The 44,568-nt window shown below is 69.2% G+C and carries 33 protein-coding genes and 4 pseudogenes; 12 read left to right on the plus strand and 25 right to left on the minus strand.

The annotated features are described in order from the left end of the window. Both ACXJLU_RS20645 and ACXJLU_RS20650 read left to right on the plus strand, forming a co-directional pair. Positions 1-2,958 (plus strand): PAS domain-containing sensor histidine kinase (locus tag ACXJLU_RS20645; protein WP_457334180.1); only part of this gene is annotated, 2,958 nt, incomplete at its 5' end. Continuing rightward, the gene (locus ACXJLU_RS20650; RefSeq protein ID WP_457334182.1) at positions 2,955-3,542 is read left to right on the plus strand and encodes an ANTAR domain-containing response regulator; all 588 of its coding nucleotides are present in this window, start codon (positions 2,955-2,957) and stop codon (positions 3,540-3,542) included. The genes ACXJLU_RS20645 and ACXJLU_RS20650, both read left to right, overlap by 4 nt. Before the next feature lie 53 nt (positions 3,543-3,595). On the opposite strand, the gene ACXJLU_RS20655 is transcribed toward ACXJLU_RS20650, so the two are convergent. Further along, the gene (locus ACXJLU_RS20655; RefSeq protein WP_457334184.1) at positions 3,596-5,095 is read right to left on the minus strand and encodes a sensor histidine kinase; all 1,500 of its coding nucleotides are present in this window, start codon (positions 5,093-5,095) and stop codon (positions 3,596-3,598) included. Positions 5,096-5,278: 183 nt separating this feature from the next. Between ACXJLU_RS20655 and ACXJLU_RS20660 the strand changes: the two genes are divergently transcribed. From ACXJLU_RS20660 to ACXJLU_RS20685, 6 genes and pseudogenes are all read left to right on the plus strand, one after another. Continuing rightward, on the plus strand, positions 5,279-8,713 hold the full coding sequence (locus ACXJLU_RS20660) for a PAS domain-containing hybrid sensor histidine kinase/response regulator (protein WP_457334186.1): 3,435 nt from the start codon (positions 5,279-5,281) through the stop codon (positions 8,711-8,713). 4 nt (positions 8,714-8,717) lie between these two features. After that, positions 8,718-10,976 (plus strand): putative bifunctional diguanylate cyclase/phosphodiesterase, encoded by a 2,259-nt coding sequence (locus tag ACXJLU_RS20665; RefSeq protein WP_073468406.1) that lies wholly within the window; start codon positions 8,718-8,720, stop codon positions 10,974-10,976. Positions 10,977-11,026: 50 nt separating this feature from the next. Continuing rightward, positions 11,027-12,739 (plus strand): sensor domain-containing diguanylate cyclase, encoded by a 1,713-nt coding sequence (locus tag ACXJLU_RS20670; RefSeq protein ID WP_457334188.1) that lies wholly within the window; start codon positions 11,027-11,029, stop codon positions 12,737-12,739. 180 nt (positions 12,740-12,919) lie between these two features. Then, positions 12,920-14,314 carry an undecaprenyl-phosphate glucose phosphotransferase gene (locus ACXJLU_RS20675; protein ID WP_457334190.1) on the plus strand — a complete coding sequence of 465 codons (1,395 nt, stop codon included), beginning with the start codon at positions 12,920-12,922 and terminating at the stop codon, positions 14,312-14,314. 9 nt (positions 14,315-14,323) lie between these two features. Continuing rightward, a complete protein-coding gene (locus ACXJLU_RS20680) occupies positions 14,324-15,553 on the plus strand; it encodes a porin family protein (RefSeq protein WP_457334192.1) in 1,230 nt (409 codons plus the stop codon). Positions 15,554-16,310: 757 nt separating this feature from the next. Next, positions 16,311-16,424, plus strand: a pseudogene (locus tag ACXJLU_RS20685) (PEP-CTERM sorting domain-containing protein); the annotation flags it as partial. 716 nt (positions 16,425-17,140) lie between these two features. On the opposite strand, the gene ACXJLU_RS20690 reads toward ACXJLU_RS20685, so the two are convergent. From ACXJLU_RS20690 to ACXJLU_RS20790, 21 genes are all read right to left on the minus strand, one after another. Then, the gene (locus ACXJLU_RS20690; protein WP_457334240.1) at positions 17,141-18,232 is read right to left on the minus strand and encodes a nucleotidyltransferase family protein; all 1,092 of its coding nucleotides are present in this window, start codon (positions 18,230-18,232) and stop codon (positions 17,141-17,143) included. 8 nt (positions 18,233-18,240) lie between these two features. After that, positions 18,241-18,789 carry a dTDP-4-dehydrorhamnose 3,5-epimerase gene (rfbC, locus tag ACXJLU_RS20695; RefSeq protein ID WP_457334194.1) on the minus strand — a complete coding sequence of 183 codons (549 nt, stop codon included), beginning with the start codon at positions 18,787-18,789 and terminating at the stop codon, positions 18,241-18,243. Further along, entirely contained in the window at positions 18,789-19,670 is an 882-nt protein-coding gene (gene rfbA / locus ACXJLU_RS20700) for a glucose-1-phosphate thymidylyltransferase RfbA (protein WP_457334196.1), read from the minus strand. The genes rfbC and rfbA overlap by 1 nt, the downstream gene beginning before the upstream one ends. 25 nt (positions 19,671-19,695) lie before the next feature. Continuing rightward, positions 19,696-20,592, minus strand: coding sequence for a dTDP-4-dehydrorhamnose reductase (rfbD, locus tag ACXJLU_RS20705; protein ID WP_073468413.1), 897 nt, complete (start codon positions 20,590-20,592; stop codon positions 19,696-19,698). Beyond that, entirely contained in the window at positions 20,589-21,659 is a 1,071-nt protein-coding gene (rfbB, locus tag ACXJLU_RS20710; RefSeq protein ID WP_457334198.1) for a dTDP-glucose 4,6-dehydratase, read from the minus strand. The genes rfbD and rfbB overlap by 4 nt, the downstream gene beginning before the upstream one ends. Before the next feature lie 16 nt (positions 21,660-21,675). Next, positions 21,676-23,130: a mannose-1-phosphate guanylyltransferase/mannose-6-phosphate isomerase gene (locus ACXJLU_RS20715; RefSeq protein ID WP_457334200.1), complete on the minus strand. Its 1,455-nt coding sequence runs from the start codon at positions 23,128-23,130 to the stop codon at positions 21,676-21,678. 45 nt (positions 23,131-23,175) lie between these two features. Then, a complete protein-coding gene (locus tag ACXJLU_RS20720; RefSeq protein ID WP_457334202.1) occupies positions 23,176-24,054 on the minus strand; it encodes a 2OG-Fe(II) oxygenase in 879 nt (292 codons plus the stop codon). A gap of 346 nt (positions 24,055-24,400) precedes the next feature. Further along, a complete protein-coding gene (locus ACXJLU_RS20725; RefSeq protein ID WP_457334204.1) occupies positions 24,401-25,543 on the minus strand; it encodes a DUF1972 domain-containing protein in 1,143 nt (380 codons plus the stop codon). 2 nt (positions 25,544-25,545) lie between these two features. Further along, positions 25,546-26,706 carry a glycosyltransferase family 4 protein gene (locus tag ACXJLU_RS20730; protein WP_457334206.1) on the minus strand — a complete coding sequence of 387 codons (1,161 nt, stop codon included), beginning with the start codon at positions 26,704-26,706 and terminating at the stop codon, positions 25,546-25,548. Beyond that, positions 26,706-27,866, minus strand: coding sequence for a glycosyltransferase (locus ACXJLU_RS20735; RefSeq protein WP_457334208.1), 1,161 nt, complete (start codon positions 27,864-27,866; stop codon positions 26,706-26,708). The genes ACXJLU_RS20730 and ACXJLU_RS20735 overlap by 1 nt, the downstream gene beginning before the upstream one ends. Then, positions 27,850-28,938: a glycoside hydrolase family 99-like domain-containing protein gene (locus ACXJLU_RS20740; protein WP_457334210.1), complete on the minus strand. Its 1,089-nt coding sequence runs from the start codon at positions 28,936-28,938 to the stop codon at positions 27,850-27,852. The genes ACXJLU_RS20735 and ACXJLU_RS20740 overlap by 17 nt, the downstream gene beginning before the upstream one ends. Before the next feature lie 3 nt (positions 28,939-28,941). Further along, positions 28,942-31,674, minus strand: a complete 2,733-nt coding sequence (locus ACXJLU_RS20745) for an oligosaccharide flippase family protein (RefSeq protein ID WP_457334212.1) — start codon at positions 31,672-31,674, stop codon at positions 28,942-28,944. Continuing rightward, positions 31,671-32,936 carry a glycosyltransferase family 4 protein gene (locus ACXJLU_RS20750; RefSeq protein WP_457334214.1) on the minus strand — a complete coding sequence of 422 codons (1,266 nt, stop codon included), beginning with the start codon at positions 32,934-32,936 and terminating at the stop codon, positions 31,671-31,673. Before ACXJLU_RS20750 ends, ACXJLU_RS20745 begins: the two co-directional genes overlap by 4 nt. Further along, on the minus strand, positions 32,923-34,257 hold the full coding sequence (locus ACXJLU_RS20755; protein WP_457334216.1) for a hypothetical protein: 1,335 nt from the start codon (positions 34,255-34,257) through the stop codon (positions 32,923-32,925). Before ACXJLU_RS20755 ends, ACXJLU_RS20750 begins: the two co-directional genes overlap by 14 nt. Before the next feature lie 4 nt (positions 34,258-34,261). Then, on the minus strand, positions 34,262-35,227 hold the full coding sequence (locus ACXJLU_RS20760) for a glycosyltransferase family 2 protein (RefSeq protein ID WP_457334218.1): 966 nt from the start codon (positions 35,225-35,227) through the stop codon (positions 34,262-34,264). 10 nt (positions 35,228-35,237) lie between these two features. Continuing rightward, positions 35,238-35,978, minus strand: coding sequence for an exosortase-associated protein EpsI, B-type (epsI, locus tag ACXJLU_RS20765; protein WP_457334220.1), 741 nt, complete (start codon positions 35,976-35,978; stop codon positions 35,238-35,240). Then, positions 35,975-36,853 (minus strand): exosortase B, encoded by an 879-nt coding sequence (xrtB, locus tag ACXJLU_RS20770; protein ID WP_457334222.1) that lies wholly within the window; start codon positions 36,851-36,853, stop codon positions 35,975-35,977. The genes epsI and xrtB overlap by 4 nt, the downstream gene beginning before the upstream one ends. Before the next feature lies 1 nt (position 36,854). Next, on the minus strand, positions 36,855-37,820 hold the full coding sequence (locus ACXJLU_RS20775) for a polysaccharide biosynthesis tyrosine autokinase (RefSeq protein WP_457334224.1): 966 nt from the start codon (positions 37,818-37,820) through the stop codon (positions 36,855-36,857). Between the two features lie 12 nt (positions 37,821-37,832). Continuing rightward, positions 37,833-39,290, minus strand: a complete 1,458-nt coding sequence (gene epsF, locus ACXJLU_RS20780) for a chain length determinant protein EpsF (protein ID WP_457334226.1) — start codon at positions 39,288-39,290, stop codon at positions 37,833-37,835. 55 nt (positions 39,291-39,345) lie between these two features. Next, positions 39,346-40,263 (minus strand): polysaccharide export protein EpsE, encoded by a 918-nt coding sequence (gene epsE, locus ACXJLU_RS20785; RefSeq protein ID WP_457334228.1) that lies wholly within the window; start codon positions 40,261-40,263, stop codon positions 39,346-39,348. Positions 40,264-40,289: 26 nt separating this feature from the next. After that, the gene (locus ACXJLU_RS20790; protein WP_457334230.1) at positions 40,290-41,279 is read right to left on the minus strand and encodes an EpsD family peptidyl-prolyl cis-trans isomerase; all 990 of its coding nucleotides are present in this window, start codon (positions 41,277-41,279) and stop codon (positions 40,290-40,292) included. A 261-nt stretch (positions 41,280-41,540) separates the two neighbouring features. Here ACXJLU_RS20790 and ACXJLU_RS20795 point away from each other — a divergent pair, with 261 nt between their 5' ends. From ACXJLU_RS20795 to ACXJLU_RS20810, 4 genes are all read left to right on the plus strand, one after another. Then, the gene (locus ACXJLU_RS20795; protein WP_457334232.1) at positions 41,541-41,987 is read left to right on the plus strand and encodes a DUF2726 domain-containing protein; all 447 of its coding nucleotides are present in this window, start codon (positions 41,541-41,543) and stop codon (positions 41,985-41,987) included. 111 nt (positions 41,988-42,098) lie between these two features. Next, positions 42,099-42,371, plus strand: a complete 273-nt coding sequence (locus ACXJLU_RS20800; protein WP_457334234.1) for a hypothetical protein — start codon at positions 42,099-42,101, stop codon at positions 42,369-42,371. After that, positions 42,368-42,937: a chlorite dismutase family protein gene (locus ACXJLU_RS20805; RefSeq protein WP_457334236.1), complete on the plus strand. Its 570-nt coding sequence runs from the start codon at positions 42,368-42,370 to the stop codon at positions 42,935-42,937. The genes ACXJLU_RS20800 and ACXJLU_RS20805 overlap by 4 nt, the downstream gene beginning before the upstream one ends. A 42-nt stretch (positions 42,938-42,979) precedes the next feature. Then, positions 42,980-43,570: an outer membrane beta-barrel protein gene (locus tag ACXJLU_RS20810; RefSeq protein WP_457334238.1), complete on the plus strand. Its 591-nt coding sequence runs from the start codon at positions 42,980-42,982 to the stop codon at positions 43,568-43,570. 115 nt (positions 43,571-43,685) lie between these two features. Here ACXJLU_RS20810 and ACXJLU_RS20815 read toward each other — a convergent pair. The 3 pseudogenes from ACXJLU_RS20815 to ACXJLU_RS20825 all read right to left on the minus strand — a co-directional run. Continuing rightward, positions 43,686-44,144, minus strand: a pseudogene (locus ACXJLU_RS20815) (transposase); the annotation flags it as partial. A gap of 4 nt (positions 44,145-44,148) precedes the next feature. Beyond that, positions 44,149-44,256 (minus strand): annotated as a pseudogene (locus ACXJLU_RS20820) (IS5/IS1182 family transposase); the annotation flags it as partial. Between the two features lie 72 nt (positions 44,257-44,328). Continuing rightward, positions 44,329-44,568: pseudogene (locus ACXJLU_RS20825) on the minus strand (IS701 family transposase); the annotation flags it as partial.

Raw genomic sequence — 44,568 nt, forward strand, 5'->3', positions numbered from 1 at the left:
ACGCCGGCCCCACCGCCCACGCCCGAACCCACCCCGGCGCCCGCAATGCCCGACATGGGCACGATGTTCTGGGACGCCCCGTTCCCCGTCACGCTGCAGGACGAGCACTTCAAGCTGATCGACGCCAACGACGCGTTCCTCGAGTTCACCGGCTTCACGCGCGAGCAGCTGGTCGGCACCGACCCGCTCGACCTGCAGCCGCCCGAAGACCGCGCACTCAACCGCGCCTACCGCCAGCAGATGAGCGCCGTCGGCACGACCCGGCTGGTGCAGCGCCGGATGATCCATGCCGACGGCCGCGAACGCTGGTTCCGCGCCGCGTGGCGCGTCGGCAGCGATGCGCAGGGCCGCGCCCGCACCGTCAGCATCCTGCAGGACAGCACTGCCGAGCACATCGCGCGCGAACGCGCCGACCGCTCGGTGCGCGAGCTCGACGACTGGTTCGAGCTCAGCCCGGTCGGCATGGTGCTGTTCGACGAGCAGGGCCTGCTGGTGCGCAGCAACCCGGCCTTCGAGGCGCTCGCCGGCGACGTGCCGGTGCTGATGTCCGAGGCCTCGCCCGGCATCCAGCAGCTGATGGCCTGGCAGGACGGCAAGCCGCTGCCGCTGCTGCGCCCCGGCTCCAGCCCGGTCGAGACGCAGGCCTGGGTGCACCACGCCGGACGCCACGGTGCGCCCGACGGCACGCCGCGCCGCCTGCGCTCGATCGTGCGCTGCTACCAGAGCGGCAGCGGCCAGCGCCGCTACATGGCGATCGTCGAGGACCGCAGCGTCGAGGAGGAGCGCGACCTCGCGCAGATGCAGATCGGCGCGCTGATGGACACCGCCGGCGTCGGCCTCGCGACCTTCCAGGAATCGTCCGGCTGGGTGCAGCACGGCGCGGTGTTCGGCAGCGCGGCCGAATCGGTCGGCGGCGCGCCCGCGCTGCAGTCGATCCGCCGCGACGTGGTGCTGCCCGAATCGCTGCCCGAGTACGACAAGCTGCAGCAGGCGCTGCGGCTGGCCCAGCGCGCCGAGGTGCGCTATGCGATCCGCCACCCGGAGCACGGCCTGCGCTGGTTGCTGACGCGGGTCGAGCCGGCGACGCTCGCGTCGGGCAAGCGCACCACCTCGGTCGTCACGCTCGACATCACCGACCAGCACCAGACCCAGCAGCGCAGCGAGATGCTGCTGCGCGAGCTGACCACCATCCTCGAGAGCACCACCGTCGGCATCGCCTACCTGCGCGGCAACCTGCTGGTGCGCTGCAACCGGCGCTTCGAGGTGCTGCTCGGCTTTCGCGCCGGCGACGTGGCCGGCTGCAGCCTGCACGAGCTGCTGGCCGCGCAGCCGCAGGTGGGCCGGCTGGTCGCGCAGATCGACGAATCGCTGGCCGCCGGCCGGGTGCACGAGACCGAGATCGCGGTCGACACGCGCGGGCGCCCGCGCCACTGGTGTTCGCTGTCGGTGCGGCGTGCCGGCGAAGGCGAGGACGGCCAGGAGCTGATCGCGGTGCTGACCGACATCACGCGGCTGAAGGCGCAGCAGGCCGAGCTCGAGGCGCTGGCCACCGAGGTCGCGCTGCAGGCCGAGCGCACGCGGGCCATCCTCGATTCGGTGCTGGTGGGCATCGTCACCGTCGGCACCGACGGCATCGAATGGATGAACCGCTCGGCGCGCCGCATGTTCGGCGGCGACCTGGAGGATTTCATCGGCCGGCCGATGGCCACCGTCGCGACGCCGGAACCGGACCACCCGTTCCTGCGCACCGAGTACCTCGACGACCTGGTCGAGGGGCAGGCCGAGACCTTCGAATGCCGCGTGAAGGCGCGCGACGGCCGCGAGTACTGGGTGGTCGGCAACGCGGTCGTCACCGGGCGGCAGCTGACCTATGCGCTGCTCGACATCGAGCGCCGCCGCCAGGCCGAGGCGCGCATCGCCGAGGCGCAGTCGTCGCTGCAGCGCATCATCGAGGCGGCGCCGCTGGCGATCACGCTGCGCGATGCGCACACGCTGCGCATCCTGCAGGTCAACGAGGTGGCGGCGCGCAATGCGTCGACCCCGGCGGCGCAGCTGATCGGCCGCACGCCGGAGCAGATCTTCACGCCCGAGGTCGCCGCCGAGCGCCGGCGCGACATGGAAGACGCGCTGGTCGCCGGCCGCGTGACGCAGCGCGAGTACCGCACCGAGCTCGACGGCCAGTTCCAGGTGTGGGATGCGCGCTACCTGCCGCTCTCGGCCGACGGCCAGCCGGCCGACCAACTGCTGATGGTGGCCACCGAGGTCACCGAGCAGCGCGCCGCGCAGGAGGCCCGCTTCGAGGCCGCCATCGCGCAGCGCGAGATGCTGGTGAAGGAAGTGCACCATCGCATCAAGAACAACCTGCAGGGGGTGGCCGGGCTGCTGCAGCAGATCGCGACGCGCAAGCCCGAGGTGGCCGGCGTGATGGCCGAGGTGGTCGGCCAGGTGCAGGCGATCGCGCAGGTCTACGGGCTGCAGGTCGGCATGAACGGGCCGCTGCGGGTGCGCAGCGTGCTGGAGGCGATCACCGGCTCGGTGCAGCGCACCTTCGGGCGCACGATCGTGTTCGACGTGCAGGGCCCCGAGCCGCAGGCCTGGGCGCTGCCGGAGGCCGAGTCGATCCCGATCGCGCTGACCGTCAACGAGTTGCTGACGAACGCGATCAAGCACAGCGCCGGCGACGCGCCGGTGAGCTGCACGCTGGTGTGCGGCGACGACGGCGTGCAGATCGTGATCGGCAACGAGGGCCGGCTAAGCGAGGGCTTCAGCCTGGCGCAGTTCCCCGGCGGCGTGTCGGGGCTCGGGCTGGTGCGGGCGCTGCTGCCGCGGCGCAGCGCGAAGCTGTCGATCGAGGCGCAGGGCACGCGGGTGGTGGCGGTGGTGGATCTGAAACCGCCGGGGGTGGCGCTTTCAGCCACAATCGCGCCTTCACCGTCCCGCCAGCAGCATCCACCGTGACGAACAAAGGCAAGATCCTCGTTGTCGATGACGACCGCCTCGTGCTCGCGACGCTCTCGCACGGGCTTGCGCAGGCCGGCTACGACATCATCGATGCCGACAACGGCGACGATGCGATCCTGCTGGCGCGCGAGCACCGCCCCGATCTCGCGCTGCTCGACATCCGCATGGAAGGCAAGAGCGGCTTCGACGTCGCCGCCTACCTGCGCGACTACTGCCAGATGCCGTTCATGTTCCTGTCGGCCTTCGCCGACGACGACACCGTCGCGCAGGTGAACGCGCTGGGCGCGGTGGCCTACCTGGTCAAGCCGCTCGACATCCGCCAGATCGTGCCGGCCGTGGAAGCGGCATTCGCGCAGATCGAGCGCCGCGGCGGCGAGGCCGCGCCGCTGCCCGGCACGCTCGCGCACGAGGCACTGGCCCAGCCGGTCGCGATGGCCGTCGGCGTGCTGATGCACCGCTATTCGCTGCCGCGCGCGCAGGCGCTGGAGCGCTTGCAGCGGCTGGCGGCGAGCGAGGGCCACCCGCTCGTGGCGCAGGCCGAGCGCTTGCTTCAGGCGGTGGAGTTGCTTTCGGCTGGTTGAGCGACTGTCCGTCGCACCAAGACGGTCGAGATGCTCCCGCCCCGGATCGTCCCTCAGTGCCCGAGCCAGAACTGGAACCGCGCCCCGCGATCCACCTCGCCTTCGGCCCAGATGTCGCCGCCATGCCGGCGGATGATCCTGCGCACCGACGCCAGCCCGACGCCGGTGCCCTGGAAATCGTTCGCGCTGTGCAGCCGCTGGAAAACGCCGAACAGCCGGTCGGCGAAGCGCATGTCGAAGCCCGCGCCGTTGTCGCGCACCGTGAAGGCCGGCCGGCCCTCGTGCACGCCGGCCTCGAACCAGATGTGCGCGTCGCGGCACTTCGAGGTGTACTTCCACGCGTTGCCGAGCAGGTTCTCGAGCGCCACGCGCAGCAGCGTCGCGTCGCCCTGCGCATGCAGCCCGGGCTCGATGTCGACCTGCACCTCGCGCTGCGGCGATTCGCGCCGCAGGTCGTCGACGATGTAGCCCACCAGCTGCGACAGGTTGATCGGCTGGCGCGCCAGCGGCCGCGCCGACAGCTGCGACAGCGCCAGCAGCGAGTCGATCATGCTGCTCATGCGCGCGGCGGCGCCGAGCACGCGGTCGAGGTGGTCGTTGCCGATGCGGTCGAGCAGGCGGCCGTAGTCTTCCTTGACGATCTTCGTGAAGCCCTCGACCACGCGGATCGGCGCGCGCAGGTCGTGCGACACGGTGTAGCTGAACGATTCGTGCTCGTCGGACGGCGTCGTCGCTGCCGCCGAGCCGCCGGCCTGGCGGTGGAAGATCAGCAGCAGCTCGACCCCGGCGCGCGGCAGCGTCGGCGCCAGCCGGTGCACCTGCAGCTCCCAGCCCTCGGCGCTGCCGCTGGCGGTGTCGGCATGCAGCGTCGGCGAGATCGCCTGCTCGGCGAGTGGCCGCAGCCCGGCCGGCAGGCGCTGCAGCAGCTCGGGCCACAGCGGCAGCGAAGCGGGGTCGGCGATGTGCAGCCAGCGCTCGGCGGCCGCGTTGGTTTCGTACAGCACGCCGAGCTGGCCCGGCGGCGGCAGCGCGATGCGCAGCACCGGGTCGGCCAGCGCCTGCAACAGCTCGCTGATGCGCTGGTCGCCGGTGTCGGTCAGCTCGCGCGCGGTACCGACATAGCCGGCGAAGCGGCCCTGCGCATCGAGCACCGGCTCGCCCCGCACCGACCACAGCTGCCGCACGCCGGCCGATCCGGCCCGCCACAGCGAGGTGGCGCTGAGCGGCGCATGCTGCTCCATCGCGGTGCGCAGCGAGCGCGTCAGCGTGTCGTTGGCCTGGAAGTGCTGCCACAGCGGCGGGGCGTCGTCGGCGCCGGCAAAGTCGGCGAGTGCCGCGCCACGCGGCGGGCGCCATTGCACGACCCGGTGCTGCGGGTCGCTGCGCCACTGCCAGCAGTCGAGCGATTGCGCGACGGCCTGGCGCTCCGCCCGCTCGTGTTGCAGTGCCTGCTCGGCGCGGCGCAGCAACCGGCTCGACCTGGCGGCCCAGGCGCCGGTCGCGAGGGCCGCCAGCAGCAGCAGTCCGGCTGGCAGCACGGTCTCGAGATTCATCCGATCGATTGTAAGGAGTGGTTGCGCCGTGACATTGTGGGGGCCGACCCGGTTTCCAATGTGTCGGATGCCTCAAGTCGGTCGCAGCAGCACCGAAAGTGCTGCGAAGACCCCGCTCCCTGGGCGGGGTCCCCATTGGTGGGGTCCCCAAGGCTGTGCACGTTTTTCAGAAGTAGTTGACCCATGCCCGCTCCGCTGTCTCGTCTTGCTCAATGGTTCGGTGCCCGCCAGGCGCGCAAGGCGGTGAAGCCTGCGCCTGCCGTGCCCGCGGTGTCGGCGTCTTCGCCGGCAGCGGCCGCATCGGAAGAGCCGGCAGGCTTCGACTGGCTGGGCCTGCTGCAGCAGGCCGCGATCCAGGTCGATGAGGCCGAATCGCTGGCCGATGCGATGCACGCCGCTGCCGAACTGCTGGCGCAAGGCCTGGAGGCCGAGGGCCATGCGGTGTTGCGCGTGCTGTCGGTCGCCGGCGGTGCCGCCCAGTTGCAGGCCTGGGACCAGCCCGAGGACCCGCATTCCGCCCGCTTCACCGTGCACCCGCGGCTCAGCGCGACCGGCCGCGCGGTCGCCGAGGGGCGCATCTGCTTTGCGCCGATGCACGGCGGCAGCGCCAGCGTGATGGCGCTGCCGGTGCGCGGCCGCGACGGCACGGCCGCCGTGCTCGAGCTGCAGGGTGTGCCGGCCCAGCGCGACCTGACGGCACTGCGCCGGGTGCTGGAGACGGTGCAGCGCCTGCTCGACCTGCGCGCCGCGCGCCCCGACACGCCCCTTCCCGCCACCATTCCCATCCCGCTCGCCGCCCCGACGCTGCTGCCCGCCACGCCGGCGCCGGCCACTTCCGAGCCGGAGCTGCTGCAGCTGCTGATGGAGAACCTGCCGGCCAGCCTGTTCGTGCTGAACGCCGCCGATCGCCGCATCGTCGCGATCAACCTCCATGCCGAGCGCGAGTTCGCGAAGGGTCGCGAGCAGGTGCTCGGCAAGACCGTGCGCGATGCCTTCGGCAGCGGCATCGCGCTGCTTGGCGAGCCGGCCATCACGCGCGCGCTGGCCGGGCAGGACACGATCGAGAGCGAGGTGGAAGTGCAGGGCGAGGGCGGCCCGCGCATCATCAGCGGCCGCTGCTTCGCGCTGCGCCATGCCGACGGCACGCCGCGCCTGGTGATCGTGCTCGCACGCGACGTGACCCGCGAGCGCCGCGCCGAGCGCGAGCTGCACGAATCGCAGAGCCGGCTGCGCGAGTTCGCGCACACGGTCGAAGACAGCCTGTTCGTCACCACGCCGGCGCGCGACCGCTTCCACTTCCTCAGCGAAAGCAGCTACGACACCTGGGGCACGCCGCAGGACGAGTTCGAGCGCACGCCGAATTCCTTCCTGTCGCGCGTGCTGCCGGAAGACCGCCACCTGCTCGCGGCGCGCCGCGAGCTCGAGGAACAGCTGCAGCCGGCCGACATCCGCGTGCGCATCCAGCACCCGGTCAAGGGCGTGCGCTGGCTGCGCTCGCGCACCCGTTCGCGCCGCATGCCCGACGGCGAACTGCGCGTCTACGGCCTGGTGTCCGACGTCACCGAGGAGCTGGAGCACGAGAACGAGCTGAAGCGCGCGCGCGACATCGCCGAGGCGGCCAGCCAGGCCAAGAGCCAGTTCATGGCCAACATGAGCCACGAGATCCGCACGCCGATGAACGGCATCCTCGGGATGACCGAGCTGCTGCTGGGCACCGCGCTGAACGACCGGCAGAAGCGCTTCGCGCAGGCGGTGTACCGCTCCGGCGAGGCGCTGCTGGAGATCATCAACGACATCCTCGATTTCTCGAAGATCGAGGCTGGGCGGCTGGAGCTCGCGCCGGTCGATTTCTCATTGCGCTCGGTGGTGGAAGACACGCTGGAGCTGCTCGCGCCGCGTGCGCACGAGAAGGGCCTGGAGCTGAGTTTCCGCGAGGAACCCGGCATGCCCAGCCATGTGCACGGCGACCCGCTGCGGCTGCGCCAGGTGCTGACCAACCTGGTGGCGAACGCGATCAAGTTCACCGAGGCCGGCGAGATCGTCGTCGACGTGCGCATGCCGATGCCGGCGCAGTCGGCCGACCGCGCGCTGTGGCTGGAGTTCGAGGTGCGCGACACCGGCATCGGCATCGAGGACGAGGTGCTGCCGCGGCTGTTCAGCGCGTTCACGCAGGCGCACGGCGGCATGTCGCGCCGCTATGGCGGCACCGGGCTGGGCCTCGCGATCTCCAAGCAGCTGGTCGAGCTGATGGGCGGCGACATCGAGGTGCAGAGCGCGCCCGGCATCGGCTCGCGCTTCATCTTCAGCATGCCGATGGCACCTGCCGAGAGCAACGGCGGCGACACCACCTCGCCGGACCTGGAGCCGACGCAGATGCCGGCGCTGCGCGTGCTGGTGGTCGAGGACCACGAGACCAACCGCACGGTGCTCGACAACATGCTGGGCGCCTGGGGCATGCAGGTGGTGCTGGCCGAGGACGGCCGGCAGGCGCTGGCGATCCTGTCGGGCGCCACGCCGATCGATCCGCGCTTCGACCTGGCGCTGGTCGACATGCACATGCCGCGGCTCGACGGCATGGGGCTGGCCCATGCGCTGCAGGCGCTCGGCCCGGAGCGCCCGGGCCACGGCATGAAGATGATCCTGCTGTCGTCGGTGTCGTCGCCGGACGACGTGCGGGCGGCGCACCGGGCCGGCTTCGACCGCTTCGTCGCCAAACCGGTGCGCAAGGCCGAGCTGCGCCAGGCGATCCTGGGCATCTCCAGCCGGCGCACCGACCCGGCGCGCTTGACGCCCCGGCTGAACGCACAGATCCTTGTCATCGAAGACAATCCCGTCAACCAGGAGGTCATCGGTCAGATGCTGAGGGCGCTGGGATGCCAGTTCCAGGTCAGCGCCTCGGCGCTGGACGGCCTGAAGGCCTTGTGCGAGCGCCGTTTCGACCTCGTGCTGATGGACATCCAGATGCCCGGCATGGACGGCGTGGAGGCGTTGAACTGGTTCCGGCGCAGCCGCTCCGGACGGTTCAACTTCCTCACGCCGACCGAAACGCCGGTGATTGCCGTGACGGCCAATGCCCTGGGAGGTGACGAAGAACGGTTTCTCGAACTCGGTTTCGACGACTATCTGTCCAAGCCATTCCGCCAAAGCCAACTGCTCGCCATGCTTTCAAAACGACTGCGCCCCGCGGGGCCCGTGGATCCCGACAGCGCGCCCACCGGCGGTGTGGCCGCGCCCGCTGCCAGCCCGGCCGAGCCGGCCGCCGCACCCGATGGCGTGCTCGATGCCGGCGCCCTCGACCGCCTGCGCGAACTCGACCCGAGCGGCGAGAACCACCTGCTCGATCGGGTCATGAAGGCCTTCGATACCTCGCTCGAACGGCTCCTCCCCCAATTGCAGGATGCTCAGGCGTCTCACGACTTGACGGGCATCCGCCACGTGGTACACACGCTGAAGTCGTCTTCCGCGAGCATCGGGGCCCTCAAGATGTCTCAAATCTGCGCAGAAATCGAAGCCATGGTCCGCCGCGAGGCGACGCAGGGCATGGACGAGCGCATCGTGGCCCTGCAGGCCGAGGTGCCGATCGTCGTGGCCGCCACGCGCCGCCTGCTGGGCCGTTGATTCAATGAGCTCCAGCGCGCCGCTGTCCGACGACGATCTGCTCGGCCAGCCGCGCGTGCTGCTGGTCGACGACGACGAGGTCAACCTGCTGCTCACCGCGATCGCGCTGCGCGAGCGCGGGTTCGCGATCACCGAGGCCACCAGCGGCGAGCGGGCGATCCAGATCCTGGCCGACTGGTCGCCCGACGTGCTGGTGCTGGATGCGCTGATGCCCGGGCTCGACGGGTTCGAGACCTGCCGCGAGTTGCGCTCGCTGCCCGGCTTCGAGTCGATGCCGGTGCTGATGCTGACCGGGCTGGACGACGACGCGTCGATCACCCGCGCCTACGAGGCCGGCGCCACCGATTTCTTCGTCAAGTCGACGCACTGGAGCCTGCTGGCCGGCCGGCTGCGCTACCTGCTGCGCTCGTCGCGCACCCGCCAGGAGCTCGAGCGCAGCAAGTCGAAGCTGGCGCGCGCGCAAGACCTGGCGCGCATGGGCAGCTTCGACTGGCACCGCGGCCACGGCAACCCGCTGTTCTCGGTCGAGGGCCTGCGGGTGTTCGGCCTCGGCCCGGGCGACGCGCCCAGCATGCGAGCGCTGCTGCGCATGGTGCCCACCGAAGAACGCACCGGCTTCGTGACGATCCTGCACGAGGTGATCCGCCACAGCTCGGTGCTCGCCACCGACATCCCGGTCACGCTGCCCGACGCCCGCCAGCGCATCATCCACGTCGAGGCCGAGCCCGAGTTCAACGAGCACGGCAACCTGTCGGGCTACACCGGCATCGTCCAGGACGTGACCGACCGGCGCATGGCCGAGGACAAGATCCGCCACCTGGCCAACTTCGATGCGCTGACCGGGCTGCCGAACCGCCGCCAGCTGATCTGGCGCACCGAGCGCGCGCTCGAGCATGCGCGCCGGCTGAACCACCCGGTCGGGCTGCTGCTGATCGACCTCGACCGCTTCAAGGTGATCAACGACACGCTGGGCCACGGCGCCGGCGACGAATTGCTGATGGAGGTGTCGCGCCGGCTGCGCTCGTGCGTGCGCCATTCCGACCAGGTGATGGAGAGCGCGGTCGAGTCGATGGGTTCGCGTTCGCACCGCACGCTCGAGGCCGTCGGCCGGCTCGGTGGCGACGAATTCGTCGCGCTGCTGCCCGAGGTGTCCGACGAATCCGATGCCGAGCGGGTCGCCGCGCGCGTGCTCGACGTGATGCGCGAGCCGATCTTCGTCGGCGGCCAGGAATGCTTCGTGACCGCGAGCGTCGGCATCGCGATGTTCCCGCGCGACGGCCAGACGGTGGCCGACCTGATGCGCAACTCCGACGTGGCCATGTATTCGGTGAAGGCGCAGGGCCGCAATGCCGCGCTGCTGTACCGCCCGGCGCTGGCCGGCAAGGGCCGCGAGAAACTCGAACTCGAGAGCGCGCTGCACAAGGCCATCGAGCGCAACGAGCTGGTGCTGCACTACCAGCCGAAGGTCGACGTGCGCGGCGCACGCATGGTGGGTGCCGAGGCGCTGATGCGCTGGCAGCGCGGCGGCGTGCTGGTGCCGCCGGGCGATTTCATCCCGCTGGCCGAGGAGACCGGCCTGATCATCCCGCTCAGCGAATGGGCGATCCGCGAGGCGGCGCGCCAGGCCCGGATCTGGCAGGACAGCTTCGGCTTCGCCGACTCGATCGCGGTCAACCTGCCGAACCGCCTGTTCGAGCGCACCGACCTGGTCGAGCACATCCACCAGGCCGTCACCGCCTACGGCGTGCCGCACCATGCGATCGAACTCGAGATCACCGAGACGGGCCTGATGAAGGACCTGCAGAACGTGATCCCGACGCTGCACCGGCTCAACGAGATCGGCGTCGAGATCTCGATCGACGACTTCGGCACCGGCTACTCGTCGCTCGCCTACCTGACCACGCTGCCGATCAGCGAGCTGAAGATCGACCGCTCGTTCGTGCGCGATCTCGGCATGACGCCGCAGAGTTCGGCGGTGGTCACCGCGATCATCGCGCTGGCCCGCTCGCTGGGCCTGCGGGTGGTGGCCGAAGGCGTCGAGAACATGCGCCAGATGGAAGTGCTGCACCGGCTGGGCTGCGGAATGATGCAGGGCTTCCTGTTCAGCAAGGCGCTGGCGCCCGAGGCGCTCGACCAGTGGCTTCAGCAGACGGTGCTGCCGCGCAAGGCGCCGTGGATCGTCGATGCCGGCGATGGCGACGACATCAGCGATTCGCTGCGGGCCGGCCTGGAGCCGCGCCCCAATCGCTACACGCCCAAATGACCGGGCACGGGTTCCGTGCCGTCCCCTTTCTTTTTGCCCTGACCTGATCGATGGACACCAAACCCCAGGCGCCGCAGACGCCTGCCGTGCTGGCCAAGGCCGCGCTGCGCCGCCTCGTGGTCGACAAGCTGGAGCCGACGCCCGAGAACTACGCTCGCGCCTACCAGCTCGAATCGGGCATCCAGCCGAGCTCGCCGCGTGCGCAAGCTGCCGCGGCGCCCCCATCCTCCACCGACAACGCGGCCCAGGCGGCCGCGCTGGCCGGACTGATCGAACGCATCGCCCGCGGCACCGAGCGTGGCGGGCGCAACTGGACCGCCGCGCGCAAGAAGGAAAGCCTGCAGCGCGTGCTGTCCAGCAGCCGCAGCGACGTGCAGCGCCTGCAGCAGCGGCTCGGGCAGCTGGTGGGCAGCTGGGAGAGCGACACGCTCGACGACATGGTCGAGGCCGATGACAGCCTGACGCAACCGGCGCCGCTCGATGCGTTGCCGCTGCCGGCCGCATCTTCCGCATCGGCATCGGTGTCGACATCAGCGCCGGCCATCGACGCCGCAGGCAGCGACCCGGCCTTCCCGCTGTGGCGTCGCGTCGCCGAGGGCCTGAGCGGCACGGTGCAGCTCGCGCTGCCACCGCCGCCGGCACCGAGCGCCGACCTGTCGCGCCAGTTGACCGAGCTGCTCGCCCGCCTCGAAGAGCCCGGCCCGGTACCGCTGCAGGCCGACGAGTTCGACGCGCTGTGCGACCGCGCGCGCCGCATGCTGCAGCACCGCCATCACTTCGTCGACCAGCTGGGCGGGCTGTGCCAGGAGCTCACCGCGAGCCTGGCCGAGCTGGCCGAGGACGACAGCTGGGCGCGCGGCCAGGTCGACGCGATGAAGCTGCAGATCGACGGCGGGCTCACCGCGCGCAGCGTGCGTTCGGTCAGCGAGCTGCTGGGCCACACCCGCGAGCGCCAGCAGCAGCTGCGCGAAGACCGGGCGCGCGCCCGCGATGCGCTGAAGCTGCTGATCAACCGCATGCTCAGCGAGCTGGGCGAGCTGGGCCAGCACACCGGGCGTTTCCACGAGAGCGTCGGCCGCTATGCCGACACCATCGAGAAGGCCGATTCGCTCGAGAGCCTGGCCGGCGTCGTGCGCGAGATGGTCGAAGAGAGCCGCACCGTGCAGTCGCTGGTCAGCCAGGCGCAGGGCCGGCTCGAGTCGGAGCATGCGAAGGCGGTCGGGCTGTCCGAGCGCGTCGCCGAGCTGGAAGGCGAACTGCGCCGCCTGTCGGAAGAGGTGTCGACCGACCAGTTGACGCAGATCGCCAACCGGCGCGGCCTGATGCAGGCCTTCGATGCCGAGCGGGCGCGCATGGAGCGCGGCCAGACCGAGCTGTCGATCGGCCTGCTGGACGTCGACAACTTCAAGCGCCTGAACGACGAGCTCGGCCACGCCGCCGGCGACACCGCGCTCAAGTCGCTGGCCGAGGTGGTCAGCAAGGCGCTGCGCCCGACCGACCTGGTCGCGCGCTACGGCGGCGAAGAGTTCGTCGTGCTGTTGCCCGACACCCCGGTGCAGGAAGGCGAGCAGATCCTGACCCGTTTGCAGCGCTCGCTGACCGGCGGGCTGTTCATGCACGAAGAGCGGCAGGTGTTCGTCACCTTCTCGGCCGGCGTCACGCTGTACCGGCAGGGCGAGCCGATCGAGGCCGCGCTCGAACGCGCCGACGAAGCGCTCTACGAAGCGAAGCGAACCGGTAAGAACCGGACCTGTGTCGGATAAAAGCCTGTCGAATCTACCGATCGCTTGTGTCCAACGGTGACGTGGAGCGGGCTTTCTGACAGGTGAGGTGCCCGTGTTCACCCTCTGGCGCCGGAAGAGAAATTCAGTTACAGGGACGGGTGGTGCTGGCACGCCTCGTGCGTGAGAGGTCCGTGACATTTTCAACGGACTCCTTCCCCCATGTTCGAAGAACGCAGCCATAGGCAGTTGTTCCTCGGTGCACCACCCTCGGTGACGTCCTTCATCGCCGCGGTGATGGAGCCGTTGCTGACCGTGCTGTGCTATCTCGCCGTCAGCAGCGCGTTCAACGAGCCGGTCGAACGGCCGGCGCTGACGCTGTGCATGCTGGTGCTGGTGCTCAGCTTCCCCGGCGTCAACCGCTTCAAGGACCGCAGCCTCAACGCGGCGATCGACATCCTCAGCGCGTGGATCGCGTTGCTCGGCATCCTGCTGCTGTGCGGCTATGCGACCGACAGCCTGAAGTTCTTCGAGTGGCGCGTGCTGGCCTGGTGGGCCGGGGTGACGCCGGTCGTGCAATGGGTCGCCGTGCGCCTCGGCAAGGAAGCGCTGCGCCGCCTGGCGTTGCGGCCGGAGTACCGCCGCAATGCGGTGGTGGTCGGGGCCGGGCCACTGGGCGCCAAGGTGCTGGAGTCGCTGAAGGCGCGGCGCTCGTTCGGGCAGGACTTCGTCGGCTTCTTCGAGGACCGCTCGCCGGATCGCCTGCACCCCGATGCCCGCGAGCATGTGAAGGGCCGCTTCGAGGACCTGGCCGAGTGGGTGCGCCGCAACGGCGTGCGCGATGTCTACATCACGCTGCCGCTGACCTCGCAGCCGCGCATCGTGAACCTGCTGGCCTCGCTGCAGGACACGACCGCGTCGGTGTACTACGCGCCCGACGTGTTCGGCGTCAGCGTGATCCAGGGGCGCCTGCAGGACATGGCCGGCCTGCCGGTGGTGAGCCTGCTGGAGTCGCCGTTCACCGGCACCAACGACCTCATCAAGCGCTTCAGCGACATCGTGATCGCGTCGCTGATCCTGCTGCTGATCTCGCCGGTGATGGTGGCGCTCGCGATCGGCGTGAAGCTGAGTTCGCCCGGGCCGGTGATCTTCCGCCAGAAGCGCAACGGGCTCGATGGCGAAGAGATCGAGGTCTACAAGTTCCGTTCGATGACGACGCAGGACAACGGCGCGGTGGTCAAGCAGGCGACGCGCGGCGATGCACGCATCACGCCGTTCGGTGCGTTCATCCGCAAGACCTCGCTGGACGAGTTGCCGCAGCTGATCAACGTGCTGCAGGGCCGCATGAGCATCGTCGGGCCGCGCCCGCATGCGGTGGCGCACAACGAGCAGTACCGCAAGATGATCCAGGCCTACATGGTGCGCCACAAGGTGCGTCCGGGCATCACCGGCTGGGCGCAGGTGAACGGCTTCCGGGGCGAGACCGACACGCTGGACAAGATGGCCGCGCGCGTCGAGTACGACCTCGAGTACCTGCGCAACTGGTCGATCGGGCTGGACCTGATGATCATCGTGCGCACCGTGCGGCTGGTGCTGTTCGACCGCAATGCATATTGATGGACTTGCATGAATCGCAGTAACGCTCTTTCTCCCGTGGTGGCATTGGTTCTGGCTGGAGGCGCCGCGACGGCTTTCGCCGGTGATGAATCCGACCCGTACGTGTTCGGCTTCAGCCAGGCGGTCTCGGCCGAGAACAACCTGTTCCGCGTGCCCGACGGCGAGGTGAGGTCGCGCGACGCGATCTCGTCGACCGGGCTGCGGGCCGCGATCGACCAGCCGTTCGGCCGGCAGCATTTCACCGCCGGGCTCGAGGCCAACGTCAACCGCTACAAGAACAACACGCAGCTGAACAACACCGACCACCGGCTGTCGGCGCGGCTCGACTGGTCGACCATCGAGCGCGTGTCGGGCGAGTTGACGGCCGAGCAGCGCAGCAGCCTGTACCGCTACGACCTCGACAGCCAGAACCGCTACACCGGCAAGAACCAGCTGCGCACGACGGGCGCCGGGCTGCAGGTGCGTGTGGGCGTCGTCACCGCGTGGACGCTGGAGGGCGGCTGGGCCGGCAACCAGAGCCGCTATTCGGCCGATGAGTTCAGCAACCGCGACGTGCGCCAGCAGACGGTGAACGCCGGCGTGCGCTGGGCCGATGCCGATGCGCTGAGCGTGCGCGTGGGCGGCCGGCACACCGAGGGGCGCTTCCCGAACTTCGGCGTCGAGCCCGACGAGTTCCGCCGCAACGACGTCGACCTCAGCCTGCTGGCGAAGCCGAACGGCCTGAGCACGCTGAACGCGCGCGTCAGCGTGACGCGCGAGACCCACTCGGTGCAGTCGCAGCGCGACGAGAACACCTGGACCGGCGCGCTGGGCTGGAACTGGCAGGCCACCGGCAAACTGAACTTCGACACCCAGCTGTCGCGCGACAGCAGCGTGGGCAGCAGCACCTTCGGCAGCGCGCTCAACGAGATCGATTCGAGCGACACGCGGATCAGCCACAGCCTGCAGCTGAAGGCCCGCTGGGACGCGACCGCGAAGATCCAGCTGACGGCGCAGGGCGGCTACACGCGCCGCAAGCTCGACAACGCCTTCATCGTCAACGGCGTGACTGCGCCGGCCGAGGGCGAGGACAGGACCGCCACCTACGGCCTCGGCATCGCGTGGCAACCGCTGCGCAGCCTGCAGTTCGCCTGCAACGTCGCCCGCGAGCACCGCCAGATCGTCGGCGACAACATCACGATCACCTACCCCTACAGCGCGACCAGCGCGAGCTGCTCGGGCCAGGTCAGCATCCGCTGAGCCGGCGCCTTGTCGGATGGCAGGGCGCGCAGCTTGCCGCGCCCTGAATGCATGCTGCGCCGCACCATGGGTGGGAGTTTCGCCCAGGCATGGACCATGCTGATGTGTCCATTTGAAGGCTGTTTGCAGCTTCTTGCAGGCAGTAACGAAGAGATACAGGGTGGGAATCGGCAAGCTTGGCATGCCGGTTGGTAGTTGCTGCGGCAAATTCGGCTTCTTTTGCGAGTCGAAGACAGGTTTGCCGTGGGGCTGCTCGGGCACGCAAGCTGCCTTGTACCCCGTGCGCCTCGATCTACCCCCCTCAAACTGGGGATGGGCCTTGAAAGTGGCGTGTGTCTTGCATAGGGGAAAGCACCTAATCACCAGGAGGTATTCAATGAAGAAGTTCCTTGTTTCACTGGCCCTCACCGCGATGACCTTCGCGACCGGGTCGGCATTCGCCAGCAGCGAGAGCTGCGACGATCCGCTGAAGAGCAAGCTGGGTCAAAGCTTCTGCTATGAGGTCTTCGACAACCTCGCGCCGGGGATGTACAACGTCAGCTTCGAATATGAAGCGTCGAAGACGGGTGGTCCGCTGGACCGCACGCTCGACTTCGCTTTCCTGTTCGACAGCCAGAAGGGTCCGGGCACGTTCGACCAACTGTCCGACTCGACGAAGACGACCGGCTGGAACACGTACTCGTTCGTGACGAAGGCAGGCGGCGACAGCTTCCTGATCTTCGCGCTGCTGGGCGTGTACCCGCAGAAGTTCAGCCTGGCGCTGCAGAACATCACCGTCACGGCCGTTCCGGAACCGGCGACGTACGCGATGCTGCTGGCCGGCCTGGGCGCGATCGTGTTCGTGTCGCGCCGCCGTCGTCCGCAAGAGTGAGTTTCGGCCTCGCCTGAGGCCGCTTCGAAAGGCCCCGCAGCGCAAACTGCGGGGCCTTTCTGTTTGGTGTTGCTGCTTGCGCGCAAAGGCGCGGGTGGGGAGGCTGTGGCTCGCCGGACGGTGCGGTCTTCGCCCCTCTCGGGGCGAAGACTCCCCTCCGCTGACTGGTTTCATGGCCCGTCGCCCAAACTCCCTCCACTCACTTCGTTCGTTGTGGTCAAACAGTGGGCGACAGTCAGTTCACGAACGCGCTTCGCGCGGGGCCATGAAACCAGCCAGCTCCGGCGCCCCGTCCCTATTGGCGCTCCACAGCCTCCCCACCCGCGCCTTTGCGAACACCGCCGTGCTGTGTTTGGGGGGAAAAGATTGAAGTGACCGACGAAGCGCGCGAGCGCTCGCATGCTCGTCGGTCACTTCAATCTTTTCCCCCAAACAAAAGCGGCTGGTGGTTAGCGGCGCGGGGGGTGAGGGGATGGGCTGGGGGCGATTTCTGAGGCGACGAAGAAGCTCGGGTCCGTGGGTGGCGCGCGCCAGCGCGCTTCGTGGACTGACTCATCGCCACTGTTTGACCACAACGAACGAAGTGAGTGGAGGGAGTTTGGCGATGCACCCACGGATCCGAGCTTCTTCGTGGAGTCGGCCCCCGGGCCGACCGCCTCGGCATGAGCCCCCAGCCCATCCCCTCACCCCCCGCGCCGCGCCGCGCCGAGCCAGACTCAGGCCCGTGCGTCAGACCAGCGCAACGTGCACTCTTCGTCGCCCTGGTAGAAGGTCTTGCCTCTGCGATCCACGCAATACAACGGCGCCACGATCATGTCGCTGAAGGTCTGGCCTTCGCCGATACGGGTGTACTCGAACAGCACGCTGTGCGCGAGCGTCGAGTTGCGGCGCAGGTGACTGCCGGTGCCGATCCACGTCGGCCCCTGGATCGTCACCCCCGGCTCGATCTCCACGCCCGAGCCGATGTACACCGGCCCGTTGATCGTCACCTCGTCCCAGGGCACCCGCGTGTTCAGCCCCACCCACACGCCCGGCCGCACCTCGCGCCCCGGCATGTCCATCTGCGCCACCTCGCCGCGCAGCACCCGCTGCAGCACGCTCCAGTAGTCGCTGACGCGGCCGATGTCGATCCAGTTGAAGAAGCGGCTCTGCGCGTAGAACGGCAGCTTGCGCTCCACCATCAGCGGGAACAGCTGGCTGCCGATGTCGAACACCGTGTTGCTCGGCACCAGGTCGAGCACCGACGGCTCGAAGATGTAGATGCCGGTCGACGCCAGCGTGCTGTGCGCCTCGTCCGGCTTCGGCTTCTCCTGGAACGACTCGACGTGGCCGTTCTTGTCGCATTTCACGATGCCGTAGTTCTGCACCTCGCTGCGCGGCACGTCCAGCGTCACCACGCTCGCGATCGCCCCCTTGCTGCGGTGCTCGAACAGCGCCGCGCCGAAGTCCAGGTCGATCAGCGCATCGCCGCACAGCACGATGGTCGTCTCGTCGAAGAAGCCCGAGAAGTCCTGGATCTTCTTCATGCCGCCGGCCGACCCGCACGGCTTCGGCACGATCTCGCCATGCTCGCGCGCGCCTTCGTACGAATAGCCGATCTCGACGCCCCAGCGGTGGCCATCGCCGAAATGGCTCTCGATCTTCCAGTGGTTGAACGCGACGTTCACCATGATCTGCCGCACGCCGTAGCGCGCCAGGTGCTCGATCAGGTACTCCATCACCGGCTTGCCGAGGATCGGCACCATCGGCTTCGGCAGGTCGCGCGTCAGCGGACGCACGCGCGTGCCCTGGCCGGCCGCGAGGATCATCGCCTTCGTCATTCGAGCCTCGCCTTCTGCAGCGGCAGCGCCGCCGCATCCTTGGCCGACAGCTGCGGCGCACCACCCACGTCGGGCCAGGCAATCCCGAGTTCGGGATCGTCCCAGCGCACGCAACCCTCGGCTTGCGGCGCGTAGTAGTCGGTCGTCTTGTAGAGGAAGTCGGCCGTCTCGGTCAGCACCAGGAAGCCGTGCGCCAGGCCCGGCGGGATCCACATCTGGCGGTTGTTCTCGGCGCTCAGCTCCATGCCCACCCAGCGGCCGAAGCTCGGGCTCGAACGGCGGATGTCGACCGCCACGTCGAACACCGCGCCGCTCGTCACCCGCACCAGCTTGCCCTGGGCATGCGGCGCGTACTGGAAGTGCAGCCCGCGCAACACGCCTCGCGCCGAGCGCGAATGGTTGTCCTGCACGAAGACCAGCTCGCGCCCGACCGCCTCCGCGAACACGCGGCCGTTGTAGCTCTCCATGAAGAAGCCGCGCGCATCGCCGAACACCTTCGGCTCGAACGCCAGCACGTCGGCGATCTCGGTCTGGATGACTTTCATCAGAACACCTTGTCGTGCATCAGCTGGAGGAGGTACTGGCCGTACCCGCTCTTGGCCAGCGGCTTGGCCAGGGCCTCCAGCTGCGCCGACGTGATCCAGCCCTTGCGCCAGCAGATCTCTTCGGGGCAGCAGGCCTTCAGCCCCTGGCGCTTCTCGAGCGTCTGGATGAAGGCGCTCGCCTCCAGCAGCGAGTCGTGCGTGCCGGTGTCGAGCCACGCATCGCCGCGGCCGAAGATCTGCACTTCGAGCGTGCCGGCCTCGAGGTAGAGCCGGTTCAGGTCGGTGATCTCCAGCTCGCCGCGCGGGCTGGGCTTCAGGCTCTTCGCATACGGCACGACCTTGTCGTCGTAGAAGTACAGGCCGGTCACCGCATAGCGGCTCTTCGGCTGCTTCGGCTTCTCTTCGAGGCTGATCGCCTGCGCCTGGTCATTGAACTCGACCACGCCATAGCGCTCGGGGTCGGTCACCGGGTAGGCGAACACCGTCGCGCCGCTGGTGCGCGTGGCCGCATCGGTGAGCCGGGTGCCCAGGTCGTGGCCGTAGAAGATGTTGTCGCCCAGCACCAGCGCGCTCGGCGCGCCGGCCAGGAACTCCTCGCCGATCAGGAAGGCCTGCGCCAGGCCGTCCGGGCTCGGTTGCACCGCGTAGCTGAGGTCCAGCCCCCACTGCTTGCCGTCGCCCAGCAGTTGCTGGAAGCGCGGCGTGTCCTGCGGCGTGCTGATGATCAGGATCTCGCGGATGCCGGCCAGCAGCAGCGCGCTGAGCGGGTAGTAAATCATCGGCTTGTCGTACACCGGGATCAGCTGCTTGCTCAGCGCGAGCGTCGCCGGATGCAGCCGGGTGCCAGACCCCCCAGCCAGGATGATGCCTTTGCGGTTCATGTGTTCTCCCAAACGAATGTGATCTTCAGCCCAGCACTTCGGTGAGCATGCGCTCGACGCCGGCCTGCCACGTCGGCATGCGCAGCCCGAAGGCCTGGTTCAGCTTGTCGCACGACAGCCGCGAATTCAACGGCCGCTTCGCCGGTGTCGGGAACGAGGTGGTCGGCACCGGCTCGATCGCCTCGGGCGCCACCTTGATCGCGTGGCCGCGTGCGCGCGCCCATTCGATGACGAAGCGCGCGTAGCCGTGCCAGCTGGTCTCGCCGGCGGCCACCGCGTGGTAGGTACCGGCCAGCTTCGCATCGGCGATCGCGGCGCGCAGCGCATGCACGCTGACGTCGGCCAGCAGGTCGGCCCCGGTCGGTGCGCCGACCTGGTCGTCGATCACCGTCAGGCGCTCGCGTTCGCCGGCGAGCCGCAGCATCGTGCGCGCGAAGTTGCCGCCGCGGGCCGCATAGACCCAGCTGGTGCGCAGGATCAGGTGCTTGCAGCCGCTGCCGCGGATCAGCTCCTCGGCCTCGAGCTTGGTCTGGCCGTAGACGCTGAGCGGGCCGGTCGGCGCGTCTTCGCGGCGCGGTGTGTTGCCGCTGCCGTCGAACACGTAGTCGGTGCTGTAGTGCAGCAGCCAGGCGCCGAGCGCGGCGGCCTCGCGCGCCAGCACGCCGGGGCCGGTGGCGTTGATCGCGCGTGCCAGCGTCGGCTCGCTCTCGGCCTTGTCGACCGCGGTGTGGGCCGCGGCATTGACGATCACGTCCGGGTTGACCGCACGCACCGTCGCGGCCAGCGTGTCGGGCTTCGAGAAATCGGCCTTCAGCGCACCGGGCGTGTCGAAGTCGAGCGCGGTCAGCTCGCCCAGCGGCGCGAGCGCCCGCTGCAGCTCCCAACCGACCTGCCCACCCTTGCCGAGCAGGAGGATCTTCATGCCGCAGCCGCCTCGCCGTAGTTCTTCGCGACCCAGTCGCGGTAGCCGCCGCTCTGCACGTTGGCGACCCAGCCGGCGTTGTCGAGGTACCACTGCACCGTCTTGCGGATGCCGGTGTCGAAGGTCTCGGCCGGGCGCCAGCCGAGTTCGCGCTCGACCTTGCGCGCATCGATCGCATAGCGGCGGTCGTGGCCGGGGCGGTCCTTCACGTAGGTGATCAGGCGCGTGTACGAACCGGCGGCATCGGGCTTCAGTTCGTCGAGCAGCGCGCAGATCGTGTGGACGATCTCCAGGTTGGTCTTCTCGTTCCAGCCGCCGATGTTGTAGGTCTCGCCGACGCGGCCACCGGCCAGCACCGCGCGGATCGCGCTCGCGTGGTCGCGCACGTACAGCCAGTCGCGCACGTTCTGGCCGTCGCCGTAGATCGGCAGCGCCTTGCCCGCGAGTGCATTGACGATCATCAGCGGGATCAGCTTCTCGGGGAAGTGATAAGGCCCGTAGTTGTTGCTGCAATTGGTGGTGACGACCGGCAGCCCGTACGTGTGGTGCCAGGCGCGCACCAGGTGGTCGCTGGCCGCCTTGCTGGCCGAGTACGGGCTGTTCGGCTCGAAGCCCTTGGTTTCGGCAAAGGCCGGGTCGGTCGGCGACAGCGAGCCGTAGACCTCATCGGTGCTGACGTGGTGGAAGCGGAACGCGGCCTTCGCGTCGCCTTCGAGCGTGCTCCACAACCCGCGTGCGGCTTCGAGCAGCGTGAAGCTGCCGTCGATGTTGGTGCGCATGAACGCGCCGGGGCCGTGGATGCTGCGGTCGACATGGCTCTCGGCCGCGAAGTGCACGATCGCGCGCGGCGTGTGCTGGGCGAGCGTCGCGTCGACCAGCGCGCGGTCGCAGATGTCGCCCTTCACGAACACATGGCGCGCATCGCCGGCCAGCGACGCGAGGTTCTCGAGGTTGCCGGCATAGGTCAGCGCGTCGAGGTTGACGACGGTCTCGTCGCTCTGCGCCAGCCAGTCCAGCACGAAGTTGCTGCCGATGAAGCCGGCGCCGCCGGTCACGAGGATGGTCATGAAGGGATCCCTGTCTTTACTTGGTGCGGCCGTAGGTGTCCTCGAAGCGGACGATGTCGTCCTCGCCGAGGTACGAGCCCGATTGGACTTCGATGATCTCCAGCGGCACCTTGCCGGGGTTCGCGAGCCGGTGCGTCTGGCCGAGCGGGATGTAGGTGCTCTGGTTCTCGCTGAGGATCATCACCTTGTCGCCGTTGGTGATCTCGGCGGTGCCGCAGACGACGATCCAGTGCTCGGCGCGGTGGTGGTGCATCTGCAGGCTCAGCGAGGCGCCCGGGTTGACCAGGATGCGCTTGACCTGGAAGCGCGCGCCGGAATCGATGCTGTCGTACCAGCCCCAGGGGCGGTGCACCTTGCGGTGCAGCGTGTGCTCGCCGCGGCCGCGCGCGCCGAGTTCGGTGACGATCTTCTTGACCTCCTGGCTGCGCGAACGGTCGCTGACCATCACCGCATCGGCCGTCTCGACGACGACCACGTCGCTCAGCCCGACCACGCTGACCAGCCGGCTGGTGGCATGCACCAGCGTGTTGTCGCTGTCCTGCAGCAGCACGTCGCCGACGCTGGCATTGCCGCGCGCATCCTTCTCGGCCACCTGCCAGACCGCGTCCCAGGCGCCGAGGTCGTTCCAGCCGGCGTCCAGCGCCACCATGCGGATGTCGAAGGCGCTGCCGGGGCAGCGCTCCATCACCGCGTAGTCGACCGATTCAGAAGGCACGGCAGCGAACTCGGCCTTGCCGGGGCGGATGAACTTGGCATCGCTGCCGCGGGCGGCCCACGAGGCGCGGGTGGCGGCCGCGATGTCGGGGCGGAAGTGATCGAGTGCGGCCAGCCACACCGAGGCCTTCAGCACGAACATGCCGCTGTTCCACAGGTACTGGCCTTCGCGCAGGTAGTGCTCGGCGGTGGCGAGGTCGGGCTTCTCGACGAACTGCGCGACCTTCGCGTCGGGCGTGCTGCGGATGTAGCCGTAGCCGGTCTCGGGGCGGTCGGGCGTGATGCCGAGGATCACGATCGCGCCGTCGGCTGCAGCGCGCACGGCGCGCTGCAGCGCGGCGGTGAAGGCGGCGGGCCGGGTGACGGTCTGGTCGGACGGCGTCACGACGAGGATCGGGTCCTGCCCGTTCTCGACCGCGGCGAGTGCCGCGAGCGTCATCGCGGGCGCGGTGTTGCGGCCTTGCGGCTCCAGCACGACGGCGGCGGGCTCGACGCGCTGGTCGCGCAGCTGGTCGAGCACGAGGAAGCGGTGTTCCTCGTTGCCGATGATCAGCGGGGCCTGCACCGCGATGTCGGCGGCGCCGAGGCTGGCGACGCGCTGCACCGCCTGCTGGAACAGGCTCTGGTTGCCCGACAGCACGAGGAACTGCTTCGGGAAGCCGGCGCGCGACAGCGGCCACAGCCGCGTGCCGCTGCCACCGGCCATGATGACGGGGAGGACGGACAGCGTGGTCGGCGGGGTGGTGGGCGTGGACATGGCGGTTTCGTTCCGAAGGTCTTGTTGTGGGGGCGTGGGGATGAATTATCGGCGTGCCAGCCGCTTGATCGCCGAGACGACGATCGGCGGCAGGATCTGCTTGAGCAACTGTTTGCTGCGGTCGCTGCGGCTCGCGAACAGGTAGGTGGACAGCATGGCTTCGCGCCGGTCTTCGCGCGCGAATCGGTTGGCGTAGTAGTAGGCCGCGATGGAGCGTCGCGTGACGCCTTCCGGCACCGCGAGCGGCTTCGAATGGCCGTGGTAGTGGGTGCGGCCGTGGCTCATCAGGATCGAACGACCGAACTCGGGCTCGACGGTGCTGACGCACTGCTTGCGGTCGGCGTCCCACAGCTCGAGCGCGCCGTGCCATGGCGGCTGCCAGTCCTTGTTGAGGTAGGTGATGAACACCATCTCGTTGTTCAGCGCGGTGCGCGGGTGGCGATCGAAATCCGCATGGATGCCGAACGAGCCGCCGGACAGCGTTTCGTGCAGGCCGCCGCCGAACAGGTGGGCATCGCTGACCAGATCGGCCACGCCGGTGATGTGCGACAGCGTGTGCAGGAAGAAGCTCGAGCTGAGCGTCCAGAAATAAAGCTGGCTGGCCGGCCCCATGCGGGCCCCGACGCGCGAACGCTCGACGCGCGCATAGGCATTGGTCTGCGTGCTCCAGTTGTCGCGCGGCAGCACCTCGAACTCTTCGCGCACGAGTTCCAGCAGGCGGGGGTTGAACCAGTCCTGCACGACGAGGTGGGGGTAGGGGGTGGCCGACTGCATGCGGGCTCGCAACTCGTCGAGGTGCGTGATGTCGGCGAGGCGCGGCTCGATCAATTCATCGAGCGACAAGCGCACGCCGCGGATCGTGATGAAGGCGGAATCGTCGATGAGTGCCTTCGCAACTTCGACCTCGACAGGCAGGGACATCATGGCTTCGCTCTCGTGCGCCGTGGGCAACGAGCGATCGTAAGCAAGCGCAGGGCCGGTGGAGAGGGGGCCCCCCCTGAATGGGCGATGTCTGCTTGTGAGCAGCTGTTGTGTGGTGTCGTCGCTTCTGCGTGTCGCGGCGGGTGAGGGGATGGGCTGGGGGCTCACGCTGGCGCGTGCCATCCCCAAAGCCGATCTTCTCCGTCGCCCCAGAAATCGCCCCCAGCCCATCCCCTCACCCGCCGCTAAGCACCAGCCGCTCTGGTTGGGGGGAAAAGATTGAACAGAAGGTTGAGCATGCGAGCGCCCGCACGCTTCATCCGCCCATTTGGTCTCTTTCACCCCCATCTCAGGAAGCACGCCCTTGTTCGCGCGCACCCGCATCGCGAGCCGCCGGCAGCCACTGCAGCAGCAATTGCTCGTACTGCGCCAGGATGTGGTTCCAGGTGAAGCATTCCTCGAAGCGGCTGCGGCTGGCCTGCTGCATCGCGGCCAATCGCGCCGGGTCTTTCAGTACGGCGTCGAGCGTTGCCGCAAAACCATCGGCACCGCTGAAGTAGCCCGCCTGCGGCCCGGCCACCCAGCGGTTGAATCGGTTGTCGTGCGCGATCACCGCGTTGCCCGCGCCCAGCGCCTCTACCAGCGACGGGTTGGTGCCGCCCACCTGGTGGCCGTGCACGTACGCCATGCTGTGGAAACGCAGCGATTGCACCGTCGGCTTGTCGTAGATCGCGCCGACGAACTTCACTTCGGGGCTCGCGGCTTCCTTTACCGCGCGGTGGTACGCGTTGTCTTGTGAATAGTTGCCGAGCACCGTCAGCGTCACGCCGCGCGGCGCGCGCGAGAAGCCCTGCACCACCTCCAGGATCGAGTTCTCCGGCTCGGGTCTGGCCACCAGCGTCAGGTAGCGGCCGGGCTCCAGGCCCAGGCCGTGCACCGGGCCGGTCGGCATGTCGCGCAGCGGGTCGGCCCCATAGGCGATCGTCGTCACCTTGTTCGCGTTCACGCGCGTGCTCAGGTGGTGCTTGATCTCCGGGTGGTCGGCCACCAGGTGGTTGCCGAGCCAGCAACCGGCCCAGTCGTTCATCCAGAACCAGGTCTTCGCGACACCGCCCCACTTCGCGCGCGACCACTCGATGCCGTCCATGTTGATCAGGTTCGGCACGCCCTTCAACCGCAGCAGCGTGCAGAACACCGCCGTGTTGTAGCCGAGCGTCAGGCACAGGTCGCGGTGCTTCGCGGCATGGCGCGTGGCCTGCCAGTCGAACAGGATCGTGCCCTTCGGCCCGGGCGCATCCACCGGCATGCGCACCCGCTCGACACCGCGCCAGCTGTCTTCGAACACCGGGCCGGTGCCGTCCTCCTGGCAGTACACGATCACGCGCCAGCCGCGCTCCACCAGGTACAGCGCCAGGTGCTCGGCAAAGGTCTCGAAACCGCCGTGGGCGGCCGGCACGCCGCGCGTGCCGAGGATGCGGAGGGTCTTGTTCATGGTCAGGTCTGGATGTGAGCTTGCATGCGGCCCGGTTCGAAAAAGCGGCGCACACCGTGCACCAGCACCTGCGCCGACTGCTGCCAGTCGAATTGGCGCACCTGCTCCAGGCCCTGCACGCGCATGCGCTCGCGCAAGGCTGCATCGCCGAGCACCTGCCGCAACGCGGCGGCCAGCTCGGCGGGGGAATTCGGGTCGGCATACAGCGCCGCCGCACCGCCCACCTCGGGCAGCGACGTCGTGTTGGACGTGATCACCGGCACGCCGCTGGCCATCGCCTCGGCCACCGGCATGCCGAAGCCTTCGGCAAACGCCGGGTACGCGAACGCCAGCGCATGCCGCATCACCGCCGGCAAGGCCTGGTCGCCGACGCTCGACAGGAAGCGCACGCGCTGCTGCAGGCCATGCTTCATGACCGCCCGGTCGATCTGCTCGTAGCTGAAGTCGCGCTGGCCGACGATCACCAGCGGCGGCGCATCGGCACCGAGCTCGGCATACGCATGGATCAGCGTCTCGTGGTTCTTGCGCGGCTCCAGCCGGCCTACCGTCAGCAGGTAGCCGCCGGGTTCCAGCCCGAGCTCGCGCACCGCGTCGGCGCCATCGGGGCCGGGCCTGAAGCGCTGCGGGTCGACGCCGTTGTAGGTGATCGCGATGTCATCCGCGGTCACGCCGTACAGCCGCGCGATCTCGCCCTTCGAGAACTGGCTCACCGCGAACAGCAGCTTCGCGTGCCGCGCCGCATGCCGGAACGTCAGCTTCGACTGCAGCACGAAGCTGCGCGGGAAGAACTGCGGGTGCGTCTCGAACAGCAGGTCGTGGATGGTGCAGGCACACGCGCCGGTGCGCACGAACGGCAGCCGGTACTGCATGTGCAGCAGGTCGATGCGGTGCTTCCACTGCAGCCACGGCAGTTGCAGCCCGAGACGGATCGGCGCGCGCTGGTGCGTCATGCGCACCAGTTCGACGTTCGGCGCACGGAACTCGGCGTGCGCCTCGCGCAGGCTGTCGATGCCGTCGAGCAGGAACACGAAGTCGATGTCCGGCGCGAGCCGGATCGCCTCGCGGTACAGCCCGAGGATGTGGCTGCGCGAGCCCTGGAAGATGCCGTCCCAGGTGTGGAAGTCCACGCCGAGGCGCGGGCGGCGGGTGGTCGTGATCGTCATCAAGGTGTGCGCAAGGTCGTGGCAGGAACGGCCGCGGGCTCATGGCCCGCACCGACGAGACGGCGGCTCAGCTCGACGTGGCGCATCGCGAAGCCCTCCGAGCTGAGGCGCCGATCGAGCAGCCGCTGCTGCGCCTGCGCGACCTGGGCTGCGCGCCGGCCCGGCGTCGTCACCAGCGCATCGATCGCGCGCCACAGGTCGGCCGCGTCGTGCGGCGCGCAGAACGCGATGCCGTCGTCGTCGAAGTAGTGGTCGAGCCCGCCGGCCCGCGTGGCGACCACCGGCACGCCGCGCGCGGTCGCTTCGAGCACCGCGGTCAGGCCGGAGGCGTGCAGGTTCTCGTGCAGCGGCACCACGACGCAATCGGCCCAGCCGTAGTTCGCGACCACCTCGGCCTGCGTCATCGCCTGCGCGCTGATGTTGGGCTGTGCCAGGCGCGCCGGAAAATGGCTCGAGCCGATCCGCAGCTCGACGCCGGCGCGGCCGCCCAGCGCCTGCGCGAGCGTCTCCCAGTCGCGGTGCCGGTCGTTGCCGAGCGCCAGCACGTGCAGCGGCCGCGTGCCGTCGAGTTCGGCCTGCGGCCGCTCGGTGGCGATCGGGTAGCTGTCGAGCGAGATGCCGAAGTCGACGATCACCTGCCGCTCGCCCAGGTCGAGCTCGCGGGCGCGCACCATGTTCAGCGGCGAGTGGAAGGTGGCCGCCTCGGCATCGCCCATCAGCCAGCGCACGAAGCGGCGGCGCACACCCGACCAGCGACTCCATTCGTCGACCAGCCAGATCGACTGCGCAATGATCGGTGCGGTGACGATGCCCGCGCGGCGCAGCAGTCCGACCCCCAGGTGCTCGTACTCGGTGTGCGTCCAGATCACGCCGGCGCGGTCGGCGTGCAGCAGCGCGCGGTTCGCCCACACATGCCGCAGGTCGAAGCCGAGCAGCTTGCGCAGCGCGCGGTCGACCAGGCCGAGCGCGCCCGGCCAGGTCGGCGTCGCGCGCGAGAAGCTCAGGCTGCAGCCCTGCTGCAGCGCATGGTGGTAGCCGTAGGGCGTCGCATCGGGCACCTCGCCGCGCGCATGGCGCTGCGCCCAGGCGGCCACGTCCAGGTGCCGCGGCAGCAGCACCGTCACGCGCAACGCGGCGGCTGCGTCAGGGGACGAAGACATCCTGAATCCTCTCCAGGTACTGCATGCCGAACTTCTTGGTCGGCTCGATGATCGAGCCCTCGCCATACTCGTTCCAGCAGCACAGCACGCCGATGCGCTTGGTGCGGTCGGGGTTGGCGTCCATCAGCGCCTTGCCGGCGCGCAGGTGGGCCTCGAAGGTGGCCGGCGTCGACACCGAGTTGTCGTGCCCCGGCTGCGAGCTGCCGCCCCAGGGGGTGCGGTCCCAGCCGGCCGTCATCGGAACGAAGTACGGCAGCTTGCTGTACTTCACGATCCAGTTCCACTGCATGCGGTAGTACTGGTCGAGCTCGTCGTAGCTCTTCGAGTACGGGGTGCGCGTCGAATCCTCGCCGGCGATGCCGAAGTGGTAGTTGTAGGCCGAAATCGCGTCGAAGCCGCCGTTGAATGCGTAGTCCCTGACCCAGAACTGCGAGGCCACCACGCCGAGCACGAAGTAGATGCCCGGCAGCCCGGCGGCGCTCGCTCGGGCCCGCGCGCGGGTCAGCATCGCCGCGGTCGTCGTCTGCATCGCGGTCGCCTGGCCGCGCAGCACGTCGGGCGAGAACACGAACATCACCGGCTTGTTGTCGATGCGCAGGTACTCCGGCCGCTTCATGTGGTTGGCGATCCAGAAATCGACCAGCGCATCCCACTCGGCCAGCGTCTTCGGCTCGGCGGTGTGGTTGGCCCACATCAGCGTGTACTTGACCTTCGAGCGCTGCGCCGCGGCCAGGTAGGCCAGCACCGAGGTCTGCAACGCCGGCTTCGCGTTCTCCCAGTACCAGTCGAAGATCACGAACGAGATGCCGGCATCGGCCATCCAGCCGAGCTGGCGGTCCAGCGTGACGGCCTTGTCGTCGCGGTACCAGCCGAGCATCGGCTCGCGGTCCTTCGCGAACGGCTTGATCGACGACCAGGTGTCAGGCTCGGCCGCGCCCTTCACGTTGGGCGACCAGCCGGGGTAGTAGTAGATGCCCAGCTGGTAGGGCGTGGCGGACCACGCCGACCACGGCGCCGCACAGCAGGCCAGCGCGAGGACCGCTCGAAGAAGACCGCGGGTAACCACGTTCATGGCTCATGCTCCCAGTTGCACGGCGAGGGCCGCCGATGCCAGTTGTTCGACCGCCGGGCGGCGCGAACGGATCTGCGCGCGCGTGTCGGCCAGTGCGTCCAGGCGCGCGCAGACGCAGCGGTACAGGCTGTCCGGATCGCAGACCTCCAGCGGGCTCAGCAGCGATTCCGCGCCGAGTCCGAAGTGGCGCAGCGCGCCGGCGAACTTGCCCTGGTACTCGACGGCCACCACCGGGATGTCGCGGCCGAGCGTCGCGATCATCAGGTGCATGCGGCCGGTCAGCACCAGGTCGAAATGCTGGCAGCACTGCTTCACGTCGGCCGCGGTGTACGGGCCTTGCGCGAGCAGCACGCGCGGCTGCACCTCGACCGGCAGGCGCGAGAACACGTCGGCCAGCATCTCGGGGTCGCTCGCATGCGGGCGGAAATCATGCGGCACCAGCACCACGCGGGCATCGCGCTCGTTCACCAGGCGTGCGATCGCGGCGGCCGAGGCCGACACGGCATCGTCGCGCTGTTTCGCCGTCAGCAGCTTCAGCGAATGCGGCGACAGGTTCCACGCGATCACCGGGCCGGTGCCGGACGGCGTTTGCGACAGCCAGGTGGCGACGCTGCGCTCCAGCGCGCTCGCGGCCGACGGTTCCAGCAGGAAGCCGAGGTCGGCCGTCAGCTTCACCCGCTCGCCCACCAGCTGCGCGACCCGCTCGCGCGACACCGCATCGCGGCACAGCAGCGTGACGCCCTGCGGCAGCTTGCGGAACGCACCGGCCATCGCCGGGTCGGGCCGGTCGTTGAAGCTGAAGCTGCACACCATCGCCGGCACGCCGCGGCGCGCCGCGAAACCGGCCACCTCGAGGCGCAGCATCGATTCGAAGCGGGAGTAGAAGCCGTCGAGCACGTCGGCGCCGATCACGATCAGCGCGCGCGCCTTGGCGAGCTCGTTCGCGACCGCACCGGCCTGGCCGAGGCGGCCCCACAGCGGCATCGCGGTGAAGGCCACGTCGCCGCCGACCGGCATGTCCACGCCGGGCCGGCACAGCACGCGGGCCGATTTGATGCCGGCCTGTTTCAGCAGCGTGGTCAGCCCGCCGACCAGCGCCTGGTCGCCGACCGAGCCGATCATCGAGTACGCATCGGCGATCACGATCACCACCTCGCCGGGCTTCGCGGGCTTCGCCGCGAACGGCCGCGCCAGCGTCATCAGCAGGCGGTAGGCCCGCACCATCATGCCGTCGTTCAGGCGCACCACGCCTTCCAGCAAGCGCACGCCACCGGCCCCCACCGCGCCGGGCAGCCGCGACACATGCCGCAGCAGCACGCGCGGCATCAGCGCGACGATCAGCAACGCATACAGCGCCGCGCTGATGCCCAGGCTCACCACCGATCCGACCACGGGATTGACACGGGTCTGCGCGAAGTTCGCGATGGCGAAGCCGACGGCGGCAGCGAGGACGGCGGCCAGCACCGGCTTGGCGATCTGACGGATGATGGGCATGGCTTGGATCTCCAGGGAGAGACGGATGACGCGGAAGATGATGGGCACCGCCGCCATCTGGCCGAACAACAGGCTGGCGGCAACGCCCGCGGGACCGAAGGGCAACAGCAAGGGCAGTACCAGGAAACTGCAGGCGCAGCGCACGATGCCGACCTGAACCATCGCGCCGGCCGCACCGGTTGCTTGCACCGCCGACGAATACAGCAAGGCGATGGTGCGCAATGCACCCAACAGGCACAGGATCTGGAACGGCGCGACCGCGTCGTGCCACTGGCTGCCGAACACCGCCGGCACCAGCACTGCGCCCGAGCCGCCGGCCAGCAGGAAGGCCGGCACGATGAAGGTCGCGGCCAGCACCGAGCGCGACGCGATCGCGTCGAGCAGCGCGTCGCGGTTGACCTGCGCGCGGGCGAACACCGAGATCGATGAATCCCACAGCGGTGCGGCCAGCAGCTGCGTCGCGGCGAGCTGCGCGCGGGCCGCAAGCGCGTAGTTGCCGAGCAGGGCCAGGCCCATCTGGCGGCCGACGACGAGCTCGACCACGCGGGTCTCGGCCAGGTCGAGCAGCTTGACGAAGGTGATGCGCGCCGAGAAGCCCGACAGGTCGTGCAGCGCGCGGCGGTCGAAGGCCCAGCGCGGGCGCCAGGTCTCGTGGCGCCACAGGATCACGGTGCCGGTGACGTGGAAGCACAGCTGCTGCAGCACGAAGGACCAGACGCCCAGCCCCATCAGCGCCGCGACGATCGCGACCGCGCCGCTCAGCAGGTTGGCGGTGGCGGTGCGGCGCGCGAGCGTGCGGTAGTCGAGCGAGCGGCGCAGCAGCCCGGCGGGCACTGCCGACAGCGCCATCAGCAGGAACACCGGCGACAGCGCCATGATCACCGGCTGGATGCCTTCGCTGTCGAAGGCGCGGGCGAACAGCGGCGCGCAGGTCAGCGCGAGCAGCACCAGCGTGATGCCGCAGGCCATCGTGGTCCAGAACGCGGCGTTGATGTGCTCGGGGCTCAGCGCTGCGCGCTGCACCAGCGCGTGGCCGAACAGCTGCTCGACGAAGATCTCACCGAGCGTCAGGAACACCATCGCGACCGCGAAGGCGCCGAACTCGGCCGGGCCGAGCAGGCGCGCGAGCGCGAAGAACACGACGAAGGTGATGCCGCGCGCGGCCCAGTTCTGCACGTAGGCCCACATCGTGCCGCGGGCGGCGGACATCTTGTGTTGCGAGTCCATCGGCACATTGCTCATGCGGTGGCCTCGCTCAGCGATGCCTTCACCGTCGCCAGCACGCGCTCGCGCCACGAGCGCGCCGAGAACGCAACGCCCGCATGCTGGCGCGCCGCCTCCGACAGCCGCGCACGCAGTGCATCGTCCGACAGCACCCGCACGATGTGGTCGGCAAAGGCCTGCGCTTCGTCGGCCACCATCGCATGGCAGCCGTCGAGCGCGCCGGTGCCCTCGACGCCGATGCGCGTCGACACCACCGCCGAGCCGGCGAGCATCGCCTCCACCGTCTTGATCTTCACGCCGCCGCCGCTGACCAGCGGCACCACGGTGACGGCGTTGCTGGCGTAGAACGCATGGATGTCGGGCACGAAGCCGCTGAACTCGACGCCGCTGCCGTCGCCGGCCTGCGCCGTCAGCGTGGCCGGCGGGTTGCGGCCCGCCACGACGAAGCGCGCCTGCGGCATGCGCTCGCGCACGCGCGGCCAGATGTCGCGCAGGAACCAGGCCATGCCTTCGAGGTTGGGTTGGTGGCCGAAGCTGCCGGCGAAGCCGACCTGGCCGGCCACGGCGGCGACGTGCGACCGCTGCAGCGCCTGGTCGTCGGCCAGCGGCAGCCCCATCGACAACGCGCGCGTGGCCGGGTTCAGCGCGTGCAGCACCTGCGCATCCTGCTCGGACAGCGTCAGCGCCGCGGCGAAGCGCGGGTAGTGGCGCGCCTCGTAGCGCGCCCACGCGACCCAGTTCAGCCAGTTGCGCGGGCTCGGCGCGCGTTGCGCCTGCCGAAAGCCCGACAGGCTGTAGGCGTCCTGGACGTCCATCACGCAAGGCACGCCGTCGCACAGCGCGACGTACTGCGCCATCTGCGGGAACTGGATCCACACCACGTCGGGGCGGAAGCGCTGCAGCATCGCGCGCAGCGCGGCTTCCATCGCCGGCGTGCGGCACAGCCGCGCCAGTTCGGGGGCGCCGAATGCGAACGAGCCGAGGCGCGCACGCAGCACCGCGCTGCGCGCGATCTGCAGCGGCACGCTGTCGACCTCGGCGCAGTGCGACTTCAGGCTCGCGAGATCGCGTGTGTCGCGTCCATCGCGCTCGTCGCCGTCGGCCCCACGGAAACCGAGGAACGCGACCGTCGCGACGCCGGCCAGCTCCTTCAGCTGGGCCCAGCACAACGCGGCGCCGCCGTTCGCGGAGCCTTCACCGTAGAGGAAGGGCGCGAGCAGCAGCACGCGCGGGGTCGATGCGACCGTCGCCGCGGGGGCCGGCGATTCAGGCAAGTTCATGCGTGGCGAGGGTGGACTGGTAGAGCGAAGGCGCGCGCGGCGGCGCGAAGACCGCGGCATGGCCGTGCATGAAACGGCCGAGCAGCGTGAAGACGAACAGGAAGAACACGACGATGTCGGGCTCGAAGTTGTACGGCAGGAAGAACGCGCAGACCGTGAAGCCGATCAGCACCGACCACTGGCTGCGGTGCACCCACAGCCCCGACAGCATGCCGCCGATCGACAGCATGAACAGCGCGCCCAGCGGCAGCCCCATGTCGAAGAACACCGCGAGGAAGCTGTTCTCGACGTTGTAGAGCGTGCCGCCGAACAGCGCCGCGCGCGCCCCGACCGTGCCTTTCGGGTAGCCGAGCCAGGCGTAGTCGTCCAGCGATTCGATCGCCATCACGAAGGACTTGTGGTGGCCGACCATCGACGGGTCGGTGCCGCTGAAGTTGAGCAGCGCCCAGCGGCTGACGGCGCCGTCGCTGTAGCTGTCGAGCAGCAGCAGGGCCACGCCCATCAGCGCGATCGAGACCGCGCCGGCCAGCACCATGCGCGTCAGGTTGGCTGGGCTGAACAGCACGCCGCCGGGCACGCAGGCCAGCACCAGCGCCGCGGTGCCGAGCATGATCGCCAGCCAGCTGCTGCGCGAGAAGGTGAGGGCGACCGCGAGCAGCGCGAACACCAGCGCGGCCGCCACGATGACGCTTGGCACCGGTCGCGGCTTGCGCGAGAACAGCACGCCGCCGACCAGCAGCGCATACAGGCCGAGCGCGAGGCCGAGCGAGTTCGGGCCGGTGGCAGGCAGGCCCATGCGCAGCCAGGTGCCACCGGCGATGTACCAGGCGCTTGCGAGCGGGCCGGTGCCGGTGTCGTCGCCCATCAGCGTGCGCAGCAGGCGCGGGCTGAGCTCGACCGCGGCGAAGATGCCGAACGCGATGAACACGACGAGCAGGCCGCACCAGAAGCTCATGCGCAGCAGCGCGCGCACGTCGTCGTCGCTCGCGCGCAGCACGATGCCTTCGAGCGCCACCGCGAACAGCAGCGGCAGCAGGTAGATGCGGGCGTAGTACAGGCCGGGGATGTGGCGGTCGTCGAACGCGGCGACGAACACCGTGGCCGAGATCGCCGCGATGCACAGCAGCGCCCACAGGTAGAAGCCGCGCGCCTTGAAGACATCGGTGCGGCTGATCGCGAACAGGACCAGCAGCAGCAACAGACCGTCGCGCAGCGGCGGGATGATGTTGGGCACGTGGGCCATGCCGAGCAGCGTCTTGCCGAACTGCGACAGCAGCGACACGAAGGCGATCAGGCAGAGGAGGCGGCCGGCGAATCTCATGGCGTCATCTCGCCACCACCGGCGTCTGCTTCCACCACGCCGCGAACGACTGCTGCGCCGCATTGAAGTAGCCGTTGCGCTTGTCGCGCTGCAGCGCGCGGCGCTCGGCGGTCTGCGACAGCATGGCCCGGCCGGCATGCGCCAGCGCCTTGGCCGAGAACACCAGCCCGAGCGACAGCGCGAGCCGCGAGGCCGCGCCGCGCCCGAAATGCTTGGTGACGAACAGCAGGTACGAGCGCAGCGTGCGCAGCACCGTCGCGCGGCCGGCCCAGGCCTTGCCCGCGCCTTCGTAGTGCGTGACCGTCACGTCGGCGCGGTAGCTGGCGCGCAGCCCGAGCTGGCGCACGCGGCGGCCGTAGTCGACGTCTTCGCAGTACATGAAGAATGCATCGTCGAGGCCGCCCAGGCGCTCCCACACCTCGCGACGCGTGGCCAGGCAGGCGCCCGACACCCAGTCGACCGACGGGCTCGACTGCGCATAGAAGCCGGGCCGGGTCTGCACGCGGCGGAACACGTCCGGCGTGCGCCAGTGCTTCTCCAGCCCCAGCCACGACAGCGCGATGCGCACCGGCGTGTGCTCGAAGCCGACCGAGAACTGCAGCCGCCCGTCGCCATACACCAGGTGGCAGCCGGCGACGCCGACCTCGGTCTGCAGCGCCTCGTCGATCAGCGCATCGAGGCTGCCGTCGCAACGCGTGTCGTTGTTCAGCAGCAGCAGCACGCGGCCACTCGCCTCGCGCGCGGCGCGGTTGTTGCCGCCGGTGAAGCCGAGGTTTTCGGTGGATTCGATGTAGCGGATGTCGGGCCGCGTGCGCAGGAAGGCCTGGCTGCCGTCGACCGACGCGTTGTCGATCACGATGACCTCGGCGCTGTGGCGCGTGAACGCGGCGCGGACGGTGTCCAGGCACTCGGGCAGGAAGCGCAGGCCGTTGTAGTTGACGATGACGACGGAGACGTCGGGCGGGTTCATGGGCATCTCGTCACGGGGCGGTGGCGGCGACGCTCGCGTCAGAAGGACCCTGCGACGGGCTCACCGGCCCGATCAGGAAGCGCCGTGTGCGCGGGTCGACCGACTGCAGCAGGTCGGCCATGAAGCGTTCCTGCATCGCGTAGGCCGGGGCGGTGTCGGTCGCGATGCTCGACACGCGGAACAGCAGGCCGTCGGGGATCCAGCCGCGCAGGCCCTGCTTCATGCGCGAGACCTGCTGCTGCATGCCGGACGGGATCACGTCGTCGCCGACGCGCATCCAGTAGCTGATCGGCTCGCTGCGCGGCCCGAGGCTGGCGAGCAGCCGCTGCACCGGCACGCGGCTCGCGTCGGCCTGCAGCGCCGCATGGCCGCCGCCGCGGATCTGGAAGCCTTGCGCCACGTAGCAGACCTCGGGCCGGTGCAGCTCGAGCTCGCCGGCCTGCGCCGCGCCGTAGGCGATCGACAGCATCACGCGCTCGCCGCTCGGGCCGATGTAGGTGCGCGTCAGCGTCTGCGCATACAGCGTGTTCAGCAGCGCGACCTGCTGCGGGTTGATCACCTGCGCGACCGTGCCGTTGTCGACACGCCAGCCGGCGAACGCGCGCGGGATCGCGGTCTCGAGCTTCAGGTCGCTGCTGAGCGCGGCCAGCCGCGCGCGCGGCGTGAAGGCCTGCGCGAGCACGACGGCGCCCAGCATCAGCGCGAGCGCCGCGGCAGCCCGCTTCCAGTTCGGAACGAAGGCCGTGCTCATGCCGCCACCTTGTGTCGCACGCCGAGCCGCAGCAGCGAATCGGCGCCGGTGATCAGCAGCAGCGCGGCCATGAACAGCACCAGCCCGGCAAAGCCGTGCAGGAAACCCTGGCCGGCCTCGTCGCCGAAGTGGTACGTGATGAGCGTCAGCACCATCACGCGGATCACGTTGGCGCAGAAGCTGATCGGCACGATCAGGATCGCGAGCGCGACGTTGCGGAACACCGATGCATGGCGTACCAGGTTCAGGTACAGCAGCCCGAGCGCCTCGAGCGTGAACAAGGTGTGCAGGCCGGCGCAGGCATCGGCCACCAGCAGCTGGTACTGGCCGATCTGCAGGATCACGCCGGTGCGGCTGATCGGGTAGCCAATGCGGTACAGGATGTTCTCGGCGACGTACGACACCGCGAGCTTCATCGGCTGCGTCAGCGCATCGACCACCGTGCCGGGCAGCGGGATCATGAAGAGCATGAAGAACAGCGGGAACCACATCCGCTTCAGCGCGCCCGGGCCGCGCAGCAGCAGCACCAGGCCGACCAGCATCCACAGCAGCGAGCCGATCTCGAGGATCAGGATGCCCTGCGAGCGGCCGAGCGCATACGACAAGGCCGCGACCAGCAGCATCGGCCACGCCAGCCAGGGGCGCGGCCGGTCGCCCGGCACCGACATCGCGGCCGGCCAGGCCCGCACCAGCAGCCAGATCGAGATGCCGAGCACGATCGGGCCGTGGCCCTGCTCGTCGGTGCGCCAGATGCCGTTCAGCAGGTCGAAGAAGCTCGGGCCGTACATGGCCACCAGGCCGAGCGCGGGCAGCAGCCACGGCGTGGCCAGCGCGCGCCACCTCGCGTCCGGTCCCGGGGTCGGCAAGGCGGCCATGTCAGTAGTCGTTGAGGACGACGCCAGCGAGCTTGGCGGGGCTTTCCGCCAGGCTGGTGACCAGGTCCTGCAGGCCGTTCATGTGGCACTGGTTCTTGCGCGCGATCGCCAGCGCCGAGCCGCAGCGCGCCGCGATCACGCCGGCATCGGCACCGTACGACGCAGCCGGCGTGTCGACCAGCACGTGGTCGAACTTCGACAGCAGCTCGCGCAGCAGCAGCTTGAAGGCCGGCCGCTCGACCAGCTCCAGCGGGTTCGGCGGCGTCACGCCGACCGGCAGCAGGAACAGGCTCGGCAGGTCGGGCACCTGGTGGATGACGTTGGTTTCCTTGCGGCCGCTCAGCACGTTCGACAGCCCGGCACCGTTCGGCACCGCGAACACCTCGTGCTGGCGCGGGCCGCGCATGTCGGCATCGACCAGCAGCGTGCGCCCGCCCAGCTGGGCCAGCGTGACCGCCAGGTTGGCCGCGAAGAAGGTCTTGCCGTCGCCCGGCTCGGGGCTCACCACCGCCAGCGCGCGCTTCGGCTCGTTGGCCGAGAACAGCCGCATCATCAGCTGGCTGCGGATCGCACGGAACGATTCGGCCTGCTGGCTGAACGGCTGCACCGCGGCGACCAGCTCGCGGCTCAGGTCGCGCCGCTCCTCGGGCGCATACGGGTAGTGGAACTGCTGCGACAGCGCATACAGCACGTCGTCGTCGCTCGCGAAGCCGAGCGCCACCGCCGCCTCGCCGAAGCGCAGCCGGTGCTGGCGCTGGTAGGCCAGCACCGTCTCGACCTGCTGCGACGACAGGTTCTTCAGCCCGGCAATGATGTCGCCGATGCTGCGGTCGTGCAGTTGCTGGCCGCCTTGCGGGCGGTCGGTGTAGGCGCTGTCCGCGCCGTCGCCCTGGCCGGAGCCATTGACGCCGCCGACGCCGTTCAGGCCGCGCGCGCTGCCGCCGAAGCCGGCCATTCCGTCTCTCATGTTCGCCATGGCTCAGCGCCCCCTCGTGCCGTTGGCGACGGCCAGTTTCGATGAAGCACCCGGCAGCCGCGCCAGCACCCGGTGTGGCAGCACGAAGCGCTGCTTGCCGCCGAGCAGCCGCTTGCGAATGGGCTGCGGAATGCTGCCGATCACCGGCAGGCCGATGGTGCGCACCAGGTCTTCCGGGCTGCGCACGCGGCGGTCGATCAGCTCGCGCAGCAGCGCGATGCCCACCGCCAGCATGCCGCCGAGGAACACCGCGACCAGCATGTTCAGCAGCAGCCGCGGCGACGAATGGCGTGCCGGCACCGAGGCGCGCGTCAGGATCGCGATGTTGGTCTGGTTGTTCTGGCTCTCCAGGCTGGTCTGCGTCAGCCGCGCGCCGACCGCGTCGTAGGCGCGCTGCGCGGCCTCGAGGTCGCGCTGCAGCACCTGGGATTCGTCGCGCTGGTCCTTCAGCTTCAACACCTTGCTGCGCTGCGCCTCCAGCGCATTGCGCACGTCGGCCTCGCGCGCCTTGTTGATGTTGTTGTTCACGCCCATGCTGCTGCTGACGCGGCGCACCTCGGCGTCGTAGCGCAAGCGCAGTTCGTTGATGTTGGCCTTCAGCTCCAGCACCTGCGGGTTGGCGTCGCCCAGGCGCGTGCTCAGCTGCTGCAGCTGGGCCTCCTGGCGCGACAGGTCGGCGCGCAGGCCGCCCACCACCGGGTTGTTGATGACGTCGGGCAACTGGTTCGGCGACAGCGCGGCCTGCTGCTGGCGGCTGGTCGATTCGGCGCTCAGCGCCTGCAGCGTGATCAGCTGCGTCGACAGCTCGTTCAGCTTGGCGTTCTCGACGTCGAAGCGTTCGTCGGTCGACACCAGGCCCTTGTCCTTCTGGTACGTCGACAGCTTGGCCTGCGCCTTCTCGAGCGATTCGCGCAGTTCCTTCGCGCGGCTGTCGAAGAAGCTGCTGTACTGCTTGGCCGGGTCGACGCGCAGGTCGAGGTTGGTGTCGATGTAGGCCTGCACGAAGGCGTTCGCCAGCGCGGCACTGAACTTCGGGTCGGGCGAGGTGTAGCTGACGTTCAGCACGTTGCTCTCGCGCGAGGGCTTCACGTCGAGGTGCTTCTGCAGCGCCTCGGCCAGCCAGGACTCGAAGTCGCCGGCGCCATCGGTGGCATCGAGCCACTTCGCGCGGCTCTCGGCGTTCTGGTTCAGCTTCATGTCGCGCACCACGCGCTGGGCCACGCGGTCGCTGGTGATGATGTCGACCTGGGTCGACATGTAGCCCGGCGTCATCATGCCGGCCAGCACCATGCCGGCGATCGGGTCGGGCGACTTGACGTCGATCACCAGCGCCGCGCTGGCGGTGTACTTCTTCGGCAGCAGCAGGCTCAACGCGAGCGCGGTGCCGAGGGTGAAGAGCAGCATCGCGAGCGCCGCTTTCCAGCGGGCCCGCAGGATGGACATGAATTGCGAGAAGGACATGGGCGAGGCTCGCAGCGGTGAGAGGTTGTGGTGGGGTTCTTCTTGTGGTGACTCGTCAGAACAGGCTTTCGCGGATGTAGATCACGTCGCCGTTCTGCAGCGCGTCGTTCATCCCGGGCTGCAGTTCCTCGACGCGGCCTTCGCCGTTGCGCCGGTGCACGCGCAGCCCGCGCGTGGTGCCGCGCTGTGTCAGGCCGCCGCCACTGGCGAGTGCCTGCATCAGCGTCATGTTGCTCTCGAGGCGGATCGCGCCGGGGCGTTGCACTTCGCCGTAGATGTAGATGGTGGGCATGCGCTCGACGTAGATCGTGTCGCCGTTCAGCACCACCGGATCCTGGTTCTGCGCACCGCCTGCAAATAGTGCCGCAATATCGACCTGAAGGCGGTAGGGCTGCCCGTTGCGGATACCGGTCAAGATGACAACATCGCTGCCGCCGGGCGCGATGCCGCCGGCCTGCGCGAGCAGCTCGCTCAGGCGCATGCCGCTGACGTCGATCGGGAAACGGCCCGGCCGGTTCACCATGCCGAGCGCCGAGGCCTGGTTGCCGCGCACCTGCGTCACCAGCACCGTCACTTGCGGCTGCTTGACGAAGTTGCCGGTGCGCAGGCCGTCGGCCAGCGCCTTCTCGACCTGCGGCACCGTGAGGCCGCCGACCGTCACCTGGCCGAGCAGCGGGAAGCTGATCTGGCCGGTGTCGGAGACGCGCGTCTCGATCGCGAGGTCGGGGTTCTGGTACACCGCGACGCGCAGCACGTCGCCGGCGCCGATCACGTACTCGCGCGGCTGCTTGGCGTCCAGCGGCACGGCCGGGGCGTTGCCGCTCACGATGGCCGCGGTGGTGGCGGGCGCGGGGGTCGTCTGCGCGTGCGCTAGGGACGGGCCGAGCGCGAGTGCAGTGAAAGCAGCAAGCAAGGCGGCGGCAAGCACGGCGACCGTGACGGCACCGGTCGCGCGTTGGGCAAGGCGATTCATCGTCATGGCGATAGCGGGTGTTTGCATCACTTCAGGTTCGAGAGTCCCTTGTTGACGGACGAGTCATCGAGCGTGTTGCTCGACGCGGCGGGGCTGGCTGCGCTGGTGGCCGAGACATCCGCGGTCGGCGTCGTGACGACCACCGGCGCGACGCCGTCGGCCGGTGCCGGCTCGCCGGCGGCCTGCGCGAACTTGCCCTGGTACTCGATGCGGGCCGCGGCGCGCAGCTGCTTGAGCTGCTGGTCCACCACCTGGCGCTTGCGGTCGACCAGCAGGTACTGCTGGATCGCGTTCTTCGCTTCCGCGGCGGCCAGCGGCGCGGGCTTCACCGACACGATGGTCAGGACGCGTGCGCCCAGCGGCCCGTTGATCACGTGCGACTGGCCTTCCTTCAGCGCGACCATCGGCGCGGCGGCCTGCATCGGCAGCGCGTCGGCGCCCTGCGTCAGCTGGCGCGTGCCGAAGCGCAGGCCGGCCACGCGCAACGCGGCCGCCACGTCGTCGGCGTTCTTCGCGGCATCGAGCTGCGGCTTCAGCGCCTGCTGCTGCGCCGGCGTGGCCTCGACCGCCGTCTCCACCAGCGTGTAGACGCGGCGTTGCGCGAACAGCTCCGGGTGCGCGTTGTAGTAATCGGTGACCTCCTTGTCGGTCGGCACCGCGGCGCTCTCGGCCAGCCGCTCGGCATAGGCCCGCGCCAGGATGTCGCGGCGCGAGGCTTCGATGGCCTGCACGACGCGCGGATCGCGGTCGAGGCGCTGCTCGTTGGCGGCCTGCAGCGCGAGTTCCTGGTCGATCAGCGCGTCGAGCGTCTTGCGGCTCGCGGTCTCGACCTGTTCCGGCTTCAGGTTGCCCTGGCGCTGCATCAGGAAGTTGATCTGGTGAACCGAGATCTCCTGCTTGTTCACCTTGGCGGCCACCTGCGTCGCACCCTCGCGTTTGCTGCCGCAGGCCGCCAGCACAAGTGCGCAGCACAGCACGACGCCAGCGCGCAGAACGGGTCGAATCGGGGTGGGCATGCGGGGTCCTGGCAAGTAACTTCTCCTCGCGTGCCGCCCGCCGCCGTGATCGATTGACCACGACTCAGGGAAGGCACCAATATGACAAAAACAGAAACCGGTATGAGCAAGACTGATGCCTGTGTGACGCAGTGCACGGTGTCCGGTTGCAATTGCGGAGCTTGGTTACACCCGGCGTGTCGACGTGACGCCCGGCAACCCCCTTGGATGAGTGGGGTCCCGCACAATCGCCCGATCGCAATTCGATGCAAGGGCTCGCGCATGACGATCGTGCTGGTGTTGACCGTGTTGCTGCTGGCCGGCCTGGCCGCGCTGGGCGTGATGAAGAACCGGGCGGCGCGCGAACCGGGTGCGGCACCGGTGGCGCGGCGGCCGCTGGGCAAGCAGGAGCAGCCGATGTTCGAGCGGCTGTGCGAGGCGTTTCCGGAGCAGCGGGTGCTGGCGCAGGTGTCGCTGTCGGCGCTGCTGACGGCGAGCCACCGGTCGACGCGCGGCCGCTTCGAGCGGCAATTCGCGAACTTCGTGGTGTGCAGCCGCGAGTTCGACGTGCTGGCGCTGATCGAACTGGACGACGCGAGCCACGCGCGCGATGCCGCCGAGGTGGCGGCGCGCGACGGCATGCTGACGGCCGCCGGTTACCGCGTGTTGCGTTTCAAGCGCGTGCCGAGCGAGATCGATCTGCGGACGGCGGTGCTGCGGGCGGCCTGACCTGGGACCACCTCGCGCGGTCCCGAGCCGGTCGCGGCGACAATCGCCGGTCGTTTTTGCCGATTCCGCTCTGAATTTCTTTCCCGATTTTTCCGACTCTTGCCTGTCACCATGTCGTCACGCCGTCTTTTCACCGTCCTGGGCCTGGTGGCCGCCACGCTGGCACTCGCCGTCGTGCTCAACCCGTCGGCCGAGCGACACCGCGACAGCGTGCGTGCCGCGATCGGCGAGCGCAATGTCCTCGCGAAGGCGCTTGGCCTCGGCTCGCTGGCCGCGCTGGTGTCGAGCTACCACTCGCTCGGCGTGGCGTCATACACCTCGGTGGACGGACACACGCTGTCGGTCGGCGTGATGGGGATGGTGTTCGTGAGGGACACGCCGTGACGGTGGTGTCGGCACGACTGTTCGATTTCATCGGCAGCTCCGAAGGGACATGGCGAGTCGATCGCATCGGCGCCGTGACGGGCGACAGCCTTCCCGCGGCGGCACGGTTGCAGGTCGTCGAGGCTGGCGGCGGGACCGAGCCGACCGGCGCGGCGTGGCAGTTGCGCGGCATCACCAGCAACGAGCGCTATGTGGAGCGCTCGGAGAAACAGCAACTGCTCGCCCGGCAGCCAGCGCTCGGCCGCCCCGAGGCCACGCGCGCTGCGCTGATCCCGATCCGCAAGAACGCGGCTTGGTGGGCCATGACGCAGGACGAGCGGCGCGCCATCTTCGAGGCGCAATCGCGCCACATCGCGATCGGGCTGGACTACCTGCCGGCGGTGGCGCGGCGCCTGCACCATTGCCGCGACCTCGAAGCGCCGCAGCCTTTCGACTTCCTGACCTGGTTCGAGTACGCGCCGGCCGATGCCGAGGCCTTCGAGGCGCTGGTGGCGGCGCTGCGGGCGTCGCCCGAGTGGGCGTACGTCGACCGCGAGGTGGACCTGCGGTTGAGCCGCGGCGCCTGAGGTGCATCGACGTCGTTTCCGACATTGCGCAGGACTTTCTTCATGACCGAATCCACCCAATTCCGACCGGCCGCCGTGGCCGCCCTGACCGTCGCGCTGACGTTGGCCACCTCCGTGGCCCATGCAGCCGACGGCGGGCCGCCGCTGAAGTTCTCGCTGGGGGGCGGCGTCACCGCGGGGGGCGACAACCTCGTCGAAGGCTCCGGTGCCGAGATGGACGCCGGCCGCGGCCTGCAGGTGTTCGCTGGTGCCGAGTACTGGGTGGCCGAGCCGTTCGCGCTGCAGATGAACCTCGGCTTCCAGATCGACCGCCGCAAGGCCGCCGGCGGCACCTTGCGCTTCCAGCGCTTTCCGCTCGAGCTGATGGGGCTGTTCGCGGTGACGAACAACCTGCGCTTCGGCGCGGGCGCGCAGTTCGTGTTCGGCACGAAGCTGCGCGGCAGCGGTGACGCGAGCGCGCTGAACCAGGACTACCGCCACGCCACCGGCCGCGTGCTCGAAGGCGAGTTGCTGATCACGCCGCACTCGGCGGTGAAGCTGCGTTACGTGAAAGAGAACTTCACGCCTTCAAGAGATGGCGCCCCGAAGATCAAGGGCGACCATGTGGGGCTGATGTACACGCACTACTTCTGAGGATGAGCTGATCAATTCAATGCCTGGCGCCGACGGCTTCTCTGCGAACGCCATTGCACCGCGGCGAGCGCGCGTTTCCTCGGGTTTCGAACGACTGGCGAGCTCGTCTTGACCTTCAGGGCGCACTGACCCCTGCAGGCCTGAGCAGCGGCCTCTTGGCGATCACGAGGTTGGCCAGCGCGAACAGGCTGTACATGCGCGCCCAGTTCTTGGCCAGCCCGCGGTAGCTGACCTTCTTGTGGCCGAACAGGTTCTTGACGATGTGGAACGGATGCTCCACCCGCGCCCGGATCTGTGCCTTCTTGTGTTCGACCAACTCCGCCAGGCACTTGTGCACCCCGTCGGCTTGCGCGTTGGCGATCTCTTCTCGCTTGGCTACGCCCGTGTAGCCCGAGTCGGCATGTACGCGGCGCTCCTGGCCGTGCAGCAGCGCATGCGTGTTGGCCACGTCGCGCTCGTTGGCCGAGGTCACATGCACGCTGCGCACGAGGCCCGAGTCGGCATCCACGCCGATGTGCGCCTTCATGCCGAAGTAGTACTGCTGGCCCTTCTTGGCTTCGTGCATCTGAGGGTCCGCACAACGCCGACCACGGCACCACGCGCTCCATCTCGCCCGGGAACTTCTCGCGCCTCGTCTGGCGCTTCTTGCCCGAGTGCTCCAGGCTCGCAAAGCTCGTCTGTTTCATGCCTCCATCCTCGCCGTCCACCGCTCATTCGGCCATCGAGATCTGCACGAATAAATCAGCGGTTCCCTAGTCTTACTGTGTCACAAGAGTAGTTTTTCTCGTGCCCTTCCGCAGCAGGGGCACTGCCCGAGGCGGGCGATCAGCATGTAGCTGAGTTGATGGCGCAGCGTCGTGATGGAGTTGCTCACGTGACGCTGCGCGCGCAGGACTGCCTCGGGGGATGTAATCCTCGGGAAGGGCAGGCACTTTGCGTTCGATGAAGTTTTTTTTGCCGCCGACGGGCTTGTCGGCGATGAGTCGTTCGGTCATCAG

Source organism: Rhizobacter sp. P5_C2, from assembly GCF_054049715.1.

What these genes read in the sequence shown, in the direction of transcription:
- ACXJLU_RS20655 (WP_457334184.1), bottom strand. Translation starts at nt 5,095, where the DNA reads ATGAATCTCGAGACCGTGCTGCCAGCCGGACTGCTGCTGCTGGCGGCC.
- ACXJLU_RS20660 (WP_457334186.1), top strand. Translation starts at nt 5,279, where the DNA reads ATGCCCGCTCCGCTGTCTCGTCTTGCTCAATGGTTCGGTGCCCGCCAG.
- ACXJLU_RS20665 (WP_073468406.1), top strand. Translation starts at nt 8,718, where the DNA reads ATGAGCTCCAGCGCGCCGCTGTCCGACGACGATCTGCTCGGCCAGCCG.
- ACXJLU_RS20670 (WP_457334188.1), top strand. Translation starts at nt 11,027, where the DNA reads ATGGACACCAAACCCCAGGCGCCGCAGACGCCTGCCGTGCTGGCCAAG.
- ACXJLU_RS20675 (WP_457334190.1), top strand. Translation starts at nt 12,920, where the DNA reads ATGTTCGAAGAACGCAGCCATAGGCAGTTGTTCCTCGGTGCACCACCC.
- ACXJLU_RS20680 (WP_457334192.1), top strand. Translation starts at nt 14,324, where the DNA reads ATGAATCGCAGTAACGCTCTTTCTCCCGTGGTGGCATTGGTTCTGGCT.
- ACXJLU_RS20690 (WP_457334240.1), bottom strand. Translation starts at nt 18,232, where the DNA reads ATGATCCTCGCGGCCGGCCAGGGCACGCGCGTGCGTCCGCTGACGCGC.
- rfbC (WP_457334194.1), bottom strand. Translation starts at nt 18,789, where the DNA reads ATGAAAGTCATCCAGACCGAGATCGCCGACGTGCTGGCGTTCGAGCCG.
- rfbA (WP_457334196.1), bottom strand. Translation starts at nt 19,670, where the DNA reads ATGAACCGCAAAGGCATCATCCTGGCTGGGGGGTCTGGCACCCGGCTG.
- rfbD (WP_073468413.1), bottom strand. Translation starts at nt 20,592, where the DNA reads ATGAAGATCCTCCTGCTCGGCAAGGGTGGGCAGGTCGGTTGGGAGCTG.
- rfbB (WP_457334198.1), bottom strand. Translation starts at nt 21,659, where the DNA reads ATGACCATCCTCGTGACCGGCGGCGCCGGCTTCATCGGCAGCAACTTC.
- ACXJLU_RS20715 (WP_457334200.1), bottom strand. Translation starts at nt 23,130, where the DNA reads ATGTCCACGCCCACCACCCCGCCGACCACGCTGTCCGTCCTCCCCGTC.
- ACXJLU_RS20720 (WP_457334202.1), bottom strand. Translation starts at nt 24,054, where the DNA reads ATGATGTCCCTGCCTGTCGAGGTCGAAGTTGCGAAGGCACTCATCGAC.
- ACXJLU_RS20725 (WP_457334204.1), bottom strand. Translation starts at nt 25,543, where the DNA reads ATGAACAAGACCCTCCGCATCCTCGGCACGCGCGGCGTGCCGGCCGCC.
- ACXJLU_RS20730 (WP_457334206.1), bottom strand. Translation starts at nt 26,706, where the DNA reads ATGACGATCACGACCACCCGCCGCCCGCGCCTCGGCGTGGACTTCCAC.
- ACXJLU_RS20735 (WP_457334208.1), bottom strand. Translation starts at nt 27,866, where the DNA reads ATGTCTTCGTCCCCTGACGCAGCCGCCGCGTTGCGCGTGACGGTGCTG.
- ACXJLU_RS20740 (WP_457334210.1), bottom strand. Translation starts at nt 28,938, where the DNA reads ATGAACGTGGTTACCCGCGGTCTTCTTCGAGCGGTCCTCGCGCTGGCC.
- ACXJLU_RS20745 (WP_457334212.1), bottom strand. Translation starts at nt 31,674, where the DNA reads ATGAGCAATGTGCCGATGGACTCGCAACACAAGATGTCCGCCGCCCGC.
- ACXJLU_RS20750 (WP_457334214.1), bottom strand. Translation starts at nt 32,936, where the DNA reads ATGAACTTGCCTGAATCGCCGGCCCCCGCGGCGACGGTCGCATCGACC.
- ACXJLU_RS20755 (WP_457334216.1), bottom strand. Translation starts at nt 34,257, where the DNA reads ATGAGATTCGCCGGCCGCCTCCTCTGCCTGATCGCCTTCGTGTCGCTG.
- ACXJLU_RS20760 (WP_457334218.1), bottom strand. Translation starts at nt 35,227, where the DNA reads ATGAACCCGCCCGACGTCTCCGTCGTCATCGTCAACTACAACGGCCTG.
- epsI (WP_457334220.1), bottom strand. Translation starts at nt 35,978, where the DNA reads ATGAGCACGGCCTTCGTTCCGAACTGGAAGCGGGCTGCCGCGGCGCTC.
- xrtB (WP_457334222.1), bottom strand. Translation starts at nt 36,853, where the DNA reads ATGGCCGCCTTGCCGACCCCGGGACCGGACGCGAGGTGGCGCGCGCTG.
- ACXJLU_RS20775 (WP_457334224.1), bottom strand. Translation starts at nt 37,820, where the DNA reads ATGAGAGACGGAATGGCCGGCTTCGGCGGCAGCGCGCGCGGCCTGAAC.
- epsF (WP_457334226.1), bottom strand. Translation starts at nt 39,290, where the DNA reads ATGTCCTTCTCGCAATTCATGTCCATCCTGCGGGCCCGCTGGAAAGCG.
- epsE (WP_457334228.1), bottom strand. Translation starts at nt 40,263, where the DNA reads ATGAATCGCCTTGCCCAACGCGCGACCGGTGCCGTCACGGTCGCCGTG.
- ACXJLU_RS20790 (WP_457334230.1), bottom strand. Translation starts at nt 41,279, where the DNA reads ATGCCCACCCCGATTCGACCCGTTCTGCGCGCTGGCGTCGTGCTGTGC.
- ACXJLU_RS20795 (WP_457334232.1), top strand. Translation starts at nt 41,541, where the DNA reads ATGACGATCGTGCTGGTGTTGACCGTGTTGCTGCTGGCCGGCCTGGCC.
- ACXJLU_RS20800 (WP_457334234.1), top strand. Translation starts at nt 42,099, where the DNA reads ATGTCGTCACGCCGTCTTTTCACCGTCCTGGGCCTGGTGGCCGCCACG.
- ACXJLU_RS20810 (WP_457334238.1), top strand. Translation starts at nt 42,980, where the DNA reads ATGACCGAATCCACCCAATTCCGACCGGCCGCCGTGGCCGCCCTGACC.